This is a genomic window from Kangiella spongicola (genome assembly GCF_003194565.2).
GTDB lineage: Bacteria > Pseudomonadota > Gammaproteobacteria > Enterobacterales > Kangiellaceae > Kangiella > Kangiella spongicola.
Window position 1 is genome coordinate 346,028 of the sequence record NZ_QICH01000001.1, and the last position, 57,671, is coordinate 403,698.

Annotated in this window: 51 protein-coding genes (2 of these 51 running past the window's edge); 22 read left to right on the forward strand and 29 right to left on the reverse strand. The window is 45.1% G+C overall.

What is annotated here, in order from left to right; genetic code table 11:
- Positions 1-2,062: the 3' portion of a TonB-dependent hemoglobin/transferrin/lactoferrin family receptor gene (locus DL796_RS01445; protein WP_110199272.1), read on the forward strand. The gene continues 128 nt to the left of window position 1, outside the view; the window shows 2,062 of its 2,190 coding nt (coding positions 129-2,190); its start codon lies off the left edge, out of view; it ends in the stop codon at positions 2,060-2,062.
- A 37-nt stretch (positions 2,063-2,099) separates the two neighbouring features.
- On the opposite strand, the gene phoR is transcribed toward DL796_RS01445, so the two are convergent.
- Genes phoR through DL796_RS01475 form a run of 6 tightly spaced genes read right to left on the reverse strand, consistent with a single transcriptional unit; the run spans position 2,100 to position 9,616 of the window.
- Positions 2,100-3,392 carry a phosphate regulon sensor histidine kinase PhoR gene (gene phoR, locus DL796_RS01450; RefSeq protein WP_110199274.1) on the reverse strand — a complete coding sequence of 431 codons (1,293 nt, stop codon included), beginning with the start codon at positions 3,390-3,392 and terminating at the stop codon, positions 2,100-2,102.
- A 10-nt stretch (positions 3,393-3,402) separates the two neighbouring features.
- Positions 3,403-4,095, reverse strand: coding sequence for a phosphate regulon transcriptional regulator PhoB (gene phoB, locus DL796_RS01455; protein ID WP_110199276.1), 693 nt, complete (start codon positions 4,093-4,095; stop codon positions 3,403-3,405).
- Between the two features lie 57 nt (positions 4,096-4,152).
- Entirely contained in the window at positions 4,153-4,887 is a 735-nt protein-coding gene (gene phoU / locus DL796_RS01460; protein WP_110199278.1) for a phosphate signaling complex protein PhoU, read from the reverse strand.
- Positions 4,888-4,926: 39 nt separating this feature from the next.
- Positions 4,927-5,730, reverse strand: a complete 804-nt coding sequence (pstB, locus tag DL796_RS01465; protein ID WP_110199280.1) for a phosphate ABC transporter ATP-binding protein PstB — start codon at positions 5,728-5,730, stop codon at positions 4,927-4,929.
- Between the two features lie 22 nt (positions 5,731-5,752).
- Positions 5,753-7,360: a phosphate ABC transporter permease PstA gene (gene pstA / locus DL796_RS01470; RefSeq protein ID WP_110199282.1), complete on the reverse strand. Its 1,608-nt coding sequence runs from the start codon at positions 7,358-7,360 to the stop codon at positions 5,753-5,755.
- 12 nt (positions 7,361-7,372) lie between these two features.
- Positions 7,373-9,616, reverse strand: coding sequence for an ABC transporter permease subunit (locus tag DL796_RS01475; protein WP_110199284.1), 2,244 nt, complete (start codon positions 9,614-9,616; stop codon positions 7,373-7,375).
- A 239-nt stretch (positions 9,617-9,855) separates the two neighbouring features.
- On the opposite strand from DL796_RS01475, the gene DL796_RS01480 reads away from it, so the two are divergent.
- Entirely contained in the window at positions 9,856-10,983 is a 1,128-nt protein-coding gene (locus DL796_RS01480) for an OprO/OprP family phosphate-selective porin (RefSeq protein ID WP_110199286.1), read from the forward strand.
- Positions 10,984-11,145: 162 nt separating this feature from the next.
- Complete coding sequence (locus tag DL796_RS01485) at positions 11,146-12,231, forward strand: mechanosensitive ion channel family protein (protein ID WP_110199288.1); 1,086 nt, start codon at positions 11,146-11,148, stop codon at positions 12,229-12,231.
- 103 nt (positions 12,232-12,334) lie between these two features.
- Here the strand turns inward: DL796_RS01485 and DL796_RS01490 are convergent, their stop codons facing one another.
- The 3 genes from DL796_RS01490 to DL796_RS01500 form a co-directional block, all read right to left on the reverse strand.
- Complete coding sequence (locus DL796_RS01490; RefSeq protein WP_110199290.1) at positions 12,335-13,042, reverse strand: Bax inhibitor-1/YccA family protein; 708 nt, start codon at positions 13,040-13,042, stop codon at positions 12,335-12,337.
- 66 nt (positions 13,043-13,108) lie between these two features.
- Positions 13,109-13,582, reverse strand: coding sequence for a single-stranded DNA-binding protein (ssb, locus tag DL796_RS01495; protein ID WP_110199292.1), 474 nt, complete (start codon positions 13,580-13,582; stop codon positions 13,109-13,111).
- 65 nt (positions 13,583-13,647) lie between these two features.
- On the reverse strand, positions 13,648-15,021 hold the full coding sequence (locus DL796_RS01500) for an MFS transporter (RefSeq protein WP_110199294.1): 1,374 nt from the start codon (positions 15,019-15,021) through the stop codon (positions 13,648-13,650).
- A gap of 276 nt (positions 15,022-15,297) precedes the next feature.
- On the opposite strand from DL796_RS01500, the gene uvrA reads away from it, so the two are divergent.
- Complete coding sequence (gene uvrA, locus DL796_RS01505; RefSeq protein WP_110199296.1) at positions 15,298-18,123, forward strand: excinuclease ABC subunit UvrA; 2,826 nt, start codon at positions 15,298-15,300, stop codon at positions 18,121-18,123.
- A 59-nt stretch (positions 18,124-18,182) separates the two neighbouring features.
- Here the strand turns inward: uvrA and DL796_RS01510 are convergent, their stop codons facing one another.
- Complete coding sequence (locus tag DL796_RS01510; RefSeq protein ID WP_110199298.1) at positions 18,183-18,998, reverse strand: TerC family protein; 816 nt, start codon at positions 18,996-18,998, stop codon at positions 18,183-18,185.
- A 74-nt stretch (positions 18,999-19,072) separates the two neighbouring features.
- On the opposite strand from DL796_RS01510, the gene DL796_RS01515 reads away from it, so the two are divergent.
- Complete coding sequence (locus DL796_RS01515) at positions 19,073-19,552, forward strand: GNAT family N-acetyltransferase (RefSeq protein ID WP_110199300.1); 480 nt, start codon at positions 19,073-19,075, stop codon at positions 19,550-19,552.
- A 289-nt stretch (positions 19,553-19,841) separates the two neighbouring features.
- On the opposite strand, the gene DL796_RS01520 is transcribed toward DL796_RS01515, so the two are convergent.
- On the reverse strand, positions 19,842-21,506 hold the full coding sequence (locus DL796_RS01520) for a peptidylprolyl isomerase (protein ID WP_170114198.1): 1,665 nt from the start codon (positions 21,504-21,506) through the stop codon (positions 19,842-19,844).
- A gap of 96 nt (positions 21,507-21,602) precedes the next feature.
- Here DL796_RS01520 and ettA point away from each other — a divergent pair, with 96 nt between their 5' ends.
- Both ettA and DL796_RS01530 read left to right on the forward strand, forming a co-directional pair.
- Positions 21,603-23,273, forward strand: coding sequence for an energy-dependent translational throttle protein EttA (gene ettA, locus DL796_RS01525; RefSeq protein ID WP_110199302.1), 1,671 nt, complete (start codon positions 21,603-21,605; stop codon positions 23,271-23,273).
- 145 nt (positions 23,274-23,418) lie between these two features.
- Complete coding sequence (locus tag DL796_RS01530) at positions 23,419-23,796, forward strand: PilZ domain-containing protein (protein WP_110199304.1); 378 nt, start codon at positions 23,419-23,421, stop codon at positions 23,794-23,796.
- Positions 23,797-23,806: 10 nt separating this feature from the next.
- On the opposite strand, the gene trmB is transcribed toward DL796_RS01530, so the two are convergent.
- From trmB to radA, 4 genes are read right to left on the reverse strand one after another with little or no spacing between them, the layout of a single operon-like run.
- Positions 23,807-24,430, reverse strand: coding sequence for a tRNA (guanine(46)-N(7))-methyltransferase TrmB (trmB, locus tag DL796_RS01535; RefSeq protein WP_110199306.1), 624 nt, complete (start codon positions 24,428-24,430; stop codon positions 23,807-23,809).
- Positions 24,431-24,439: 9 nt separating this feature from the next.
- On the reverse strand, positions 24,440-24,898 hold the full coding sequence (locus tag DL796_RS01540) for an MgtC/SapB family protein (RefSeq protein ID WP_110199307.1): 459 nt from the start codon (positions 24,896-24,898) through the stop codon (positions 24,440-24,442).
- A gap of 17 nt (positions 24,899-24,915) precedes the next feature.
- Positions 24,916-26,094, reverse strand: coding sequence for an ion channel (locus DL796_RS01545; protein WP_196597937.1), 1,179 nt, complete (start codon positions 26,092-26,094; stop codon positions 24,916-24,918).
- A gap of 53 nt (positions 26,095-26,147) precedes the next feature.
- On the reverse strand, positions 26,148-27,512 hold the full coding sequence (gene radA / locus DL796_RS01550) for a DNA repair protein RadA (RefSeq protein ID WP_110199309.1): 1,365 nt from the start codon (positions 27,510-27,512) through the stop codon (positions 26,148-26,150).
- Between the two features lie 353 nt (positions 27,513-27,865).
- Here radA and DL796_RS01555 point away from each other — a divergent pair, with 353 nt between their 5' ends.
- The 3 genes from DL796_RS01555 (at position 27,866) to DL796_RS01565 (ending at position 30,045) form a co-directional block, all read left to right on the forward strand.
- Positions 27,866-29,245 (forward strand): 3-deoxy-7-phosphoheptulonate synthase, encoded by a 1,380-nt coding sequence (locus DL796_RS01555; RefSeq protein ID WP_110199311.1) that lies wholly within the window; start codon positions 27,866-27,868, stop codon positions 29,243-29,245.
- A gap of 83 nt (positions 29,246-29,328) precedes the next feature.
- A complete protein-coding gene (locus tag DL796_RS01560) occupies positions 29,329-29,634 on the forward strand; it encodes a hypothetical protein (protein ID WP_110199313.1) in 306 nt (101 codons plus the stop codon).
- A gap of 63 nt (positions 29,635-29,697) precedes the next feature.
- Positions 29,698-30,045 (forward strand): DUF2970 domain-containing protein, encoded by a 348-nt coding sequence (locus DL796_RS01565; protein ID WP_110199315.1) that lies wholly within the window; start codon positions 29,698-29,700, stop codon positions 30,043-30,045.
- Between the two features lie 3 nt (positions 30,046-30,048).
- Here DL796_RS01565 and DL796_RS01570 read toward each other — a convergent pair whose 3' ends face one another.
- Positions 30,049-30,879: a Dam family site-specific DNA-(adenine-N6)-methyltransferase gene (locus DL796_RS01570; protein WP_110199317.1), complete on the reverse strand. Its 831-nt coding sequence runs from the start codon at positions 30,877-30,879 to the stop codon at positions 30,049-30,051.
- Positions 30,880-30,968: 89 nt separating this feature from the next.
- Between DL796_RS01570 and DL796_RS01575 the strand changes: the two genes are divergently transcribed.
- Positions 30,969-31,568 carry an alpha/beta fold hydrolase gene (locus DL796_RS01575; protein WP_110199319.1) on the forward strand — a complete coding sequence of 200 codons (600 nt, stop codon included), beginning with the start codon at positions 30,969-30,971 and terminating at the stop codon, positions 31,566-31,568.
- A 15-nt stretch (positions 31,569-31,583) separates the two neighbouring features.
- On the opposite strand, the gene DL796_RS01580 is transcribed toward DL796_RS01575, so the two are convergent.
- From DL796_RS01580 to DL796_RS01590, 3 genes are read right to left on the reverse strand one after another with little or no spacing between them, the layout of a single operon-like run.
- Positions 31,584-32,660, reverse strand: coding sequence for an NnrS family protein (locus DL796_RS01580; RefSeq protein ID WP_110199321.1), 1,077 nt, complete (start codon positions 32,658-32,660; stop codon positions 31,584-31,586).
- 3 nt (positions 32,661-32,663) lie between these two features.
- Positions 32,664-33,878, reverse strand: coding sequence for an NnrS family protein (locus DL796_RS01585; RefSeq protein ID WP_265090339.1), 1,215 nt, complete (start codon positions 33,876-33,878; stop codon positions 32,664-32,666).
- Positions 33,879-33,900: 22 nt separating this feature from the next.
- Positions 33,901-34,344: an Rrf2 family transcriptional regulator gene (locus DL796_RS01590; RefSeq protein ID WP_110199323.1), complete on the reverse strand. Its 444-nt coding sequence runs from the start codon at positions 34,342-34,344 to the stop codon at positions 33,901-33,903.
- A gap of 138 nt (positions 34,345-34,482) precedes the next feature.
- Here DL796_RS01590 and DL796_RS01595 point away from each other — a divergent pair, with 138 nt between their 5' ends.
- Both DL796_RS01595 and DL796_RS01600 read left to right on the forward strand, forming a co-directional pair.
- On the forward strand, positions 34,483-36,813 hold the full coding sequence (locus DL796_RS01595) for a nitric-oxide reductase large subunit (protein WP_110199325.1): 2,331 nt from the start codon (positions 34,483-34,485) through the stop codon (positions 36,811-36,813).
- Between the two features lie 213 nt (positions 36,814-37,026).
- On the forward strand, positions 37,027-37,449 hold the full coding sequence (locus tag DL796_RS01600; RefSeq protein WP_227592927.1) for a hypothetical protein: 423 nt from the start codon (positions 37,027-37,029) through the stop codon (positions 37,447-37,449).
- Here DL796_RS01600 and bioD read toward each other — a convergent pair.
- Positions 37,423-38,109, reverse strand: a complete 687-nt coding sequence (gene bioD, locus DL796_RS01605) for a dethiobiotin synthase (RefSeq protein ID WP_110199327.1) — start codon at positions 38,107-38,109, stop codon at positions 37,423-37,425. The genes DL796_RS01600 and bioD overlap by 27 nt on opposite strands.
- Before the next feature lie 131 nt (positions 38,110-38,240).
- Between bioD and DL796_RS01610 the strand changes: the two genes are divergently transcribed.
- The gene (locus DL796_RS01610) at positions 38,241-38,996 is read left to right on the forward strand and encodes a hypothetical protein (protein WP_227592928.1); all 756 of its coding nucleotides are present in this window, start codon (positions 38,241-38,243) and stop codon (positions 38,994-38,996) included.
- Here the strand turns inward: DL796_RS01610 and bioC are convergent.
- The 4 genes from bioC to bioB form a co-directional block, all read right to left on the reverse strand.
- Positions 38,993-39,844 (reverse strand): malonyl-ACP O-methyltransferase BioC, encoded by an 852-nt coding sequence (bioC, locus tag DL796_RS01615; protein WP_110199329.1) that lies wholly within the window; start codon positions 39,842-39,844, stop codon positions 38,993-38,995. The two genes, DL796_RS01610 and bioC, sit on opposite strands and share 4 nt — an antisense overlap.
- Positions 39,841-40,617: a pimeloyl-ACP methyl ester esterase BioH gene (gene bioH / locus DL796_RS01620; RefSeq protein ID WP_110199331.1), complete on the reverse strand. Its 777-nt coding sequence runs from the start codon at positions 40,615-40,617 to the stop codon at positions 39,841-39,843. The genes bioC and bioH overlap by 4 nt, the downstream gene beginning before the upstream one ends.
- Before the next feature lie 65 nt (positions 40,618-40,682).
- Positions 40,683-41,828, reverse strand: a complete 1,146-nt coding sequence (gene bioF, locus DL796_RS01625) for an 8-amino-7-oxononanoate synthase (RefSeq protein ID WP_110199333.1) — start codon at positions 41,826-41,828, stop codon at positions 40,683-40,685.
- Between the two features lie 47 nt (positions 41,829-41,875).
- Positions 41,876-42,961, reverse strand: a complete 1,086-nt coding sequence (gene bioB, locus DL796_RS01630; protein WP_110199335.1) for a biotin synthase BioB — start codon at positions 42,959-42,961, stop codon at positions 41,876-41,878.
- A gap of 119 nt (positions 42,962-43,080) precedes the next feature.
- Here bioB and DL796_RS01635 point away from each other — a divergent pair, with 119 nt between their 5' ends.
- From DL796_RS01635 to DL796_RS01660, 6 genes are all read left to right on the forward strand, one after another.
- Positions 43,081-43,797, forward strand: coding sequence for a ComF family protein (locus DL796_RS01635; RefSeq protein ID WP_110199337.1), 717 nt, complete (start codon positions 43,081-43,083; stop codon positions 43,795-43,797).
- Between the two features lie 123 nt (positions 43,798-43,920).
- Positions 43,921-44,334 (forward strand): nucleoside diphosphate kinase regulator, encoded by a 414-nt coding sequence (rnk, locus tag DL796_RS01640; RefSeq protein WP_110199339.1) that lies wholly within the window; start codon positions 43,921-43,923, stop codon positions 44,332-44,334.
- Between the two features lie 10 nt (positions 44,335-44,344).
- Complete coding sequence (locus DL796_RS01645; RefSeq protein ID WP_110199341.1) at positions 44,345-45,061, forward strand: ZIP family metal transporter; 717 nt, start codon at positions 44,345-44,347, stop codon at positions 45,059-45,061.
- Positions 45,062-45,141: 80 nt separating this feature from the next.
- Complete coding sequence (gene sugE, locus DL796_RS01650) at positions 45,142-45,468, forward strand: quaternary ammonium compound efflux SMR transporter SugE (RefSeq protein ID WP_110199343.1); 327 nt, start codon at positions 45,142-45,144, stop codon at positions 45,466-45,468.
- The gene (ung, locus tag DL796_RS01655) at positions 45,465-46,136 is read left to right on the forward strand and encodes a uracil-DNA glycosylase (protein ID WP_110199345.1); all 672 of its coding nucleotides are present in this window, start codon (positions 45,465-45,467) and stop codon (positions 46,134-46,136) included. The genes sugE and ung overlap by 4 nt, the downstream gene beginning before the upstream one ends.
- A gap of 82 nt (positions 46,137-46,218) precedes the next feature.
- A complete protein-coding gene (locus tag DL796_RS01660; protein WP_110199347.1) occupies positions 46,219-47,547 on the forward strand; it encodes an MATE family efflux transporter in 1,329 nt (442 codons plus the stop codon).
- On the opposite strand, the gene DL796_RS01665 is transcribed toward DL796_RS01660, so the two are convergent.
- Together DL796_RS01665 and DL796_RS01670 are read right to left on the reverse strand one after the other, a co-directional pair.
- On the reverse strand, positions 47,548-48,927 hold the full coding sequence (locus tag DL796_RS01665) for a Na+/H+ antiporter NhaC family protein (protein WP_110199349.1): 1,380 nt from the start codon (positions 48,925-48,927) through the stop codon (positions 47,548-47,550). It abuts the gene before it with no gap.
- Positions 48,928-49,133: 206 nt separating this feature from the next.
- Entirely contained in the window at positions 49,134-49,607 is a 474-nt protein-coding gene (locus tag DL796_RS01670; RefSeq protein ID WP_110199351.1) for a GNAT family N-acetyltransferase, read from the reverse strand.
- 165 nt (positions 49,608-49,772) lie between these two features.
- On the opposite strand from DL796_RS01670, the gene DL796_RS01675 reads away from it, so the two are divergent.
- Entirely contained in the window at positions 49,773-50,303 is a 531-nt protein-coding gene (locus DL796_RS01675; protein WP_110199353.1) for a hypothetical protein, read from the forward strand.
- A gap of 185 nt (positions 50,304-50,488) precedes the next feature.
- On the opposite strand, the gene DL796_RS01680 is transcribed toward DL796_RS01675, so the two are convergent.
- Together DL796_RS01680 and DL796_RS01685 are read right to left on the reverse strand one after the other, a co-directional pair.
- Positions 50,489-52,876 carry a zinc-dependent metalloprotease gene (locus DL796_RS01680; protein WP_110199355.1) on the reverse strand — a complete coding sequence of 796 codons (2,388 nt, stop codon included), beginning with the start codon at positions 52,874-52,876 and terminating at the stop codon, positions 50,489-50,491.
- 49 nt (positions 52,877-52,925) lie between these two features.
- Complete coding sequence (locus DL796_RS01685; RefSeq protein WP_110199357.1) at positions 52,926-55,478, reverse strand: M14 family metallopeptidase; 2,553 nt, start codon at positions 55,476-55,478, stop codon at positions 52,926-52,928.
- 224 nt (positions 55,479-55,702) lie between these two features.
- Here DL796_RS01685 and nfuA point away from each other — a divergent pair, with 224 nt between their 5' ends.
- Positions 55,703-56,281, forward strand: a complete 579-nt coding sequence (nfuA, locus tag DL796_RS01690) for a Fe-S biogenesis protein NfuA (RefSeq protein WP_110199359.1) — start codon at positions 55,703-55,705, stop codon at positions 56,279-56,281.
- Positions 56,282-56,324: 43 nt separating this feature from the next.
- On the opposite strand, the gene DL796_RS01695 is transcribed toward nfuA, so the two are convergent.
- Positions 56,325-57,671, reverse strand: the 3' portion of a protein-coding gene (locus DL796_RS01695; protein WP_110199361.1) for an aspartate kinase. 45 nt of this gene lie beyond the right edge of the window; the window shows 1,347 of its 1,392 coding nt (coding positions 46-1,392); its start codon lies off the right edge, out of view; it ends in the stop codon at positions 56,325-56,327.

Consider the following 57,671-nt stretch of genomic DNA (forward strand, 5'->3'; position numbering starts at 1 on the left):
CGCCAATAGACAACCCCGAAACATCTCACAAGTTGCAAGCAGCGTCACCATTATTGACCAAGCTACTATTAAGCAAAATATAACCTTAAGCCTTGAAGATTTAGTACGCTACCAACCAGCAATTGAAGTTGATAATAACAGCACTCGCTTCGGATCTAGCGGTTTTAGAATCCGCGGTATTGGCGGTAATAGAACTCTAACGGTTATTGATAACATCCCTGTTGCCGATAATTTTTCTGTGGGAAGTTTTAGTGACTCTGGCCGCGGGCTTGCTGAGCTTAACTTAGTCAATAATATCGAAGTGTTACGAGGCCCAGCCTCGACCTTATACGGAAGCCGCGCCTTGGGTGGCGTCGTTGCCATTAAGTTATTAGATGCCGATGATTTACTTAGTGATCTCAATGGCAATCACCGCCTTAACTTAGCTTATAATTCCGATAGCAATCGTTTCGCCACTACGCTTAGTGGTGCTTTTGCAACCAAAAACACTGAAACCCTGATTAGCGCAGCCTACCAAAAAAGCGATGAAACAGAGCCAGCTTATTTGCCTGCTGACACCACCACCGATCCTCAGGACAAGGACTCACAAGCCTTGCTCTTTAGAACCTCATACCTCAGCGATTATGGTCAGTTTAGGCTCACTCTCAATCGACAAGTAGAAAATCGAGAAACAGATATTTACTCCCTACTCGGCTCTGGTCGTCTGCGTAATACGACTACCCTGAACGCTGATGACAAACATGAGCAAGATCGTTTTGTCATAGATCATAGTTTCCAAGAACTAGGGGTTATCGATCGTGGTAACTGGCGTTTGTGGCATCAACAAACTGAAACACATCAGTACAGCTACGAAGAGCGACTGACTGCCCCAACACCCGTTAGCTTATGGCGTAATTTTGATTATCAACATAAGTCTACTGGCTTAGGTGCCGACTTCGAAACAGCGTTTCATTGGGGCGACGTTAAACACCGCCTAGGATATGGTTTTGAATTTATTAATAACCGAGTGTCAGATCTTAGAAATGCGGAGCAAACAAACTTAGCCACATCCGAAACAACCAATGTGTTGCTTGGTGAAACATTTCCCTTAAGGGATTTCCCGAAGACTAATGTCAACGAGTATGGTCTTTATCTGCACGATGAAATTTCGTTACTCGATGGTCGCTTAGTATTAAGTCCTGGTATTCGGTTCGAGCATTATTCTTTAAAGCCAGGCAGAGATGAACTTTTTGAACAGCGCTATCCTGACTCCAACCAAACTGCCTTAATTACCAATTACTGGCTACCTAAACTCGGAGCTTTATATTCAATATCAGATCAATCGGAATGGTTCTTCCAATATGCCAAGGGTTATCGTTCACCACCTTTTTCTGACGTTAATGTTGGACTTTATTACCCACAGTTTAACGTTTTGGCGATCTCGAACCCTGATCTGAAATCTGAAAAAGGCCAAACCTTTGAAACTGGTTTAAGATGGCGCGGAAGTGATACTCAGCTAGAAGTGTCCGTTTTCCATAACCGCTATAAAGACTTTATCCAAAGTCGTGCGCCTTTAGGCTTCGATCCACAATCAGGCAACTTGTTATTCCAATCCATAAACCGTGATCAGGTCACGATAGAAGGCGCTGAGCTCCAACTTAACCACTATTGGAGCAACAACTTTGCGACAAATTTGAACCTAGCTTGGTTTAGAGGTGAAGATAAGAATACCAAGCAGCCAGTGGCATCAACTACGCCGCCTGCGGCTGTATTGGAGCTCGCTTATTACCCAGATTCAAATTTATGGAACACTCGCTTGCTAGGAACCTTTAGTAAGTCGCAAAGGTATATTGAAGACAATGGTGATGAGTTATTTTCAGCTCCCGGCTATAGTCGATGGGACCTGTTAACTCAGTGGCAGATCGCCGATTCTATGGATATTAATCTTGCGCTCTTTAACTTAACCGATAAAAATTATTGGGAAAGTAATAGCGTGCTTGGTTTTGAACCTGACAACCCAACGATACCTTTATTGGCCGAAGCCGGATTTAGTGCAGCCGTGAGTTTTAACTATTCGTTTTAACTTATAGCTCTATGGGTTAAGCTCTAAAGATTAAGCTCTAAGGATTAAGCTCAAAGAAACAATTGAAAGTACTGCCTTGACCGACAGTGCTTTCAATTTCCAAATGCCCATCATGCAATTCAAGAACGTGCTTAACGATGGCTAAGCCTAGTCCTGTGCCACCTTGTTCACGACTGCGCCCTGAATCAACTCGGTAAAAACGCTCAGTTAACCTTGGAATATGCTCTTTTTTTATACCAGGGCCATTATCACACACACTTAAGATCAAGTTCTGCTCTGTTTCTTTCCAGTAGATATCAATACGGCCACCTTTTTGTGTATAGCGCACCGCGTTAAACACAAGGTTGGAAAATGCACTTCGGATTTGTTTTTCAGAACCAATTAATTTCTTATTGCTTTGGCAGTGAAACTGGATGCTATGTTCTTTGTCGCCACTCAAGGCTTTCGCCTCGGTACAAATACCTTCTAGCATTGATTTAACGTCAATCTGTTGTGATTTACTACTTTGTAAATCTTTGGCGTCGAGTCGAGATAATAATAAAAGATCATCCACTAGACGCCCCATGTTTAGCGCCTGATGGCGCATCATGCTTAAAGGCTTCTCAACACTTTTAAGTTCAGGGTATAACTCAGGATCCAACATCTCAAGATAACCGCTAATGACTGTAAGCGGCGTTCGAAGTTCGTGGGAAACATTGGCTACGAAATCTTGACGAACCCGCTCTAAGCGATGCTTCTCGGTAATATCCCGAATAATAACTAGGCGCTGATCATTGTTGTAGGGAGTGATGTGCACATTGAGCATCAACTTTTCATCTACGGGCGATTGAATCGTCAATGGCTTTTCATAGTCTCGCGCTTTCTCATACTCAATAAAGTTTGGGTGACGCAGTAGATTGAATAAGCGCTGACCAATATCCGTATTGGCTTTTAGCCCCAATAGCTTTTCCGACGCTTTATTGAACCAGCGAATCTCGCCCTGGTTACTTATGATTAAGGCGCCTTCTCTAAGCGCTGAAGTTGAGGCTCTAAACTCAGATATAATTCCTTTGAGTTTTTTCAGTTCTTTTCGATTTTTGCGCTGTAGCACATACAAATGATTGAACACCTCACCCCAAATCCCAGGAGCCGAAGGTGGATATAGTGATTTCGATTTTACTAACCAATAAAACAATCGCGAAAGCTGAATGAGATTCCACAACAGGTAGGCAAAAAGAATGATCGCGATACAGACTGCAGCTTTGCCAAACAACGAACCTATCAAACTAACCACAAGCGTAATAAAAGCCAGTGTCCAGAACTCTGCTTGCCAATGACGGTTAGTCCACATCGATTAAGCCTTACTTGCTCGAAAAACGATAACCAGAACCTCGTACCGTCTGAATGTACTTTTCAACGCCGTATTCAGCCAAGACTTTGCGCAAACGGCGAATATGTACATCGACGGTTCGTTCTTCGACGACGACTTGCTGGCCCCAGACAGAATCTAAAAGCTGCACCCGTGAATAGACGCGTTCAGGGTTGCTCATGAAATAATGAAGAATTTTGTATTCAGTCGGCCCAAGATGAACTTCTGATCCGTTAATGGTGACTCGGTGACTGGCAGTGTCAATTTGTATCGCTCCGTGTGAAACCTGTTCATTCACATTCCCTGCTAATCCACTGCGACGGAGCACCGCTTGCACACGCGCCAACAGTTCCCGTGGCGAAAACGGTTTTACGACATAGTCGTCGGCACCAACTTCTAGCCCCTGAACTCGATCGTCCTCCTCGCCTCGCGCCGTTAGCATGATAACTGGTACCGACTCCATCTCTGGGTCTTTTTTCAGCTTTTTCGTCAGCTCAATGCCCGAAGCGCCTGGTAGCATCCAGTCTACTAGCATCAAGTCCGGTCGATAGCCCTCTTTGATTAATCCAAAAACACGCTCGGCCGTTGCCGCTTGCTCAACTTCATAACCCGCTTGGGTCATACAAAAAGCAAGCATCTCACGAATATCGCGTTCATCTTCTAAAATTAGAATGTTGGCACTCATTAACTTTTAAGACTCCTTTTTAAGGGGATAATAGCGGTAGATTCGCTCTATTGCTAGTTAGTTACGGCTTTTCACTAATCGATGAATTTCATCCCAGGTCAAATGACGCACATCTTGCCCCTGCACCAGATAAACAATGTACTCACAAATATTATGCGCATGGTCGCCGATTCGCTCTAACGCTCGCGCTGACCACAAGAAATCGAGTACTTTAGAAATACTGCGAGGCTCTTCCATCATATAGGTCATAAGCTGACGTGATATAGCATCATACTCATCATCCGCCTTTTTGTCCTTTTTGGCGACCTCAATTGCAGCATCGGCGTCCATCCGAGCAAACGCATCGAGTGCCTCGTGCAACATCGTTTTCACGACATTGCCTAAGTTCTGCAACGCACTATAGGGAAGCTTTCCATTAAGTGGCGACTGATCCTTTGTCTCCGCGATCTCTACCGCCATGCGAGCAATCTTTTCAGCTTCATCGCCCACTCGCTCAAGATCGGTTATGGCTTTTAATACCGTCGACACTAAACGCAGGTCGCTGGCTGCAGGTTGGCGCTTTGCTAAAATTTTGATGCAGTCTTCGTCGATTGAAATTTCAAAGTTATTAACCCGATCATCGTTTGCAATCACTTCATTGGCAAGTTCGATATCATGTTGACTAAATGCTTCTAGCGCTTTCTTTAGCTGCTCTTCGACTAAACCACCCATCGCTAACACTTCTTCGCGAATATTTTCTAAGTCTTGGTTAAATTGCTTAGAAATATGCTGGCCTAAATTTTCAGTATCCATTTTTGATAACCTCAATAAATAATAACTTATGACAACGGCTTAACCATAACGACCGGTAATATAGTCTTCGGTTTTCTTCTGCGAAGGGTTGGTGAAGATGGTGTCTGTTTGATCAAACTCCACCATATCCCCCATGTACATAAACGCTGTGTAGTCGGAAACTCGAGCCGCTTGTTGCATATTGTGAGTAACGATGACAATGGTGTAGTCATTTTTTAACTCATGAATCAACTCTTCAATTTTCAGAGTCGAAATTGGGTCTAACGCTGATGCCGGCTCGTCGAGCAACAATACTTCTGGCTGCACCGCAATCGCTCGGGCAATGCATAAACGCTGTTGCTGACCACCTGACATCCCTAAGGCGTTTTCATGAAGGCGATCTTTGACTTCATCCCACAACGCAGCACCTTTTAGTGCCCACTCGACCACTTCATCCAACACGCGGCGCTTGTTAATGCCTTGCAGGCGTAAACCGTAAGCAATGTTTTCATAGATCGACTTAGGGAATGGATTCGGTTTCTGGAATACCATTCCTACGTTGCGACGCAACTCAGCCACATCCACACCCGGCTGGTTGATATTGTTGCCATGAATATTAATTTTTCCACTGACGCGCGCGATATCGACCAAATCATTCATGCGGTTAAAGCATCTCAATAAGGTCGACTTACCACACCCAGAAGGGCCAATAAAAGCAGTTACTTTCTTCTCAGGAATCTTCATGTCAATATCATGAAGCGCCTGCTTCTGCCCATAAAATAAGTTAAGCTTCTCAACCTCAATTGAGATCTTTTCGTCTGCTAAACGTTGTTCAATCGTTTTTTCAGCCAATACTTGTGTCATTTCAATACCTCAATTGAGTTCTTTATTGCTCTAGCGATTTATATTTTTCGCGTAGATTATTACGAATTTTAATAGCCGCAATATTTAAAAGGATGATGATTAATACCAGTAACAAAGCTGTGGCATAAACCAACGGACGCGCAGCTTCAACGTTTGGGCTCTGAAAGCCAACGTCATAAATATGGAAGCCAAGGTGCATGAACTTTCGCTCTAAATGTAAGAAAGGCGCATTACCATCGAGCGGTAATGTTGGTGCTAACTTAACGACACCAACTAACATCAATGGCGCCACCTCGCCAGCGGCTCTCGCCACCGCCAAAATCAGACCGGTCATCATCGCCGGGCTTGCCATCGGCAGTACGGTTTTGCGCAAGGTTTCGAACTTAGTAGCGCCTAATGCCAAGCTACCTTCTCGAATCGATTTAGGGATTCGTGCTAGGCCCTCTTCGGTCGAAACAATCACCACAGGTAGCGTCAGTAGCGCTAACGTTAGCGATGCCCAAATCAAACCTGGAGTACCAAACATCGGTGCTGGGCTTACTTCTGGGTAAAATAGCTCATCAATTGAGCCCCCTAAAAAGTAAACAAAGAAGCCCAAACCAAACACGCCATAAACGATTGATGGTACACCCGCTAAATTATTCACCGCGATTCGAATCGTCCGCGTCACCGGCCCCTGCTTGGCGTACTCGCGCATATAAACTGCTGCAATAACACCGAGCGGAGTGACGATGATAGACATTAACAACACCATCAAGACGGTTCCGAAAATAGCCGGAAAGACACCACCCTCAGTATTGGCTTCGCGAGGTTCATCGAATATAAACTCACCTATTTTTGAAAAGTAGTGCCCTAACTTTGCCCCGAAACCCATTTGGTTAGGCTGAAAGGCTCGAACTATATTGCCTGCGGTTAGAGTAATCTTCTCACCACCGATGGTGCTAAATTGAGCTGAGTCACGCTTGATTTCCTTGTACAGTACTTGCAGTTCTTGTTGGTACTCTAAAAACTGCTGCTCTAAAGTCGCTCGCTGTTGCTCTAATTCCGCTAAAGCTTCATTGGTAAGTTCATTGTCTAATTCCAATCGACGTTGCTCTAAACGTAACTGTTCAAGCTCGTAGTTGATGCTACCAATTTCCTCTTTTTCAATCTCTCGGATCTGCTGATGCAAATCGTTAGCGCGCTCCACTATGTCTTCTAACGCTTGCGGATCGCCTTCGTGCACTACGCCATCCTTCACTACATTATCAAGATATCCGTATAAATTTCCCCACTCGCGGCGCTCAACGACAATAACATTTTCATCAACCGACGTTGCTTCGATGTTCTTTGCGTCTAACCATTTAAAATCGAGCCCGTAAACATCACGGTTACCCATCTTTATAAGATATTGCTTGCGCTCTACTCCAGCTTGAACATCATCTTCAGTACTATGGATTTCCCCCATCACTAAGGCGACACTATCACCCTCAGTCACTACGAATGTTTTCACTTCCGCCGGCCAAAAATGTGACAAACCTCTTACTGCAATTAAGCCTAGCAGCCCTACCACCATGATAATGGAGATACTGATAGCACCAGCGTTAAGCCATACCCAGTGTTGCCCACTGTTAAAGAATTTTTTACTCATCCGTCTTCCCTCCTACAGTGAACCGTATTTATTGCGCAGTCGCTGGCGAACCACTTCAGCAATGGTGTTAAATGCGAAAGTGAACAAGAACAATACAAATGCCGCCAAGAATAAGACTCGGTAATGCGAGCTCCCGAGCTCTGACTCAGGCATTTCTACGGCGATGTTGGCTGACAAGGTGCGCATTCCTTCGAAGATATTCATATCCATAATTGGCGTGTTTCCTGTAGCCATTAAAACGATCATGGTTTCTCCCACGGCACGTCCCAAGCCAATCATTAGCGCCGAAAAAATACCGGGGCTGGCCGTTGGTAGCACCACCCTAGTCAATGTCTGCCACTGGCTAGCGCCAAGCGCGAGCGAGCCGTTGGTTAAATGCTTCGGAACGCTGAAAATCGCATCTTCAGTGATAGAGAATATCGTTGGAATCACGGCAAAACCCATGGCTAAACCGACCACTAGGGAGTTACGCTGATCATAGCTGATGCCCTGCTGATCTAACCAACGAGGCATATCGCCATTGAATAGCCAAGCCTCTACAGGCTCGCCGAGCCAAAAAGAAAACATGGTGCCACCAATAATGACGGGAAGTAGCAGTGCTGCCTGCCAACCATCAGGAACCACATGACGCAGTTTATTTGGTGCTTTGTGCCACAGTAAGCCGAATAAAATCGTGAATAGCGGCAGTAAGATTAGTGTCAACAAAAAGCCAGCAAGGGTTTCCTCGATAATTGGTGCTAACCATAAGCCTGCCAAGAAGCCTAGAATCACCGTTGGTAAAGCTTCCATAATCTCAACGGTCGGCTTGACCATGTTGCGCATTCTTGGTGCCATAAAATAGGCAGTAAAAATCGCGCCAAAAATCGCTAATGGCACGGCAAACAACATGGCATAAAAAGCGGCTTTAAAAGTACCAAAGCTTAACGGCACCAGTGAAAACTTAGACTCGTAGTCGTTGGTAGAAGCGGATGACTGCCAGGTATAAGTGGGCTCTTTGTACCCCTCATAAAACACTTCATTCCATAAGGCAGACCACGATATTTCAGGGTGCTCATTCTCCACGGCAAAAGTATTCGCCTGACCATCTTCACCAATAATCAACAATTTATTACTGCGTGAGTTAATCGCCAAAGAATCAATAGGTTGACCGAAATTAATGGTCTTCAACAAGCGCTCGGAAGTCGTATAAAAGATTCCTAACTGACCTTTACTGTCGGTGGCGATAAAGCCTTTCCTGCGAGCTTCAGGAATTATCTGGGTGATAGCGCTACTGGCTAATTTAAAGTCTCGAATTTTGGTTAGTTCACTGCTGCCTTCATCATCTCTAACTTGAAACCATTGGCTAATAACGCCGTTAGATTGACCAATCATCAAAGAAGCTTGACCAAGCAGGAAGTTAGCCTGAGTCACCGAAACGCCTGACTCGGTAAGCTGCTTAGTATGCTGCAATACCCACTCACCACTCCTGAATCGATAAGCACTTAACTCGCCCTGTTGACCAATAGCATATAACCAGTCTGGGCCCTGAGTCGCCAACAAGTACTTAGCTTCAAAGCCGAGGTCTAGGCTGCCAGAGTATGCCTCCTCTAATACCAGCTCTTCACTAAGGAAGGATTGCTCCACATCAAACTGCTTGATGATGACTTGATTATCCTTAGTCAAACCCGTCAAGATTAGGCCGTCTTGCCAAAACTTACCGTTAAGGAGAGTAAGCTCTGAATCGGAAAAGTCTACTGCACCTTCACCAAAGGGGTAGATAACGCTTGGCGTTAATTGTCGCTTATTATCAGGATAACTAATGGCGTAATCCTGTTTCATCAGCTGCACGCTACCGTCCTTATAAGCCACCGCCATCATGCCTTTTAGGTCAAGCTGAGCGAAAGCTGTAATACTTTGCTGCTGTGGAAGCTGCGACTCGGCGATAACATCATGTGTCGCAACATCGGTAAATTGCATCTGCCCTTTAGCATCTAAAGCAAAAGCAATCTCACCATACTCCTCTACGTCAAGGTGCATGATGTTCTGCTGTGACCAAGTGTATTCCTGCTCTAAATCAACCGTTGCAGACTTAAAAATAGGAAGCACAACCCATAATAGGTAAAAACAAATCAATCCAACCGCCATAATTACTGACATGCCGCCTATGGCAATGCCATAACGTGCTAGCCGGTCACTAATCTTGCGTCTTTTGTGTTTTCCACTTTGCGTTTGCTTATCTAGCAACTTGCGTGTGGTCTCTTTTATTGAGGTACTCATGGCAAACCAATACTAAAATCATGCAAAAATTATAGGTAGGAAATATGACAGTATTGTGAAACCTCTGTAATATTAGGGACCAGAAGTGGCAATGGTGGCACAAATCATTAGAGAGGCTAATTTCGGATAAAAGTTTCTGCGATATTCGGCATTTAACAAAGCCTTAGCGTTTCTGTCATCTAACTGTCATAAAAAAACCGTAACATTCACACCGTCTTTTAAAACATTTGGAGAGAACAATGAGATTAAAACTAATAACAGTGGCAGTTGCCGCAATAATGTCTACTCCGGCTTACGCAGAAACAGAAGCACAAGCAAAAGCTGGTGGCGGGATTAAAATCAACTCTGATGATGTGACCATTAAAGTCGGTGGCCGCCTTCAGTATGATATGGACTGGTTTGATGATGAAGCCTTTACGGGAAGCAATGATTCGGGTTCTGACTCAGAAATTCGTCGTGCACGTTTATTTATTAGCGGTGAGCATGGTGATTGGGAAGCCAAATTAAAGGCTGACTTCAAAGATAACGGCGACACCAAGCTGGACGATGCCTATATTCGCTACAATGGCTGGGATGACTTAGCGCTAACGCTAGGTAAGCACAAAGAGCCTTTTGGCCTAGAAGACCAAACATCGTCTAAAGATATTACTGCAATCGAGCGCACTATGATCATTAACGCGCTTGCTCCAGGCAAAAACTACGGCGCATCTCTTGGTTCAGCTAGCAACGATTTCACATGGCAGTTTGGTGTCTTTGATCATGGCGATGAAGGTGGCAACATTGCTACTGGTATTACTGGTCGCATGACTTTTGCACCAATTGTTTCTAAAGATGAGGTGCTACATCTAGGTGCTGGCTTCCGCCAGAGCCGTTTAGCAGGAAACACTTTTAGCGATGCAGATCAACGTCTAGAAGTACACACAGCTGATGAAAAAGTAGGCTCAGGCACTATCGTCGGCGAAAGTATCACTGCTTATAACCTAGAGTTAGCTTACGCTTCAGGGCCGTTCCACATGCAGGCCGAGTACTTCGATGGTGAAGTTGACGGTGGCGTTAATCCTGACACTGACATCGACGGTTACTATGCGCAGTTTGGCTACGTATTGACTGGCGAATCACGCCCATACAGCAAGGGTAAGTTCAAGCGTGTTACACCAAAAGGCTCTGCAGGCGCTTGGGAAGTTTTCGGACGTCTGAGTCACTATGCTCCAGGTTCTGACGAAGCGGATACCTACACTTTAGGCTTAAACTACTATGCCAACAAAGCAGTTCGTATCGGTGTTAACTATGTTAACGGTGACATGAACGAAGGCGGAGTCAACAAAGACGGTAACGCTATTGCACTTCGTGTCCAATACGTCTTCTAAGAAGTCTATACTTTGTGTGTGTATGAGGGTGCCTTTGAGCACCCTTTTTTTGCACCTAAGAAATGCCCCCAAACTTAGTATTCTTCGATACTTGCAAGATTCGAGCAAACATCTATCATAAAACTAATAATTTCTTTCAGAACTCTCAAATAGGGATAGCCTATGCTTGAATCGTTCGATATTAACTGGACAGGAGTGCTTCTACCCAGCCTAGTCCTTGTACTTGGTTTCTTTTCGTACAAAGTCCTGCAGAAGTTCTTTGACCTCAGTAAAAACAAAAACACCAACGTCGTATTACAAAAACAATTAACCAACATTGTTTTCATCCTACTTCTGATCATTATCTTCGTCATCGTCTTACCGATAAAAGATAGCCTCAAAAACCAAATCATCGCTTTAATTGGTATCGTCCTTTCGGCCTCGATTGCCCTTAGCTCTGCTACATTTCTGGGGAATATCATGGCGGGGATTTGGCTACGATCGGTGCGCAACTTCCGACTTGGAGACTTTGTTGAAGTCAAAGGTATGTTTGGTCGAGTGTCTGGCCGAGGTCTATTACACACTGAATTACAAAGTATTGATCGAGACTTGATCACCCTGCCAAATCTTTTCTTAGCGACCAACCCTGTCACCGTGATGCACAGCGACGGCACCATTATTTCCACTCAGCTATCGCTGGGTTATGACGTTGATCATACGGTTATCGAGCCCTTGCTGATTAAAGCCGCGGAAAAAGCCGAACTTGATAAGCCTTTTGTTTATATTGATAGCCTTGGGGATTATTCTATTGTCTATAAAGTTCATGGCCTTGCCAAGGACTTAAAGACTACCCTTTCGGCTCGCTCTCAGCTAAATCGGTGCGTACTTGATGAGTTGCATCAGGCTGGAATCGAAATCGTATCGCCGACCTTTATGAATCAGCGCCAAGTTAACGAGCACACTTTTATCCCTAAAGAGCGCAACCACTCTCACGCTAACAAAACAAAAAGTAACAAATCAGAAAGCCCTGAGGATGTCATATTCGATAAAGCCGATAAAGCCGGAAAGCTCGATGAAATGAAACTGCAACAAGAAGAGCTTCGTGAGCGAATGGATAAAACCAAGGAAGCGATTAAGCACGCTGAAAACGAAGAGGTTGAGCAAGACCTAAAAGCCAGTTATGAAAAGCTCAAAGCCCGTGAAGAAAAGTTGACCGAGATCCTAAGCGCTAAGTCAGAAGAGATTAGCCGTGAAGGCAAAGAAAGCTGAAAAGATAAGTCTGAAGATTAACAGTCCCTTCGTGTTCCTGATAATCTTGACGCAATAAAAAAGCGGCTATAAAGCCGCTTTTTTGTGCGCAAACTAATATTGTTTAGTCATCACCCGCCATGAATAGACGTAGGATATATAAGAACATCATCGCGATACTTGAGAATAAAGAGATGGCTGCGCCAACATATTTATCTTGTGGGTAGTGGTGGATAATGTTTGAAGTGTCATAAAGGATTGCAGCGCCAGAAATACCAATCATGGCAACGCTGAACCAAGTTCCTAAATTAAAACCAAAAATCATTCCGCCCATAATGGCTAGAAGACCTAAACCGAAGCCCCACATAACAACACCACGCAAGAAAGAGAAGTCTTTACGCGTGATGAAAGCAATCGCCGTTAAGATACCTGCGCCGACTAAAGTGATAGTCGCTGCGCTTTGAATCATGCCTGGCGCTTTTGTAGCGGCAATAAATAGAATTGGCGAGAAAAACACGGCATACAAGCCAGTAAAGATCACCAAGTTCAAGTACTGCACCGCTTTCGACTCTGCAGTATGTGCAAAACGGCTCGCAAACCAACCGATACCGACGAATAACGCCATCATCAATAAGTTGCCGCCCATGCCCATCGAAGCAAAGAATGAAGCGATTTTGTAAGAAGTACCTGATTGGAATAAAGCAACGCTTACAATTACAAACAAGAAAATAGCACCTAACAAGTGGTTGTAGGTTCTTGTAATAAACTGTGCGCGATCGCCCAAGCCCGGACGACTAACCGCTGACTCTTGTTGAATATCTTGATAGCTCATTAAGTTCTCCTTTGATAAAGCTTATCTAATTGTTATTTATTCGTTATGCTCGTGTTAAAGCAATGGCTAGAACGGAATATCATCATCAAAATCATCATCCATCGCCGGAGCTGGCTGTGGTTGTTGATTTTGTTGCTGTGGACGCTGTTGGTTATTGCTGCCAAACGATGTATCACCACCGCCGCCGCCACTACGGCCGCCAAGCATTTGCATTTGACCATTAATATCGACAACCACTTCTGTGGTGTATTTGTCTTGGCCTGACTGATCTTGCCATTTACGCGTTTGCAATTTACCTTCGAAGTAAACCTGCGAACCTTTGCGCAGATATTCACCAGCGATTTCAGCTAATTTGCCGAAGATCACAACACGGTGCCATTCAGTACGTTCTTGCTGCTGACCTGAGCTTTTGTCTTTCCATGTTTCTGAGGTCGCTACTGTAATATTGGCAATAGCGCGTCCGTCTGCGGTATAACGAATTTCAGGATCTTTACCTAAGTTACCGACTAAAATTACTTTATTAATGCCACGACTGGCCATGTAATACTCCTATTTCTATAAATTCTTTAATTTAACCAACAATTGGCCTGTGGGTTGTTTAACGTTTATGTGCGCTCTACAGTCCCTAATTTCAACAATTCCTTTTGTTGGACTTTTGATTTATCGACTTGTAAATATACCTTGCCTTCACCATCGTTCGCAAACGCTTCGAGCACTCCAGGCATTTTTAATGCCGAAATCTGGGTACTTTTTATCGAGTCATCATCACTCGAATCCAGTTTTATAGCAATTTTTTCAATTTCTGGAAGTTTACCTAAGAAGGCTAGCGCCAACCCCGCCGCTACCGCCAGCGCGATATTTAGGACTAATATACCCTCGACACCCAACTTCGGTAACAAGTAGCCCGTCATACTACCGCCTAGGAAAGCACCTAGAAATTGACTGGTACTAAAAATACCAAGCGCTGTGCCGCGGTACTGCGAGCCAAAGAGGTTGGACACGGTCGATGGTAGCTTCGCTTCCAGCAAGTTAAAACCTGCGAAAAACAGCGTTAACACCACCAACCAAAATACGATATGCGTAAAGCCACTAAATAGGCTGACTAAAGCCAGCGCAATCACCACAAAAGCTAATTGCATCACCTCTCGGTGTTTTTTCTTACGCTCTGCGCCAAGCATCATAGGCACCATCAGTACGATAGAAAGCACTAATACTGTGAGGTAAATCCATGAGTGCTGCGCTAGGGCAAAGCCACTTTGCTCCAGCTTTTCCGGAACTATCATGAAAACAGCGACTAGAGACCAGTGGATGACAAATACTGCGATGGCCAACACAAAAATTCGACCCTTGGCGGTAACATGCTTCCAGCGCTCGGCAAAACTCAAGTTTAGGCTGATTTTGCTGGTTTGTCCGCCGCGTGGTACTAGCGTCATCGCTACGATTAAAGCCATAAAGGCTAATGCTGCGATAACAAAGAACAGTCCTTGTAGGGATAACCATTCGCTTAATAAAGGCCCTAAAATCAGCGAGATAGCAAAGGCTAAACCAATACTCCCCCCGATCATGGCCATCATTTTAGAACGTTGCTCTGGGCGACTTAAATCGGCCGCCAAAGCCATAACAGCGCTTGCAATTGCGCCGGCGCCTTGCAACGCTCGGCCAGCAATGAGCCCCCAAATTGTTTCTGAGAAGCCCGCAACTAAACTACCGGCTATAAAAACTAACAAACCACCATAGATAACTGGCTTACGCCCGATCTTATCGGAAAGTAGCCCCAAGGGGAGCTGAAGGATGGCTTGCGATAGGCCGTAAATACCTAGCGCCAGGCCTAATAATGGTAGCGTCGCGCCCTCTAAGTCTTCGCCTAAAATACGAATGACAGGCAATAGCATAAATAACCCTAACATTCGTAAGGCAAATATACTGGCTAGTGAAATCGCAGAACGACGTTCGACGGGAGTTAAGGCTGAAGACTTCATAGTTGATTCAATTAATAATCTCTAAAAGGCTTTTCGCAAGGCCTTGTTTCACGCTATAGTTAACGGTTTGTGATTCTCGCATTTTATGGCGTAAAGACCAAATTTATTTTCTTAATGACCCCATGAATATTAGTCCGCGTTGGCTTTTAATTCACATAGGTTCAGGCACAATGTGTGCCTCATTGTGTTACTCGCAGTTACGTAGCTACTGATGACTTGACTATTTAGTAGCGCCATAAGTGCAACCATAACTAAATTTAGAGCAGTAGGAGCTTGATGGATACCATAGACGTCCGCGGTGCAAAAACCCATAACCTCAAAAACATAGATATAACCCTACCACGTGATAAGCTGATCGTGATTACTGGCCTGTCGGGCTCAGGTAAGTCCTCACTTGCCTTTGACACCTTATATGCCGAGGGTCAGCGACGTTATGTGGAGTCACTGTCGGCTTACGCGCGCCAGTTTTTATCATTGATGGAAAAGCCTGATGTAGAGCACATCGAGGGCTTGTCGCCGGCGATCTCGATTGAGCAAAAATCGACATCACACAACCCGCGCTCGACGGTAGGTACTATTACTGAGATTTATGATTACCTGCGACTTCTGTTTGCTCGTGTCGGTACGCCCCACTGTCCTGAACATCAGTTACCGCTCCAGGCTCAGACCATTAGCCAGATGGTGGACTTGGTATTAGAGCGCGAAGAAGGTGAAAAGCTAATGCTGTTGGCGCCAGTGGTGCAAAACCGTAAGGGCGAGCATATTCAGCTGATGCAAGAGCTTCAAGCCAAAGGATTTGTTCGTGCCCGTATCAATGGCGAAGTTCATGAACTATCAAGCCCACCGACACTTGAGTTGCGTAAAAAGCACACTATCGAAGTGGTTGTGGATCGCTTTAAAGTAAAACCTGATCAACAGCAACGCCTCGCGGAGTCATTCGAGACAGCGCTGGATCTAGCCGATGGCATCGCTCGCGTAGCGACGATGGATAATAAAAGTGATCCGTCAGAAGATATGGTCTTTTCAGCGAAATACGCTTGCCCAACTTGTGGTCACTCGATTCAGGAACTAGAGCCGAGAATCTTCTCCTTTAATAACCCAGCAGGTGCCTGTCCTACTTGTGATGGCCTTGGTGTCGATCAGTTTTTCGATCCTGAGAAAATTATTACTAATGAAGATATATCATTAGCCGGTGGCGCTATTCGTGGCTGGGATCGCCGAAATGTTTATTATTTCCACATGTTACAATCGCTAGCCAAGCATTATAACTTTGATATCGAGGCGCCATGGAGCAGTCTTGGCAAGAAAACTCAAAATGTTATCTTGCACGGCAGTGGCACCACACAAATCAACTTCGAATACAGCAACGACCGTGGTGACAGTTACCACCGTAAACACCGTTTCGAAGGTATTATTCCAAACATGCAGCGCCGCTATCATGAAACAGAGTCGAGCGCGGTACGCGAAGAACTGCAAAAATATATGACTACGCAGAGTTGTTCGAGCTGTAATGCGACTCGTTTGAATGAAAACTCACGTAATGTTTTTATCGAGGGGACTTCTTTACCTGAAATTACACGCTGGTCGATTGAGGACAGTCACAACTACTTTAACACCCTAGATTTGCCTGGTCAGCGTGGTGAAATTGCCGCGAAAGTTTTAAAAGAAATCTGCGACCGCTTAGGCTTCTTGGTCAATGTTGGCCTTGACTACCTGACGCTCGAACGGAGCGCAGACACCCTTTCAGGCGGTGAAGCACAGCGAATTCGTCTTGCCAGTCAGATCGGCGCAGGACTGGTCGGTGTTATGTACATTCTCGACGAGCCGTCGATTGGTTTACATCAGCGCGACAACGACCGACTGCTTAAAACATTGGTTCACCTACGCGACTTAGGTAACACCGTTATCGTGGTCGAACACGATGAAGACGCGATTCGTGCTGCCGACTATGTGGTTGATATTGGCCCAGGCGCCGGTGTTCATGGCGGTGAAGTAGTCGCTGCTGGCGAACTGAAAGATATCCTCAAGAAAAAAGAATCTTTAACCGCCAAATACTTGACTGGCGAACTCAAAATCGAAGTGCCGGAAGAACGCACTCAAGCTGATAAAAAGAAATTTATCTCGCTCAAAGGCGCGACGGGAAATAACTTAAACAAAGTCAGTCTCGACCTACCAGTAGGGCTTTTGACCTGCATCACGGGCGTTTCTGGCTCGGGCAAATCGACTTTAATTAACGATACGCTCTATCCTATCGTCGCTCGTAAAATCAACAAATCGAGCTTGCAGCCGAAAGCCTATGAATCTATTGATGGCTTAGACCATATCGATAAAGTGGTGGACATTGATCAAAGCCCAATCGGTCGCACGCCACGCTCTAACCCAGCCACTTATACGGGAATCTTCACGCCTATTCGTGAACTTTTCTCAGGCACACAAGAATCTCGCTCCCGAGGCTATAAGCCTGGTCGCTTTAGCTTTAACGTTAAAGGCGGTCGCTGTGAAGCTTGCCAAGGTGATGGCGTAATTAAAGTCGAAATGCACTTCCTGCCTGATGTGTATGTGGCTTGTGACGTGTGTAAAGGTAAGCGCTATAACCGCGAAACGCTTGAAGTTTTATACAAAGGCAAAAACATCCACGAAGTGTTGGAGCTGACGGTTGAAGACGCGCGTGAGTTCTTCGACGCTATTCCAGCAGTAGCCCGCAAGTTACAAACGCTAATGGATGTTGGTTTGTCTTACATCAAGCTTGGCCAAGCAGCGACTACTCTATCCGGCGGTGAAGCCCAACGTGTCAAACTTTCACGCGAACTGTCTAAGCGCGATACAGGTAAGACGCTTTACATTCTGGATGAACCAACCACCGGCTTACACTTCCACGATGTTAACCAGCTGTTAAAAGTTCTCCATCGCCTGCGTGATCACGGTAATACGGTTGTCGTAATTGAACACAACCTCGATGTCATCAAAACAGCCGACTGGATTGTAGACCTAGGCCCCGAAGGTGGTAGCAAAGGTGGCCACATTATCGCTACAGGAACACCTGAAGACGTCGCTAAAGAAAAAGGTAGCTATACCGGTAAATACCTAAAGCCGATGCTTTAATAAATCCCTTGCACTAAAAAGCCCGCAAATAAGCGGGCTTTTTATATGACTCAATATAACTAAATAATCTGTTCTTGAGCTTTTTGATCCGCTTTGGCTTTTGCCGCAGCTTCTTTTCGTCTCATGAGATTCTTTTGGTACTTTGACTGCACAATATCGCTTAAGACCATTACCGCAATGACGAAATAGAAAGTCGCTTTGTTCATTGACTCGATTGGATAGCCGAAGAAGTGTAGCTCGGACTTTTGACCACCATCAGCCAGTAGCATGATACCTACGACTAATAAGATGAATAAGCCTAGCACCTCAAACATCCGATTCTTTTGAAGGAATTCAGATACTGTATCGGCTAACCAGATCATGGCGATACCACTTAAGATAATCGCGATGGCCATAATCCAAAAGTTATCCGTCAGCGCCATAGCACTCAAAATCGAGTCAAAGGAGAACACAAGGTTCATCATCACGATAAGTGCGATAACCTTGGTCGCTGACTGTGGCTTTCTATCTTTGCCATCACCAACTTCAAGCGCCATCATGTGCCAAATTTCCTTCACCGCGGTATACATGATGAAAAAGCCACCGAATAACACAATCACACTTTCAAGGTTGAAGGTACCAGTTATGACGCCTTCCCACTGGATGGTGAACAAGGTATCTTGTACATACTCAATTAACTGAACCAGCACAAATAGCAGTACAATCCGCAGTACTACCGCTAAACCAATACCAAACCAGCGTACTTTCTTCTGCTGTTCGAGCGGTGCACGCTTTGATTCGAGGGAGATATAAAGTAGATTGTCGAAGCCCAGTACCGCTTGCAGTACAATTAACATACCTAGGGTTAACAGGTTTTCAATAGTAAATAGTTCCATTATTCCTTCTCTTTATTTATGATTAATCTGGTGCATCTTAGCACAGACTTTTGACATTTCGAGAACGAATTATTATGAATCAATCGCGCTTTTCCATCATCCCTTTTAGGCCAAAACTTGCCGATGATTTCAAAAATATCAATCAAGCTTGGATAGAGAAGTACTTCGAAGTAGAAGCCGAAGACCTCAGAGTTTTGAACGATCCGAAGAAGTACTTAATAGATACTGGCGGGCATATCCTATTTGTTTATGACGACGAAACTCAGCAAATGGTCGCCGCTTGCGCACTCAAAAAATGGGCTGATGATGAATATGAACTGTCAAAGATGGGCGTGATAGAAGGATACCAAGGCACCGGGATTGGCCAGGCATTAGCAGAAGCTATTATCGAAGAAGCCAAACAAAGAGGCTGTAAACGACTATTCCTAGAGTCTAACCGCAAGCTCACCCCCGCCATGAAACTTTATCAGAAGCTCGGCTTTAAAGAGTTCGTTAACCATGAGTCTCGGGTTGATTATAGTCGGTGTGATATTGTGATGGAGATGTTTTTGTAGGTTAACTATTATTGTGTCAATTAGTATAAATTTAACATCTGTTGTATTTCTTTGAGTGTTGTTTTCGACCCTCTTTGTGCTAAAAACTCTTACCAAAATCATCCACGATTTTGGTTACTATATTTTGGGTTCAGCTCGGCTCAATATAAGGAGAATTTTATGCTCGCTGTTACTATCTGCTATGAAACAGAGCACGCATACATCCATCAAGTATACTTGTCATCCCGCGGTGCCAAGGGCATTCCCTCAAGTCACTTACCGCGGGCTCCAGAGTCTTTTTAATTAAATTTCACTTTCGTAGTATTTCTGCTGAAATAACTTTGTCGTTCTGTTCAAGTTTTATAGCTACCCCCATACCATCGATGACCTCACCAAAGATGGTGTAGTTGCTGTCGAGGTGGATATTGGGGGCTGTATTGATAAAGAATTGAGCACCACCTGTATCTTTGCCTATGGTCGCCATGCCGACTGTGCCAGGTAAGTGTGAGCGATAAAAAAGTTCTTCACGAATACTGTAGTCTACATTGCCGCTACCATCGCCAACTTTGCTGCCGCCCTGCGCGACAAAGTTAGGGATAACGCGGTGGAAATAGGTGTTGTTATAAAACCCGCTCTCGACAAGCTCTATAAAATTTGCAGAGGTATAAGGCGTGTCAGCGAAAAGCTTTATTGTGATAACGCCTTTAGTAGTTTCTAACTTAACAATAGCCGGAAGCTTTGGAAGGGCGTCTTCGGTCTTACTCGCTTCTTTGGCAGTTTCTTGCTCGGGCGTTAGAGCTTGTTCGGCGCCGTTTGCGATAATCTTGCGTTTGCTTTCAGCCAGAGTCTTGAGATTATCTTTATCATTCTGCTTCACATAGTAGGCAATTGCGGCGCGCTGATGATTGGAGTCGTCACTTTCTAGCCACTGTTGTGCAGTTTTTTTATCGCCCTTATCGGCTCGAATTAAAGCTAGCAAAGCTTCCGACTGTACCCAGCTGTTGTCATGCTTGAGTTTTGCTTTCACGCTGCTGAGAAGTTCGGGACTTTTTAGCCATACTGCCTGCACCGTTTGTAAAGCCGTTACTTGGCTTATGCTGTCGTCAAAAGTCAGCGCCTGTAAAATTCCGGCTATCGACACTGGGTTTTCCTGATAATTCGCTAAGCTTCGAATCGAATTTACACGAACGCCGATATGTTCACTGTCGAGATGTTTTAGTAGCGTCGGTAAGACTTGGCGTTGTTTTGTTTTTGCTAAAGCTCGAATGAGGTTAGCTTTCGCGGGTGGCGCGAGCTCAGGCAATAGTTCAAGAAACGGGGTCATATTGTCGCTATCGAGAAGTGGTACTCGAGCAAGTAAATAGCTGGCTTCTAGCTGAGTCTCCTGATGCTTGAGGTAAGTCAGTAATTGCTTTGTATCAACCTTGTCAAAGCCCTCAACTTTGTTGTTATGAAAAGTCGCTAAAATTATTAAGCCATGAAGGGCTCCTCGGACTTTTTGTTTTGACTGGTTCTTATCCGAAAGGCCTTGGTTGATGATTTGCGTCAAAACGCTTTGCGCGTCTTTATAACCTATATTGCCTAGCGCTAATGCCATGCGATACTGTACTTCTGTGTCACTTTCAGACTCTAGGGCAAAGGCTAACGACTCTCCTACGGCGGGTACTTTGGCGATACCTAGCGCAAAAGCAGCTGCTTTGCGGATGGTGGCATTTTCATGTTGTAGATACGGAAGCACCTGTTCCACGGCACTTTCGCCACCAATTCGCCCCAAGGAAATTAAGGTCGTTTCAAGGGTTTCTAGGGGTAAATCAGCACAGTTTAAAGCTTCCTCAAATTTATAATGCTGTGCGTCGCGCTTGTCGGCCCAGTAATAAATATCATTGGGGTGCACACAAGCTCTAGATTCTACTGATGCTATAGCACTAAAGACCGCTAAAATCCCCGTCAACCCCCATAAATACCAATGCTTCATCACGTCTCCTTAAAGTCCTTCAACTGAGTAATGGGTATAGCTTAAGCTGTTCAGGCCATGTAAAATGCCCGCAACATTGATTAAGGTATTATTTTAATGGCTCAATATATATACACCATGAATCGGGTGAGCAAAATCGTTCCCCCGAATAAAACTATCTTAAAGGATATTTCTTTATCTTTCTTCCCTGGCGCAAAAATTGGCGTTTTGGGTCTAAACGGTGCCGGTAAATCAACCCTATTACGCATCATGGCTGGCATTGACCAGGATCATGATGGCGAAGCTCGTCCACAGCCTGGGATTAAAATTGGCTACTTGCCACAGGAGCCTCAGCTCGACGAAAGCAAAACTGTTCGTGAGATTGTTGAAGAGTCGGTGACTCACGTCAAAGAAGCTCTAGCTGAGTTGGATCAGGTTTATGCAGCTTACGCTGAAGAAAACGCAGATTTCGACGCTTTAGCGAAGCGACAAGGCGAGTTAGAAGCAATTATTCAAGCAAGCGATGGGCATAATCTAGAAAACGCTTTAGAGCGTGCTGCTGATGCTCTTAGACTTCCTGAGTGGGACGCCAAGGTAGAACACTTATCAGGTGGTGAGCGTCGTCGTGTTGCTATTTGTCGTTTACTTTTAGAGCATCCAGACATGCTACTTCTGGACGAGCCGACCAACCACCTGGACGCTGAGTCAGTGGCTTGGTTAGAGCGTTTCTTAGTCGATTATAACGGTACCGTTGTGGCGATTACCCACGACCGTTATTTCTTAGATAACGCTGCTGGTTGGATTCTAGAGCTTGACCGTGGTGAAGGTATTCCATGGGAAGGTAACTATTCGTCATGGCTTGAGCAAAAATCTGCTCGACTTGAGATAGAAGAGAAGCAAGAAGCTTCGCGCCAGAAAACCATGAAAGAAGAGCTTGAATGGGTACGCTCAAACGCGAAAGGTCGCCAAGCTAAATCTAAAGCGCGTTTATCACGCTTTGAAGAACTCTCAAGCAAAGAGTTCCAGCAACGCAACGAAACACGCGAGCTTTATATTCCACCAGGCCCGCGTCTAGGCGCTCAGGTCATTACCGCTAAGGGCTTGACCAAAACATTTGGCGATAAGTTGCTGTATAACGACTTAAACTTCAACCTACCGCAAGGTGGTATCGTCGGTGTTATTGGTCCGAACGGTGCTGGTAAGTCGACGATGTTCAAAATGATGACGGGGCAAGAGCAACCGGATTCTGGTGAGCTAATCATTGGTGAAACTGTTGATTTAGCCTATGTTGATCAAAGCCGTGATTCTTTAGACGACAGTAAGACTGTATGGGAAGAGATCTCTGATGGCTTAGACATCATTACTGTGGGCAACTACGAAACACCTTCGCGTGCTTATGTAGGTCGCTTTAACTTTAAAGGCACCGATCAGCAAAAACTTATCGGTAACTTATCAGGTGGTGAGCGTAACCGTGTTCACCTAGCGAAACTTCTGAAAAGTGGTGGCAACGTGTTGCTACTGGATGAACCGACCAACGACTTGGACGTGGAAACCTTACGAGCTCTTGAGGATGCGCTACTGGCCTTCCCGGGTTGTGCCGTGGTTATCTCGCACGACCGTTGGTTCTTAGACCGTATCGCAACGCATATCTTAGCGTTTGAGGGCGACAGTGAAACGGTTTGGTTTGAAGGTAACTATCAAGAATACGAAGCGGATCGCAAGCGTCGCCTTGGCGCAGAAGCCGATCAGCCACACCGTATTAAATACCGCAAAATCACTAAGTCGTAACCATCAAGCATGGCAACATCCGCGTCGAATACGGCGCAGGTGTTGCCAACTTTAAGCGACAGTTCACATCTTTTCCCTTCGACAATCTCAAGCACTTTTGCTAATCTAAACACAATCTAAATCGTTCAGACAAAGGAATTGTACTATCAACGAAGAACGTAGACACTTCACTCGTATCCCCGTTTCGGCGAAAGCCCTAGTGGAACAATTTGGCGAAAAATTTGTAGCCAAAGTTGCCGACGTTTCACTGAATGGCGCACACCTAATCACAGAAGCAGACTTAAGCAGTGAAGCACCAATAAAACTACACATCATCTTCGATGAGTTATCACCACCCGTCGATATGATTGCTAAGATTGTTTATCACAACAACAATGACTATGGCGTCGAGTGTAAGGAAATTGATATCGATAGCATGTTACACCTCAGAGCCATATTAACCTTGCACAATAACGATGCTGAAGTGATCCACCAAGAGTCACAAGCATTGTGGGAAAAAAACGCCGAAGATATCGACTCTTAATCTCCCTTCATTAAATTAGCGACCATTCATCAAAATCTGTTTTATAATGTTGCGGCTTAGTTAGCTTTAGTTGGTAGCATGTTTCACCACGCGCGAGGTACTTGATTTCAAAATGTGTCCTCGCACTATCTCTTGGCACCTCACTCGCTTCTGCTTCTAGCTTCCATGTTTGGCCATTCACTTCGATCGCTTCTTTAAAGTACTCTTCTATATTCGTCACTAATAGCAATGAGACGTTTGGCTTCATGCGCGATATTAAAAATTCAAAAAACGGCATATTCAGCCAACGTTGACTAGCGTTTTTAGGCTCTGGATTTGGATACAATAAAAAAACACCAGACAATGACTGAGGAGGCAAAGCATGCACAACCCAAGGAATAGCGTCCGCATGCACGGCTTGTAAGTTATTTAAAGATAAATCCTCGGCTCTTTCTGCAAACACATCAAACTTAGCACGGGTGCGCTCGATTGCGATAAGGTGCTTATCTGGATTTGCTTGTGCGAACTGCATCGCATGCATCCCTTTGCCAGCACCAATCTCTAAATATTGTTCTTGTTGAATTATAGGTCGTTTAAAATCTCGTGGTTCGAACAGTTTGCCTGGTTTAAATTTTCGTTCTTTTGTTGTATTCATTCAGTTATTTTAACCATCGTTTTCACAGCGTTCTTCATTCTCAGGAACTTTCTTCTTTACCTTAGCCATAACCTGCAAAGTGGTAAACGTTACGATACATAACAGTATGGCGATCTCTAGCCGGTGCGTCGCGACGGCTATGCCAATCGCTGCAGTACCCCACAAACTTGCGGCTGTTGCCAAGCCTGTAACACTACTGCCGTTTTTCAAAATAGCACCACCGCCAATAAAGCCAATCCCCGTTACCACACCTTCAAGAATCCTCGCTTGTGCGCCGGCATCACCACTAAAAATATCCATTGCAATTAGTACAAAACCACAAGAGGCGATACTGACTAGTGGAAAGGTTCGGATGCCAGCACTTTTTGTTTCACTTTCACGATTCCAAGCAATCGGGAAGGCTAAAATGTAAGCCACCACCATTGTGACAAGGTGATTGAGTACCACATTCCAATCAATTTCTAACATACATGACTCCTAGCAAATCACTGCTGAAATAACCGCTCCATCAAAAAGTCTGATGAGACTTCTTCGCCTTCTAGGTGCATCGCCACCAGCTCACCACCCAAAATTTGAGGAGCAATAATAACATCAGGCTGAACCAGTTTTACTCGTTTCAGGTTATAAGTGTCATTCACGGCAGTGACCGTCTTAACTGAATCGCAAACCTCTTTGACCGCTAAAATTACAAAAGCATTTTCAGAGTCATCATCTAATAATGAAATCACCGCCTTGGCTTTTTTCACGCCCGACTCTTCTAGGTTTTCGATGTCGCTCGGTTCACCGAATATGACATCTTCACCAGAAACACTGTCTTTATCGACGTTGGGCTGTACGATTCGTGTAACGTGCTTGCCACGATCTTTAAGTTCGTTACAAGTATTGATCGCCAGTGAGTTATTACCAATAACAATGTAGTGGTTTTCTCTTTTCATAGAATTACCTTTATGTACCATTATCTTCGTCAGGCTCGCCTTTATCATGGGCGCGATAATTGCGGTTAAGGATGTTGCGAACACTGCAACGCCAAGAATGATGACGGAGATACTAAACAGTTTGGCTTCGACGGTTACAGGATTGATATCACCATAACCTACGGTGGTCATGGTCACAATTGAGTAATAAAGTGCCGTTACCCACTCCGTTATGTGGGGGTCGAACTCCTTGCCTAAATAAAAACTTCCAATAACTGAATAGAGCAATAGCATTACAGTAGATGCTAAAGCAAAGATAGAGTTAGCAGCCAAGCTTGATTTGTAGAATGATCGTCGGAACAGCGCGAGGCAAACAATTAAGATTACAAAGTAAGTCAGTTGCCAGCTACTTCTGTCGGCCCAAATGATACTGACTAGCGCCAAACCAGCTAAAAATAACGACATTGACCAAGCAATTCGAGAATGCAGTAACAAGCCAAGAGACATCATGATCATGCCACCACCAATCACAAGCGGTGGCAAATTCCTCGGCGATAACTCTCTATCACCGGTAACAATATCTTCGAGATAAGGTAGCCAGCGATCGCCAAAATCAGTCTGGAATAACCAAACACCACCAATGATAAATAAGGCAGCCATAATCCAGTGTGGGAACCAATACTTAGCTTTTAGTATTTTCCCAAGAGCTTCAAATTTTTCGCGCCACGGTTCATTAAAACTACTTATCACGGAAGTTTCCCTTCTTAGATGGTTAGAGTTATTTCGAACTAAGCTAGTTTACTTTACAGTAAATTAATCATCTCCTGCAAACGACTCACGCCATGTACTTCTAGACCATCTAGTTTTTTAGACGGTAAGTTTCCTTTCGGAATAATCGCTTTTTTGAAGCCATGTTTCGCCGCTTCTTTCAAACGCTCCTGCCCATTCGGAACTGGTCGCACTTCGCCAGCCAAACCAACTTCACCAAAGATGACTAAATGCTCTTCCAAAGGACGATTCCGTAAGCTAGAGATAATAGCGGCAATCAGCGCCAAATCTGAGCTCGTCTCCATCACTCGAACACCACCTACCACGTTAGCAAATACATCCTGATCGAAGGTTGCTACCCCACCATGTCGATTTAGCACCGCTAACAACATTGCAATTCGCTGATGATCTAAACCAACCGCCACTCGCTTAGGCTGCGGCGCATGAGAAGTATCCACAAGCGCCTGAATCTCTACCAGCATTGGTCGAGTCCCTTCCCAAGTGGAAACAATAGCGCTGCCGGCTACGGGATCGGTATATTTCGATAAAAAGATAGCGGACGGGTTTTTGACCTGCTTTAGACCTTCATCGGTCATCGCAAAAACACCCAGCTCATTAACCGCGCCAAAACGGTTTTTTACGGCGCGTAATAAACGTAATCGCCCATCACGTTCGCCTTCAAAGTAGAGTACCGCATCTACCATGTGCTCTAACACTCGAGGCCCCGCCAAGGCACCGTCTTTAGTCACATGACCAACAACTAACAAGGTTGTGCCGGTTTGTTTGGCGAACCTCACCAGTTGCGCCGCAGACTCACGAACCTGAGCCACACCGCCTGGTGCCGACTGTAACATTTCGGTGTAAATCGTCTGGATCGAATCCACCACCATGACTTTCGGCTTCTGCATTAGCGCCTGCGTCGTAATCTGCTCGACTTGTGTTTCGGTTAATAAAGAAAAATCCCCAGTTTCGAGCCCTAAACGCTGCGCTCGCATGGTCACCTGTTGCATCGATTCCTCACCGGTGACGTATAACACTGGCGTTTCTTTACTAATCGCGCACAAACTTTGTAAAAGGATAGTGGATTTACCAATACCTGGGTCGCCGCCCATCAGCACCACCGAGCCCGGCACTAAACCGCCACCCAAAACGCGATCTAGCTCAGACAAGCCAGAGCCCATTCGTGGCACTTCAGACAAATCCACTTTATTCATCTGTACCACTTTACTTTGTTCACCAGCATAGCCCGTGAAACGTGAGCTTTTCTCACCTTTGGATTGCTTAACGTTGGCCTGCTCGACCAAAGAGTTCCAAGCCTTACATTGCCCGCACTGCCCCGCCCATTGCGGGGTTTCTGAGCCGCATTCTTGGCAGACGTAGATTGTTTTTACTTTCGCCATATTTATGTTCCTGAAAAGCTGAACTTTCCGCTATTACTCTTCGTTAAAACATCGCTCAACCTGCTTATTTATCAAACAATAAACTCCGCTGTTTCGCTCTGTTTTGCCTCGATTAACGTCACCTCAACTTTTCTAAATTCTCCTAACTTTTTTAAATGTGTCCCAAAAGCCAAGCCGTTTTATAGTGTTTCTTCTAATTTCTTTAAATTGAGTCTCATAAAAGCCAACGTGACTATAAGCTCAAAGGCTTGCAGTCTCACTTTACTCAAATCAATTTTGCAAGAAACAACTTTTTGCCCGCCTCTATCTTATGGGATAGAATAGATTTATTGAAGTAATTAAAATGATTTAGCATGGTTGAGCGCAACGCTGACGATTGGACTCCAGATAGCTGGAAATCTAAGCCCGTTAGCCAACAAATTAAATACGGTGATCCGCAAGCTTTGCAGCAAGTGGTCGCTAAGCTGTGCCAACTCCCACCTTTGGTTTCATCATCAGAAGTCGATACTTTGCGCGAGCACATAGCATCTGCTCAGCGTGGTGAGCGCTTTATTGTGCAGGGCGGCGATTGCGCCGAGTCTTTCTCCGACTGTAATGCCGATGCTATCTCAAAAAAAGTCCGTAGTTTACTTAGTCTTAGCCTACTTATTAGCCAAAAGACTCAAAAGCCCATTACTCGTGTCGGGCGTATCGCAGGGCAATATGCCAAGCCTCGCTCTGCTTTAACCGAAACTCAAGGCGAAACCACTTTAACCAGCTATCGCGGCGACTTGGTCAATCATGTTCACTTCAGTGAGTCAGCTCGAGCACCAGATCCTGCTCGAATGTTAGAGGGTTATAGCTATGCATCTCTAACCTTGAACTATATCCGCTCTTTACTCGAAAGCGAGCTTGATCAGCTGTTTAATCTCGAACAAGAAGTTTCCTCGCTTAAAAACTTAGCGAGCAAAAAAGAGCTGCACAACAGTTTACGAAACTTTCAAGATGCGCTAAATATTTTCCATCAATTCAATGGCAAGCAAACTGCGCATAAAAACCTGACTGAGTTTTACACCAGCCATGAGGCGCTCCATTTGCATTACGAGCAGGCACTGACTCGTAAAGCGAGTAACGGTCGCTGGTATAACCTATCGACCCACTTCCCTTGGGTAGGCATGCGAACGGTGCAAAGCGAAAGCGCTCATTTGGAGTATTTGCGCGGTATTGCCAACCCCATAGCCATCAAAGTCGGGCCAACGGTAAATCCTCAGGATTTAGTCGAATTATGCCAATGGCTCAACCCCAATAATGAGGCAGGCCGTTTAACGCTAATCCAGCGCTTTGGACATAAAGCGATCGCAAACACCCTCCCAGCAATGATTGAAGCGATACAAAAAGCGAACATTAAGGTGCTTTGGAGCTGTGATCCGATGCACGGCAATACCGAGCTTAGCGCTAATGGCTTTAAAACTCGCGACTTTGAACACGTTTTATCAGAACTCCAGCAAGCCTTTGATATTCATAGTAAATATGACTCTTTCTTGGGCGCTATTCACCTTGAGATGACCGGTGAAGCTGTTATGGAGTGTGTCGGTAGTAGCTACAGCATCGAGCCTAAAGAACTCGGAGAAGCTTATACCAGCTTGGTTGACCCTCGACTTAATTTAAGTCAAGCCTTTGAATTAATTGACAGTTTAGAGCTGGACTCAATAAAAAACCTTTCACATGAGCAAAAAAGCTCATCAAACTCTTGATCCATAAGCACATTCTATCGTATATTCAGGAGATATCCCTAATGGGGTAACTGTGGGCGTATCGTATATGGTAGGAGCAAACCATGATATTAAGTAAAAGCATTAAACAACTAATAATTATTGCCGGTGTTTCTTTAAGCATCTTGGGCGGTTCTAATGCTATCGCAAAAGCCCAGATCTGCTCTGACAGTAACCAAATCAGTTACAGCAGTGATGAGTTACATATTATCACCTCTTTAGAACCTGAACTTTTGGAGCCTGCACCAAATCGTATGGCCTCCGAAATGAACAATAAGAAATCAGCCAGCTGGTTCTCTTGGTTAACAGAGTCGCATAATATGCCAAGTCTACATTTCATCCAGTTTTTGGAGTTATTCGATAGATCTTAATTTTTACCTTTGGTGAGGTTATGTTAATCTCATATAAAGCCATAAATTAGTGATAAGAGAATAATGAACCAAGAACATCCTTCTTCCAGCCGTCCTGAGTTGGACGATAGCTCTGAAGCTAAAAAGACTCAAGAAAACCAACCTCAAAAAAGTCAATCCCAAGAGAAACAAGATTCGGCAGAAACTACTGAGACCAGTCCAACATCTCAAGATGGCACAGGGCTTTTATCAACGCTACAAACTATCCTCGGCGCCATGTTTGGAGTCCAATCTGAAAAACAACGTCAAAAAGACTTTGAAAAAGGAAACCCGGTTCACTTTATTATCGGCGGCATTATTTTTGTGGTGGTTTTTATTTTAACCATCTTATACTTTGTTGATACAGCTCTTGAAAACGCTGGTGTCGGCTAACGCTTATTTATAAACAGCAAGTAACTCTTTTGCTTTGGCGCGATTGTTGCCATCACACGATATAAAACGCTGCACATCAAAGCTGGCAATGGTCGTTGCTTCCTTATAAATTTCTCGCGCAACCACCGTATCGTGATTAGATACAACCGTCACCACCCCCTTCTCTCTAGCTCTTTCTGCAAGATAGCCTAATTCAACCTGCTGCCCATAGGTGAAACCTTGCTTGGTGTAATCGGTAAAGTTAGCAGTAAGACTTTGCGGAATATAGGGTGGATCGCAATAAATAACGTCACCGTTTCGTGAAGCATTAAAGCTTTGCCTAAAACTTTGGCATTTGAACTCAGCTTTTTGCGACTTTTTCGCAAACAACTCTAATTCATGACCAGGAAAGTAAGGTCTTTTGTAACGCCCAAAAGGTACGTTGAACCCACCAGAGCGATTATAGCGACACAAACCGTTATAGCCGTGACGATTAAAATATAAAAATAAAGCCGAACGCTCTTTACCCGCTTCTAACTGGTTAAAATATTCGCGCAGCTCATAAAAACGTTTTTCTTTATTGTTTTCTTCTGTAAAAAAGTTTGCACAATAATGGATAAAGCTGCTTTTCCCACGCTTTAGATCATTAAACAAGTTAATTAAATCAGGGTTGATGTCAGCCAGTAAATAGCGATCGTAATCCGCATTGAGAAAGACCACGCCAGAACCGACAAAGGGTTCAATCAACTTTTTCCCTTGCGGTAAATGATGCAGAACTTTAGGTAATAATCTAAACTTGCCACCAGCCCACTTAAGGAAAGGTCGTTGGAACTTTAGAGGCTGGGCTATCGACATGTAGTAATATTAATAATGAGACATTGGCGCTAGTTTATCAAAACCGATCACGAATAACAGCGAAAATCACGATTTATAAGGTATCGAGCATGAGTCAAACAAGTATAACCCTTATCTTAGCCCATGGCGCTGGCGCCGACTCTCAGTCCGAGTTTATGCAGTTTATGCTGCGAGAAATCACTAGCGATAAAATAAATGTCATCACCTTCGACTTTCCTTATATGCAACGCCGCCAACAAACGGGTAAAAAATCGCCACCCGACCGAATGCCTAAGTTAATCGAGAGTTTTAGTGAGCAGGTGCGTCAAGTTACTTCCGACGTTATTATTATTGGTGGCAAGTCGATGGGCGGTCGCGTCGCCACTATGATTGCGGACGAGCTCAAAGTCGACGGCGTGATCGCTATGGGCTATCCTTTTCATCCGCCGGGTAAGCCTGAGAACCCCCGAACCGAGCATCTAGCAGACCTACAAACACCAACGCTTATTCTGCAAGGTACGCGCGATTCTTTTGGTAAACCCGATGAAGTCGCTAGCTACCAACTAAGCCCACAGATTTCAGTGGAGTGGCTCGAAGATGGCAACCATAGCTTTGAAACCTTGAAGCGTTCAAAACTCACAACCGAAGACACTTGGCACTTAGCTGCACAAAAAGTGCAGCTATTTATCACCAAGATTGCCAACAGCTAATAGTTGAAAACTACCCTAGAGTGCTACTCGCTTAGGTACTTTCGCAATATACACAGCAGTAATAATATAAGCGACGCTCCAACATAGTCCGCTAACAGCGAGGATTTGGGTGTAATAATCGATGTTGATGCTAGCCACATAACGAGCCAGCCCGGCCACGACCATTAAACTGGCAGTGACATAAAATAACGCATTGGGTAATTCAGATCGTCCATAAGTGGTTTTTAGCATAATCGTAGTCGACAAGGCACCTAAGCCACCGATCATAATGATGTGTAAGCTTGAGGTAGTTTCTGTTGCGCTATACAAGCTCACTGAGTACATCACCAAACCAATCGCCAGCATCGCATAGCCACTAAACAGAGCCCACAGATGGCCTTGTGAGCCTTTGACCTTATAGGGCTCCCAACGGATAATTCTCACTACAATCAGTAGCGCCGCAAACGCACACAAAAGAGCCACTGATTGACTGCTGATATTAAGAGCCGTTAGTACCACCGAGGCCAGTAATAACATCATGGTGGCGAGTTCAAGCCGAGGCTGGACCCTATGTGCAATCGGCTGATAGTTGTCTTTTAGCGCCTTGGTTAACAAAGGTGTAATGACGCGCCCCCCCATGAAGAATAACAGCGTGGTAATAAGTAGCACCAAAGCTTCTAAACTAATCTTATCTTTAAGCACCCAGTTAATCGAATAGTCGATTAAAGGAAAGCCACCTATTAATATAAACATGGGCACCATCAGCAGGTTAGTCGCTTTTTTGGCCACTAAAAATTTAGACGCTATAGGGTAGGCAACGACCAAACCGAACAAGAAATACAAAACATAGGTGAGCTCGATCTGTGACGAAAAAGTCTCAAAAATACGTCCCAAGCCCCAAATAACTGCCAGTAATATGAGTTCAAAGTCGGAACGCTTGCCCAGTAAATAACCGACAATTAAAGCACCAGCGAAGCCATAGAGCATGGCATGAGCATGATCGAGCACGCTATAGTTCAACTCTAGCACACCACTAAAGCTAACCACCAAAAGCCAAGGCGCGATACTGGCAAAAATGGCGCCCATTAGGAAAAAGACTCTGCGCGTTTTCATAGTTTAACCTGGACGCCCATCGATTCTTGGCTTACTTAGTATCGCCGTGTACTTGATCACGAAGAGCGTATAAGCCACTGCCCACATGACTCCTGCCACTAACATCAGAAGAATATAGTGTGAGCTCAGAAGAGAAGGCATCAACACGCGTACCAATAACGATAGAGCCAAAAGAATAAACGCAAAGTTCATAACTGCACCAACCGCAATATTACGACCAGTATGTCCCAGCGAGACTCTTGAAACCATAGCCAAAATCATCAAGCCCATCGCGCCTACTGTAATGGTATGAATTGCCTGCGACATGGTAATTATATCTACCACTTGCGCTAACCCTACGAGCACAAGTCCAATCGACAAAGCCCAATAACTGATGTGCAGTGGCCATACTAGTGGGGTACCAAAAGTAACCCAAATTCTCCAACGAAATGCTCTAATGAAGTTAGTCACGCCAGCAACAATAAATACAACCGCAGTAATCGTCTCGCCCACTGGGATCCAGCCAGTAGCAAGTAGCACACATAAAAGCACAGAGGTAATGGAGAATAGCTCCAACCACGCTATCGAAGGGACACGCTGTGTTTGCGTACCGTTCGCAGTGAACATCGGAAAAACACGACCACCTAGAATGCACATAACCAGCGTAATCAGAAGCACTGTAAAATAAGCCACTTGCTGAATAGCGCCACCAGTTTGAGCCTGAATGTGCATGACGATATTGGCAATCGCCATTAAAGTCAGAACAGGAACAAACACTAAATTTGGCCATTGTCGTACTTTTAAAATTGGAATAGCTAAAGCAATTATTGCGGCTGGTAAAAACAAACTATCTACAATCGCGTTTATCACAGGCGATGCGATATCTGGAAACAGCATTAAAACTCGCCCAGCCAACCACAACAGCACTAGTGCCATGAGGGGCTTGCCCTTGATACTAGGAACCTGTGTCCAAGTTTGTACCGCTGTTAATAAAAAACCCGCCATGATGGCTGCCACAAAACCAAACAGCATTTCGTGCATATGCCACCAATAACTACCGCCATAAGGCTCAAATACAAAATAGCCATTAAAACTAAATACCCACAGCAGGATGCTAACTACGCTAAAGGCGCTACCCAATAAAAACATCGGCCGGAACGCTAAGTTAAAGAATGCAAAACCTGGTTGTTTTGGCTCAGGTTCGCGTATGAAGCCGTCGGCTGATAACTTGGTCATCATTTATACTCCTATCACACACACCTTAATCGGCTGTAATATTCAGAATTTTAGTAAGCTCAGATTTTTCTTTGGGTTGAATCAAATCGGCTAAATTGTATTTTTCAAGTGTTACAAAAAAGCCTTCTAGCGCCTCTCCTAGCATTTTCTTCAATTGACATGCAGGCGTAATAACACATTGATTATTATCACCAAAGCATTCAACCAGAGCCGATCCTTGCTCCAGCTCTCTGACCAATGTTCCAATATTGATATCCTTTGGCTCACGGTTTAATTTTATGCCTCCGTTTTTGCCTCGAATAGCCTTAACATACTCACGATGGCTCAGCTCCTGTACCACCTTCATTAGGTGATTTCGTGAGATGTCATAGCTTTCAGCAATCTCCTTTATCGTCGACAATTCCTTCTGCTGAATCGCTAAATAAATCAAAGCTCGTAATGAATAATCTGTGAATGAAGTAACCGTCATACGAATTACCAAAAAAGTTAAATTTTAAAGATGCATTTACTTTACCTCTTTAAGCTTTAAGAGTAAACTAGCTTTAAAGATTCATTTCAAATACTACTTTTACATTTTATATCTAACTACTCGATTGGGAGACCTACAATGGGTGACTACAAAAAGCTATGGTGGCTATTAATATGCATCTTAGCCATAACCTTCGGTGTACTGGGGTACTTCGGTAAAGAAGTCTACCGAGAAGCACCACCGATTCCTGTACAGTTTGTGTCTGAGTCAGGCCAAACTATCATGACCAAAGATTCAATATTAGACGGTCAAACCGCTTGGCAATCTATCGGCGGTATGCAGTTAGGCTCTATCTGGGGCCATGGTGCGTATCAAGCGCCTGACTGGACTGCGGACTGGTTGCACAGAGAGCTACTGGCTTGGTTAGATCTTGCTGCCAATGAATTGTATGGCATGCCATACGATTCACTTGATGAGCAGCAACAGCATAACCTTAAGTTTGAGCTGAAAAAAGCTTACCGCACTAATACATATAATGCTGAAACAGGTGAAGTCACCCTCTCTGAGCGTCGCATACAGGCCATTAATGAAGTCGCAGACTATTATGATCGCTTATTCGGTGGCGATCCTGAGTTCAGCGAGCGCCGCGAACATTATGCGATGAAAGAAGTCACTCTGCCTGATGCTGAGCGTCGCGCTCGTATGGCTGAGTTCTTCTATTGGACATCTTGGGCGGCAAGTACCGATCGACCTGATGGCTCGTCAACTTACACTAACAACTGGCCACACGAACCACTGATCGACAACGTACCAACTACTGAGAACATAGTCTGGTCAATTATCAGTATCATCTTATTGGTTGCTGGTATTGGTGGCCTTGTCTGGGGTTGGTCATTCTTGCGCAAAGAAGATGTTGAGCCTGAAGCGCCAATGAAAGATCCTATCAGTACATTCAAACTGACTCCGTCACAAAAAGCTTTGGGTAAATACCTATTTATCGTGGTTGCCCTATTCGTACTACAAGTATTCCTTGGTGGTTTCACTGCGCACTACACTGTGGAAGGCCAAGGCTTCTACGGCATTGATACTACTAAATGGTTCCCATACAGCTTAGTCAGAACTTGGCACATCCAATCCGCACTATTCTGGATTGCCACAGGTTTCTTAGCCGCAGGTCTTTTCTTAGCGCCAATCATTAACGGTGGTAAGGATCCGAAATACCAAAAACTAGGCGTAGATATTCTATTCTGGGCATTGGTGGTAGTAGTTGCAGGAACCTTTATCGGTAGCTTCTTCGCCATCGCACAAATCATGCCTCCTGAGTGGAACTTCTGGTTAGGTCACCAAGGTTATGAGTTCGTTGATCTCGGTCGTCTATGGCAGATTGGTAAGTTTGTCGGTATCGTTTTCTGGCTTGGCTTGATGCTTCGCTGCATTCTTCCAGCCTTTAAAGTTAAGACTGATAAAAACTTACTCGCGTTATTCACAGCCTCGGTAGTTGCCATTGGTCTATTCTATGGTGCAGGCTTCTTCTACGGCGAACGTACTCACATCTCGGTGATGGAATACTGGCGCTGGTGGATTGTCCACCTGTGGGTTGAAGGTTTCTTTGAAGTGTTCGCAACCACAGCACTCGCCTTCATCTTCTACAACATGGGCCTAGTGTCTCGCAAGATGGCGACTGCAGCATCTTTAGCCTCAGCATCACTATTCTTGCTTGGCGGTGTACCAGGAACATTCCACCACATGTACTTCTCAGGAACTACAACTCCGGTGATGGCGGTTGGTGCAACCTTTAGTGCGCTAGAAGTGGTTCCGCTAATCGTGCTTGGTCACGAAGCCTGGGAGCACTATAAGCTCAAAGATCGTGCTTCTTGGATGAGTAAAGTTAAGTGGCCATTAATGTACTTTGTGGCGGTAGCTTTTTGGAACATGTTAGGCGCGGGCGTACTAGGGTTTATGATTAACCCACCAATCTCGCTCTACTATATCCAAGGTCTAAACACTACAGCAACTCACGCTCACGCAGCATTATTCGGGGTGTATGGTTTCTTAGCGCTTGGCTTCGTACTGATGGTCCTACGCTACATCCGTCCAAACTTAGTCTTCAACGAGAAGCTGATGAGAACTTCTTTCTGGTGGATGAACATTGGCCTAGCAATGATGCTGTTCACCAGTTTATTACCCGTCGGTATTATTCAGTTCTTTGCGAGTGCGTCTGAAGGTTTATGGTACGCACGTAGTGAAGAAGTGCTACAAAGTCCAACTCTGGTAACGTTACGTTGGATCCGTACTATTGGTGATATCGTATTCATCGTTGGTGCCGTTGCTGTTAGCTGGCAGGTAGTCAAAGGGGTATTCTTCCCTGGTAGCGACACCGCGCAAGACATTGAAGATGAAGGTCTTGAGCCAGCCTTAGAGCATGGCAAAGATTACTGCTGTGGCGGCTGTGGTGGCGATACTAAATAATCAATATAAACGATAACTTTAGAGGCAGCCTACGGGCTGCCTTCTTTATGCATGCCTAAAATCTTTGTCATTAAATCAACAGCTTAACAAAAGCAAAAGGTGCCAGATTAGTGACAAGTTCCCCTAGAATTTAGTAGGATTGTGAGGGAGTAGAAAGAACCCAGTTCTTAGCAAGCTGTAAACTGACGCCAACTGACAGAACAAGGATTGATTATGACACCAAGAAAGACTTTGATTTCGATAAGTTTAATAGCTCTTTTAGCTTTAACTCAGTCATGCACTCAGGCGAATAACGATGAGGCTGCACAAAAAGCAAAATCATCACAGCCCCAAGATTTATATAGCCAAATCCAAGAAACCATCAGTGTAGAAGGTTGTAGCAACAACGCTGATTGCGCTTTATTAGCTGTTGGCAACAAGCCTTGCGGTGGCCCTGAAGCGTATTTAGCTTACTCAAAAAACAACACCGATGTCGCTAAGCTAGAAAACTTAGGACAACAGTACAGCGAGCAACGCAAAAAGTACAACCAGGAGAACCAAGTTATGGGAACCTGTGTTGTGACTCCGAAGCCCGGCGTCAGCTGTGTTCGCAACCAGTGTTTAACAAACTCAAGTCAAAGCACTAATATCCAATAACTCAGCGACTTTATCCGCGCAGTCTGGGCTTTCCTGGAATGGAACTATGCCCAGGCATGGCGCCGGAATGTTTTGCTTTAGCCAGTGCAAATTATCTTCCGCCTTATTCATCTCACCTTGCGCGAAGTTCGCCACCCAGCCAACTAATTTGAGTCCGCGTCGCTCGATATCCCGAACGGTTAGCATGGCATGATTTAAACAACCAAGCTTCATACCCACCACCAGTATGACTTCAAAGCCCTGACTTTCGACCCAATCCGCATAGGTTTCTTGCTGGTTTAACGGTGTCAACCAACCACCTGCGCCTTCAATGATCACACAATCTGCTTCTTCCGGTACTACCAAATTGGTCGTTAACACATCGCCGTTTAACTGCTGGCCGACCAAATCTGCTGCAATATGTGGCGCTATCGCTGGCTCAAAGCAGATAGGGTTTACCTGCTCATAGCTCAATTCCAGGTTTGAAGCTTTTTGAAGTTCTAAAGCATCTTCGTTTTGCAACACGCCCTGTACACGCTGAGCGTCCGAAGCAATGGGCTTCAAGCCAGCAACGCGTTTATTTTTAGCAACAAGAGCTCTGATAATACTGCGACTGACAAAGGTTTTACCTATTTCTGTATCTGTCCCAGTAACGAAAATTAAGGGTTTAGCTGTGTTCAATTTGTTATACCTCGCACAATTAATCGAGTATGATTCATATATACTATTGCTATATACTGGAAACTAGCAATATTGGTAGAGTTCGTTTTCCTTGGTATCAAAGGTTACTTTTTCAAGCCAAAGAGTTCACTATGGATAAAATTACAGACCACAACATGATTGTTTTGATCTTGGGCATTCTTGCTCTGGTCATGATATTGGGTGCTGTGGTTACAGCAGCCTTAAAGCATGCCTTAGTGCGCCAGCTTGAATCTAAAAATGATGAACTCAAGCAAGTCATCAAAGAAAACACTCAAAACATTGCTAAAAAGAAGCAAAAAATAGAGGACCTAGAGTCCGACTATAAAAAGCTTCAAGACTCTCTAACCAGTCTTTCCGAACGTAACACCACACTGATTCAAGAGCATCGCCAACTCAATACTAAGTTTGAGAAAACGCTCAAAAATTATGAAGAAGCCCAAAAAAATTACTTGGACGCCTTACAGTCGATTTCCGATACCAAGCGTGAGCTTGAAGACGAAATGGATCAACTAAAAACTGAACAAGAAGCGGCTATTAAGAAAATCCGCGAAGACGCTGAAGAAAAAGTTAACAACGTCCGCAAAGAGTCTCGCGACGAAATCGATAACTTCAAATCCAATTATTTGGCTGATTATGAGCACATCAAAAAAAGTCATAAACGCCTTATAACCGCCAACCAAACTTTGAGCAAAAATATCGACAATCTCCGTGATGAGCGAGACTTCTACCGTACAGAGTTCGAAACCCTGCGTGACTTCTTACACGACGCTCAAATGAAAAACGTCAAAGAAACTTTAAAAGCGAAAGAACAAGAACTCGAAGAAAAAGTTATTCAATTTGAGAACAAAAAGAACTCAACACCTTAAAGCTCTCTCTTTCCTTCCGCTAACTCAACTATATATTCATGGTAACTGCTCGGCTTTTTCTCAGCGGAGCCAAACGCATGGCCATAGACTAGCTCGTAAGTTGCGGGCAACTTTCCGTCATCAAGCGCAAATTGACGATAGGCCTTCTCGACGGCTCGTAATTTCTTTGGACCCATAAGTCCTGAGTTTCGGCGACTATCAATATTGTGCGCACCAATGTCCTTTAGGTCGCGCATCAGCTCTGACGCTTTGTCGTAACTGATCACCACTGGCTCTGCATCTACCACTGGGTCTAACATTTTAGCTTGAAGCATTGCATCGCCCACATGATGCATATCAATAAAATCGTTGACGTGCTGATACTGGTCTACTTGGGAAAAACTTTGTTTGAGCTCTTTTAAGGTATCAGGCCCTAATGTGGTGAAGAGTAACAAGCCTTCAGGCTTTAATACTCGATTTAATTCATTAAACAAATCCTGCAAATTCTCGACCCACTGAATCGATAAATTCGAGAAGATGAGGTCAACAGAATTGTCTTCAAAGGGTAATGCTAGCGCGTTAGCACACACATACTGCTCTGCTGATGATTGTTGCTTACACCACTCAATCATTCCTTCTGCGATATCCACCCCAGTCACTTCCGCCGCAGGGAAACGCTCGGATAATTGGCGAGTAAAAACGCCGGTACCACAGCCTAAATCAACGATCTTTTTTGGCTCAAGTTTAAAGTAATCTAAACGCTCGAATAAACGCTCGCCAGCAATGCGCTGGAAGAATGCCGCCGCATCGTAAGTGCTGGCAGCTTTGCTGAAAGAGCGGGCGACGTCGCTAGAACTTAAATGACTCATGCGGCTAAAAACTCATTCACTTTTTCAATGAATTGATCGGTATGTGACAAAAACGGCGCATGGCTCGCTTTCGGGAAAACATGGTGCTCACTGTGTGGCGATAGTTTTTTCACCTCTTCTGCAGCCTTGGCTGGAACTAGCGAATCCAAACGCCCGTATAGTCTTAAAAAGGGCACTGTGATGTCTTTAAGCTGTGAGCGGAAGTCCACATCATTCAACAAACTCAAACCTTCTCTTAAAGCTCTTGAGGCCGGCATGCCATGAATAAAAACGGTGTCACGTAAGCGTCGTATATCTTCTTTTTGCGTTTCGCTACCAATAGCTTGGATCGCCAAAAAGCGGATAATAGTCCCCTGATAGTCTTCTTCTAGAAAGCGGCAAAAACTATCCATAATGTTGGGTTTCATCGCATGCTGCCAATCATCAGCCTGCACGAATCGCGGCGAGCTAGAAACGGTAATTAATGATTCAACTCGATGGGAATGATTAATCGCGATATTGGTCGCAACCAAGCCACCCATAGACCAACCTAGGTAGTGTGCTTTTTCTGGAGCAACTTTTAATACCTGCTCAGACAATAACTCAACCGTATAGTCACCACCGGGGAGCGGCGAGCGACCAAAGCCAGGCAGATCGATTAAATGTAGCCTATAGCTTTTCGATAACTGCTCAGTCATTAATTCCCAGATCCCCGAGTGTAACCCCCATCCATGCAGCAAGACTAAATCGGGGCCTTGTCCAATACTTTCAATATAGGGTTCTAATTTGCTCATTACTTAATACTCTTTACAAAGTGCCGTTACAAAGTGCTTTTACGCACCTTTGAGTTGCGCTTTTTCTATAGCCCGGATATAGCTTCGACTAATTGCTCTATGTGTTGACGACGGTGATTCGCCGTCAGTGTTATACGCAAACGCGCACTATTTTCGGGGACCGTTGGGGGGCGAATCGCCACCACTAACAACCCTTTTTCGCGCAAGCCTTGACTAACTTCAAGTGCTCGCTCATTGGTTCTTAATAATACGGGCTGTATAGCCGTATCCGATGGCATCAAGGGTAAGTTTTTCTCTGTAGCCAGTTGCTTGAAATAATTAATGTTGTGGTGCAGTTGTTGGCGTCGCTCTGGTTCGCTTTGTACAAGCGCTAAACCAGCCCGATTTGTCGCAGCAACCGCTGGCGGAATCGCCGTGGTATAAATATAGCTACGCGAAAATTGCACCAAGCTTTCGATTAGAACGTCTCTCCCAGCGACAAAAGCACCATAACCGCCAAGCGCTTTGCCAAATGTTGCCATATAGATATCGGCTTTCGACGGCTCTAAACCAAAGTGCTCTAAAGAACCTTTACCAGAGGCGCCTAATACGCCAAAGCCATGCGCATCATCAACCATCAAGCTACTGTTACTGCGCTCAGTCAGTTCTAAGATTTGCGGTAAAGGCGCTAAATCGCCGTCCATACTAAAGACACCATCGGTAACCACCACTTTAGTCTCGACTTGGTGCTGTAACTGGCGCTCTAAGGAGCTCATATCGTTATGACCATAGCGCAACATTTTAGCTTCGCTAGCACGGCCACCGTCGATTAATGAAGCATGATTGAGCTTATCTTGAACGATTAAATCTTTACGATCGAATAACGCGGTTAAAACACCGTAATTGGCCATAAAGCCCGAAGAAAATAGCAAAGCTCTTTCAACGCCTAAGAATTCCGCCAACTCCTCTTCAAGCTGATGGTGTTCATAACTATGCCCAGCCACCAGGTGTGATGAGCCGCTTCCAGTGCCGAAGCGCTGCGTCGCCTTTAGCGTGCTTTCGATTAGTTTGGGGTGACTCGCCAAGCCTAAATAGTCATTACTACTAAAATTGATGAAATGCTGGCCATTAATACTGATTTCAGTATCTTGACCAGACTCCAAGGTCAAACGCTGGCGCATCATATCTTGCGCCTGCCTTTGTTTTAGCCGGCTTTGCAGCTTGCTCCACATAGATATCCTAGCGGTTAATGATTAACGATTTTGTAAAGTCGCTATTCCTAGCTAACTTTAGTCGCGTCGTAAAACAGTGGCTTGGATTCAGCGCTTGCTTGCTCGGCTGTGTTCGCCACTAGCTCTGCAGTTTCAGCCTCTACCGCCTCTTTCGAATGATGGCGCTTTTCAGGCTGAATTCCTAAACGCTTAAACAAGATCGAATCCGCCTCGGCTTCCGGGTTTGCCGTGGTCAATAGCTTCTCGCCATAGAAAATAGAGTTGGCACCAGCGAAATAGCAAAGTGCTTGTGTTTGCTCATTCATGTCTTCACGCCCCGCCGATAAACGCACGTAAGACTTAGGCATTACAATTCTAGCGGTCGCAATCATGCGGATGAAATCAAACTCATCTAGTTTTTCCACTTCACCTAATGGCGTTCCCGGTACAGCTACCAACATATTAATCGGTACACTTTGTGGGTGTTCTGGCATGTTCGCCAACTGCTTAATCAAACCATAACGGTCATTGATTTTTTCGCCCATACCGATAATACCGCCACTACAAACATTAATCCCTGCGTCGCGAACATTTTGCAACGTATCAAGGCGGTTTTCGTAGCTTCGAGTAGTGATGATCTGCTCATAATACTCAGGCGAGGTGTCGAGGTTATGGTTATAGTAATCTAAGCCAGCTTCGGCGAGCTTTCCTGCTTGTTCGTCAGTTAGCATACCAAGAGTTACGCAAGTCTCTAGCCCCAAGTCCTTTACTTGGCGCACCATCTCGATGACCACATCTAAGTCTTTCTCACGCGGCGAGCGCCAGGCAGCACCCATGCAGAAACGTGTCGCACCATTTTGTTTCGCTTGTTGAGCTTTCTCAACAACCTTTTGTACTGCCATCAGCTTTTCTTTTGACAAGCCAGTGTTGTAGTGGCCGGATTGAGGACAATAAGCGCAATCTTCAGGGCAAGCTCCGGTTTTAATGCTAAGCAAGGTGCTTGTTTGAACTTCGTTCGGGTTAAAGTTCTGACGGTGGATCAGTTGCGCAGCGAACAACAAGTCGTTAAATGGTTGATTGTAAATGGTTTCTATCTCTTCCAATGTCCAATCATTGCGAATTTTACCACTATTTAGATAATCTAAATTGCTCATTGCTTCATTAACCCTTATAGTATGTTTTTTGCACGTTTTGCGTAAGAAACTAGAATATTCGTGCAAGTTTACTTCTCAAGACTACACTGTCAACCAAGAAAAAGGAATTTAGGTTTACAATGAGCTTCTTTACTGGCCTTAAAATGGCTGTTAATTCCACCATTAACACCAGCAGCTGCTCTTTCTGTAATGTCGCGCAAACCAAAACAGGAATCTGTGACACCTGTTTTGTTGCGATTGAAAGTAACGATATTTCTTGTAACCGTTGCGCCAGCCCAATCGTTCACCAGCCAAGCCCACTCCTTGATTCAACACTTTGTGGCAGGTGCATCAAAAAACCGCCGTCTTTTCAAAAAGTTATCACCGCTAGTCGTTATCAGTTTCCGGTCGATAAAGCCTTGGGGGAGCTAAAATTTAATAAGCAACTGCATTACGCGCGGAGCCTATGCCATGTGCTCGAGCGACAAATAAAATTGCATTATTTCGATGCCCCCTACCCGCAAGCCATTTTAGCCGTTCCGCTGCACCCCAAAAGACTCCAAGAACGCGGCTTTAATCAATCCGATATTATCGCTAAGCACTTATCGCAGAGCCTTGGCATCCCAACCGCTAGCAATTTAATTCGAGTAAAAAATACGCCCCATCAAATCGGTCTAAGCGAAAAACAGCGCCGTAAAAACCTCAATAATGCCTTCGATGTTCGTGGCTCCTTGCCTGCTCATATTGCGCTAGTTGATGACGTAGTTACAACCGGTTCTACAGTTAACGAGGCCACAAGAGTCTGTTTAAAGCATGGTGCGCAAAGAGTCGATGTTTGGTGCTTGGCTAAAACTTAGTCTTTTTCTCCTAAAAACCCACGAAAGCCATGTATAAAAGGCCTAACAACGCTATTTGTCTTGACGAAAAATAAATGCACAGTAACCTAGAGTTATTTGCTACTTATAATTGAAAAGAGAATCATGAGTAAATTACCTAAAATCACTATATCTGAGCTGGATTTAGTTAGACTAGAAGCGCTATTGGATAAGATGCCAAAGGCTACTAATCCAAATATCGAGGCGTTAGAAGAAGAACTAGCTCGTGCGTCCGTAAAAACGCCTGAAAAAATGCCTAAAAACGTGGTCACAATGAACTCAGAAGTGAAGTTCAAAGTTTCCGACTCACAAGAATCTTTTGTGCTTAAACTGGTTTACCCTAAGGATCTTGATGATTCCGGCAAAACCATCTCGATTTTAGCGCCAGTCGGCAGTGCCATGCTCGGTTTGAAAGAAGGTGATACTATTGAATGGCCGAAACCTGGCGGCGGTATTATGAAAGTTACCGTTGATGAAGTGGTTTCTCAGCCAGAGCGCGAAGGTATTTATCACATCTAAAGGATAAAGAATGCTCCCAGAATGGCTACTTATTGTTCTTTTGACCTTTGGTGCGGGCTTATCCATGCCCATAGGAGCCGTCATTGCACGCTTCGAGAATATCCACCCGAACTGGCTCGAACAAGAGTTACGCCATAGCATAATCGCCTTTGGCGGTGGCGCTTTACTTTCCGCCATCGCTTTAGTGCTGGTTCCCGAGGGGAGCGCAAAACTGAGTATTCCAGAAACCGCCTTCTACTTCGCATTAGGCGGTTTGTCTTTTATGGCGCTCGATTGGTTTCTAGACTACCTCAAAAGTCCCGCTAGCCAGTTAGCCGCCATGCTCTCCGACTTTATTCCAGAAGCTCTTGCTCTTGGCGCTGCTTTTGCTGGTGGTGGTACCGCAGGTTTGCTCTTAGCCGGGCTCATTGCTCTACAAAACTTACCCGAAGGGTTTAACGCCTTCCGCGAAATGAACGAAGCTAAAGCATTTAAACCCACGGTTATCATTTTGGCATTCTTAGCCATGACCTTCCTAGGCCCCATCGCAGGCTTAGCAGGTTATTTTTGGCTTTCAGCCTATCCAACGGCGGTAGGGGCAATCATGATTTTTGCTGCTGGCGGCATTCTCTATCTGACTTTCCAAGACATAGCGCCACAGGCTAAGCTGGATAAACACTGGGGACCACCGCTGGGTGCCGTCGCCGGTTTTTTGCTCGGTCTAATCGGTCAGCTGCTGATTCATTAAGATTAATCTTTTCTTAAGCTGGTGCTACACTAGCGCCTTTATGATCATCGACTTTTTTATGACTGTCTTTAGGGGTTTTCATGGCTTGGCTCTATTTATGCATCGCAGGTTTGTTTGAATGTGCTTGGGCTATTGGCCTAAAGTACACTGAAGGTTTCACAAAACCGGTGCCCACAGTTTTAACAGTTGTAGCCATGATTATTAGCTTTTGGCTGCTCTCCATCGCCATGAAAAGCATCCCTGTTGGCACTGCCTACGCGGTTTGGACTGGCATTGGCGCAGTCGGCGTTACCATTCTTGGTATGTTTCTCTTCAATGAATCGAAAGATATTTTGCGTATTCTGTGCTTACTATTAATTGTCACAGGAATCGTCGGTCTTAAGTTAGTCTCTAAGGGGGAAGCGTGAAAACTTGGAGCGATGTGATTGGTCATGAAAAGGACCAAGACTACTTTACGCAAATGATGAGTTTAATCGCGCAAGAGCGCGAAGATGGTAAAGTCATATACCCACCGAAAGAGCAGGTTTTTAATGCCTTCAAGGCCACCCCATTTTCTGATGTCAAAGTCGTAATATTAGGGCAAGACCCTTATCACGGTCCCAATCAAGCCCACGGTTTATGCTTTTCTGTGCAGCCAGGAATTAAGCCGCCGCCATCTTTAGCAAACATGTATAAGGAGTTGGCGCAGTCCATTAAAGGCTTCGAAATACCGCCCCATGGTTATTTACAAAGCTGGGCCGAGCAAGGTGTGTTACTACTCAACACAGTGCTTACCGTAGAACAAGGCAAAGCCCACTCTCATGCTAAGATCGGCTGGGAGCGCTTTACCGACAAGGTCATTGAAGCGCTAGATCAGCATGGCCATGGCATTGTATTTTTACTTTGGGGCAGTCACGCTAAGAAAAAAGGGCAGCAGATTAATAAGCACAAACATTATGTGCTAACCGCACCACACCCTTCTCCACTTTCCGCCCATCGTGGCTTTTTTGGCTGTAACCATTTTGTTAAAGCCAACGAGATTTTAATAGACGACGGCAAAGCCCCAATCAAGTGGCAGCTACCTGCTGAAGTTTGATTATTACATTTTATAACGGACAGCTACCCGCAAGACCTGATACAATGCGGGCCATTCCAGTAACACTTTTCAGGCCTGCAGTTTGCTAAATAAAGATCGATCCCGCCAAGTTTTAGAAATATCTTTACCCATCGTCGGCGGCATGGTCTCACAAAATATTTTAAACCTGGTTGATGCCGCTATGGTCGGTACTCAAGGTAGCGCAGCTATTGCGGCTATTGGTATTGCTGGGTTTATTAACTTTATGGCGGTGGCATTTTTCACTGGCTTCGCCGCTGGCGTGCAGGCCATGGTTTCACGCCGCATTGGTCAAGGCCGAAGTTCTGAAGCAGCCTACCCTATGAATGCTGCTCTCGCCATCATCACACTATTAGCGCTTCCTACTAGCATTGTATTATTCTTTTTAGCACCGAAGATTCTTCATTTATTAAACGATGATCCTGAACTTTTAAAGGAAGGAATTCCCTACCTGCAAGCCCGTTTCGTCGGTATTGTCGCGGTGGGTTTGAACTTCAGTTACCGCAGTTACTGGAGCGCCATTAATCAAACCCAATATTATTTGCGCACTCTTTTGATCATGCACACGATCAATATCATCCTGAACTACGCCCTTATTTTTGGTCACTTTGGAATGCCGGAGCTAGGAACGCTTGGCGCAGGGATAGGCACAACGATTTCTGTGGCTTTAGGTACTTTGTATTACCACTTCTTAGCGCATAAACACACTAAGAATCATGGTTACCTATCGCAACTAGCCAAGTGGCCTACAGTCCGCAGTATTCTCAAGATTTCTATACCCTCTGCTTTACAGCAGTTGTTCTTTGCCGGTGGCTTTACCGCTTTGTTCTGGATTGTAGGAACCGTGGGTACTCATCAGCTTGCAGCGGTCAACGCCATCACAAGCGTCATGCTAGTCGCTATTCTTCCTTGCATCGCATTAGGTATTGGCGCCGCCACATTGGTTGGGCAGTCTCTAGGACGAGAAGATCCTCACAACGCTTACTTATGGGGATGGGATGTGGTCAAAATGGCTATTATTTTTGCCATTGGGCTCGGCGCCATCTTCTTTATCTTTACCGATCCGATCATGAGCATCTTCCTCAAAGAACCAGAAGCGTTAGCCTATGCTCATTGGCCTTTTAAATTATCCGCCTTAATCATCGTGATTGATGCTGTTGGTTTGGTCTTTCTCAACGCGCTCAATGGCGCCGGCTCGACCAAATCCACGCTATACGTCTCGATATTGACCCAGTGGGTACTGTTCTTACCCGTAGCCTGGTATTTAGGGCCTTATCTTGGCAAAAGCCTAACCATCATTTGGCTCGCGTATCTGCTTTATCGTATCGTCCAGTCGGGCGCTTTCGTGTGGCTTTGGCAGCGCCGCAACTGGAGCCGCATTCAGGTCGACTAGCTAGTCTTCCGGTTGTTTGGTTTTTATTGTTCCAGCTAAAGCGATGACTAATAACAATGGTAAATACCAAGCATATTGCCCTGGCGCCAGAGGCGAGATAGAAAAACTCGAACCGAGCAATAAACATTGTGCGCCGTAGGGCAACACACCCTGAATCGAGCAAGCACCGATATCGACCAGACTTGCGCTTTGCTTAGGGATAATTTTATTCTTTCGCGCTAATTCATGAGTAACATCGCCAGTCAGCACAATACTTACCGTATTATTAGCAATGGCTAAGTTGGTTACCGCAGTGGTGCTTAGTAAGGCTAATTTTGCTCGAAGCTGAGATTTCGCCACGCCAAATAAACCGCTAATCTTTTGTACTAACCAAGCTAGGCCGCCTTGCGCTTTAATTAATCCGCCAAGACCACCGACTAGCATCGACAGTAGAAAAATCTCCTGCATACTACTAAAACCTTGATACATGGTTACCGCAACGCCTGAATCACCCGTAAAGCTTCCACCGACGAGGCCAGTCACAATAGCGACCACAATACCAATGGTCAAAATAACGAAGACGTTCCAACCGATTAACGCCAAACCTAATATAAAGGCGTAAGGAATTAAGTTGTACCACTGGTACTCCTTTATCTCGACTGCTTCGCCACCGCCTGCAAATATGCTGTAAAGAATAACCGTGATTACTGCCGCCGGTATGGCCCATCGTGCATTCTGCTTTAGTTTATCGCTAGCAGTAGCGCCTTGTGTTCTTATCGCAGCAATGGTGGTATCGGAAATCACCGACAAGTTGTCGCCGAACATGGCGCCACTTAAAAGAATACCCGCCACTAACGCTGGCGAAACCTGCAAGCTTTCGGTTAAGCCCACACCAATCGGCGCCAGAGCCGCCAGAGTGCCCATCGAGGTCCCCATAGAAAAAGACACAATCGAAGCGATTAAAAAGAGTCCTGGCAAAATAAAGGAGGCAGGGATGAGATCTAGGCATAAATTAACCACCGCAGCGACGGCACCGATTTGTGTCGTCAGCGCACCAAAAGCTCCGGCGAGCAGGTAGATCAGACACATAGCGATAATATTCTTATCACCCATGCCTGCAATCAAATGTCCGATACTTTTTTCTAGTGAATCTTTGGCTAACAGGATCGAAAGGGCTATCGCTGGTAAAACTGCAATAGGCGCTGGCAACTGATAAAACGCCTGCTCGACGCCATCTAAGGTGTAATAAATGCCGGTGCCTAAAAAGAGCACAAAAAACACCAACATTGGGATCAATGGAATATAACTCGGTGTAACAGAAGTTGCCTGACTAAGGTGGCTCTCGCGAATGGCTGGATTGGCGCTCGCTTTATCTGTGGGAGTTAGAGTCTCTTCTGTCATACCGTACCTGCATTTTGTCGCTACTAGAATTAAAGTGCTGGCTTGGGGATGCGGACAGAAAAGAATAGTGGAAACTCTCTTTAGCAGTATTTACTCTTTTTCTAGAGTGCGCCCGCAATCGGAACAAATCAGCGCGAAGGAGCAACTATAACCAAGTCGCTCCTTTTATTCAACAAATAGATGTTTAGCCGTCTATACCAGACTGTCTACTTAAGAATACTTGAGCCTGGTTCATCTTTGGCTAAGCGAAGAAAGTAATAGTCATACTTATAATCTTTCTCGAAACCATAGTCTCGATAAATTGTGTGCAAGCGATGATTTTCTTTGCGCGTCGTCACTTCAACACGAATCGCGTTAGTCGCTTCACAAAGCATTTTAGCGGCGTCCAACAAACCTTTCGCTGTTTCGCGTCGATTTTCACCACCGAAGATAAAAAAGTCGTTTAAAGTCCAAATTTGCGCTAAACCGATACTCGAATAAGACGGGTATAACTGAATAAACCCTGTTAGCTCACCTTCATCGAACGATAAGAATATTTTTGATTTTTCTTCTTCAATCAAAGGTTTAAGGAAGTTTCGAACTTGCTCTGGCTGTGAGCTTTGGCGATAAAATTGGCGATACTTATCAAAAGCTGGCACTAACAACTCTAAATCATCAATAGTACAGGCTCTAATATCCAATGTGAGATCCTTAGTATATGGTCAAAATATGTTCAGTAAGAATTCAGTTTACTCTGTATATAGTAACTGATAACGCAATGAGTAAGGCAAACCTTAGCTTAACAGCTTATCAGAATAAAAGGCCTCACTCGTAACCGTATTATAGTGTTTTTCGAGGAGTTAGCCATGAATAAAGTAGTCATTTCCCTAATTAGCGCGAGCCTCCTATTAGGCTTCTCGCAGCTATCCGAAGCTAAGGAACATAAAGGCCCAAGCGCTGATCGTGGCTCTAGTTATAATTCGAGTAGCGCTCGTGATCGTGGTGTTTCGCGCGACCGAGGGCATCGCAGAGCAGAACATCGAGCAGACAGCCACAGAGATAAAAGCAAGCATCGCTACCGTGGAGACAGAGAGCGTCGTCGTCATGCCGACAATAGCCGTCGCCATAGAGATGATCATTATCGCGATAACCGTCGTCACTACTCGAACGACCGTTATAGAAACCATCACCGCCCACGTTATAAGCACCGTCATTACAGACATTATCACCCAAGAACGTACCCAGCGAATGTGTACTACTTAGGTCAAGACTGGTACTACTATGGCGGTTATTACCACCCGTTCCCAAGACACCATATCCATACAAGGTATTGTCACCACCGTTATTGGGAGCCACTGGCAGTAGGCATTATTCTCGGCTCGGTCATCGGTTGGTAGCAAAGACATAACACTTAGTTTTCTGGCCTTGGGTATTTTTGGAATCAGCTCCCCCAAACATACCCCAGATCCAAAAAACGCTCTCCCTACTTTAGCGTTCACCCAAGGCCACCCTTTTCTCCTTCTATAAACAAACCAGCATAAAAAAAGCCGCATAACGCGGCTTTTTAATTGTTAGTGGTTGATTAGAGCGACATGCCAATTGGCGAGCCTGGTGGTATTTGCAATGGTTTCACATAGTCTACCTTAAACTCACCCGCTTGGTACTTATCGACCAGCGACTTTAACCACAAGTAACGCAGTGGGTTACGTTTCGCTTGAGTCACTAACCAACCTTCCAGCTTACCAATTTCGCTATGCATATGAGCACGAACCTCTGGCGACGCCTGTGGGTTAGAAGCTGCAATCAGAATGTGCTTAACCGTTAAGTAATCCACGCGCTGTTGAATTAAGGCTTCTAGGCCTTTTTTCTCGGTGCTACGAAGCGTGGCGACTAATAGTTCGTTAAGCATATTCTCTAGACCTACTTGCTCAGGATCCTGCGCTTTCTGCTGTAGCAATCGGGCCATACGATCTGGGTTAAGCAATAGCTTTAGAGTGTGCTGAGCCGCCACATCCGCCATCGCAACTGGATCGAGGCTTGAACCAACCTGGCTTGGGAAGCTTTCACGATTTTTATAATAGCCGTAGGCTTTGGGTGGGATCAGCTTCAAAATATGCTCTGGCAACTTCAACTGCTCGACCTGTAGTGTCGATAGCAACATCTCTAGCGCAGCTTTTTGTTGCTCTTTAGACACAGCGCTTACGGGGCGATAGCTATCGCCTTTAACGCTGTATTCAAAATTAACACCACCGATTAACTTAACCGCGCCTTCGACCTGATAGCGATGGAATAAATAAAGCGGTACCAGAGTTTCGGCCAACTCTGAGTATGGCTGACCATCTTTTAGGTTGGCATGACCAAAGTTTTGCAAAGCCTGCTGGCGCACTTGAAGCACACGGCTCAGCTCTTGGGCGGCATCTGCGCCATTATCCCAAAGGTGGGCCGCAGGATGCGAACCGCCTTGCGGGCGAGCATCTGCGTCGGAAATAAACTGTAAGCCTTTGGCGCTGGTATCGCGCACAATATCGCGCAAGGCTTTGTCTTCCTCTTCAGCTTCAAACTCCGCATAGCCATAGCGCACAGCTTCAATATCCCAACGCCCAATCCCCTCAGCATAAGCATTCTCTAAAGAGATTTTGCCATTGTTCAGGGTCACATATGGGTGCGGATAATCCATCACCGAAGCACGATTATTAACGCTCGCGGCAAAGTTATGAGCAATCCCCAGAGTGTGGCCTACTTCGTGTGCGGAAAGCTGTCGGATTCGTGCTAGCGCCATATCCAAAGCTTTCTGCTGCTTTTCGTCGTTAGTCGCGGCACCAGTCAAAGCATTAGCAATCAACAAATCCTGACGCACACGCAACGAGCCTAGCGTCACGTGACCTTTGATAATTTCACCAGTGCGCGGATCGGCCAAGGCCAAACCATAAGACCAGCCTCGTGTCGCTCGGTGAACCCACTGAATAACATTGTAACGAACATCAAGCGGATCGGCGTCTTCAGGCAGGACTTTCACCTCATAAGCACCTTCTAGACCTACAGCGTCAAAGGCTTGGCCCCACCATTTCGCGCCTTCAAGCAGCGCCGTTTTAATCGGCTCTGGCGCACCTGGGTCTAGATAATAAACAATCGGCTCGATATTGCCCTCTTCATCGCGCGTTAGGCGGTGACGGTAGATCAGCTTCTTATTAATATTCTCAGTGATAGGAGACGCATAATCCGCATAAGTTAAATCAAAATACCCGCTTTTGGGGTGGAATTTGCGAGGTTTATAACCATCGTCTGGTAACGCCACGAACTGAACTTGTTGCTGTACCGTGATTTCGCTTGGCGAAGGTACGACTTGGCGCACAAATTGACCAGGATTAGAGCCCTTAAAGGTCAGAATCGATTGGAATACGGTGTTTTTCGGGAAGTTCTTGCTACTTGCAGTAACCAATGCTGAACGCGAAGCATCGACGCTGTATGAGCCTTGCTTGGTCGCCTGTAAACGCTGACTGATGCCATGTAAGTCTTTGGTTAAAAAGCCTGTCATATCAATCAGATGACGCTTACCTGAGCGCGCTTCAACCTTAAAGCCATAAAGCACTGAACTGGCGAAAGCCTGCTCCACGGACGAACGCTCGGCTTGATTATCAGTATCGGCGCGGTAACGTGTATTTAATTGTTTAAGAAAAATTTTATCGCCGTATTTCTCAAACTGAACTAAACGACTTTCGCCTAACTGGCCACGATCTAAGCCAATATCATTAGAGCCAATGCCGTAGGGTAAGCCTGTGTACATAATAAAAGGCTTCTCAAATTCATCCACTTCTAACCAAATCTTGCCTTGGCTGTTGCTCACTTGATATGGAATAAAACCATTAACACGTTTCGATTGATTTCGAATTTCCGACCAGCTAGCTGCATTGACGCTGACGCTGGCAATACAAACTAACGCGATAACAATAGACTGAATAAAACGTCGCATGAACGATTCCCTATACCTTTATTAGCTTTAATTATTGATCACAGCCCGATTAAAAGGCTCTGTTAAAAAACAAACTATTCGCCATCAGGCGAGAAGCCCCTAGCCAATAGCCCCGAAACACTGGATTGTCGTTAAACACTACGATACTGCCACGTTCTACGCGCTGAGCCAATACAGCAGGTGTGTTTTTTATGCGCTCAACGTTTTCTTTTGAGGAATAGCCCGCAGCCAACGGAGAATCCGTGTAGCTTGCAACCGTCAGAAAATCCTGCGCTGCAGGCTTTAAGACCTGAGTACCGGCCTTGGTGAAAGCAATAGTGTCATTAGTAAGACCATAAGCTAACGGATGGCTATTGTCCAAGTGTGCCTGATAAATTGCGCCACCGATAATGCCTTTAGCGATCACATCATCACGATGGCTAAATTGGTGTCCTTCTGGTTTTGGCTCTTCTGGAACAGAAATCTCGAAGCTTACTAACTGATTTCGGATAGCCCACTCGACAGCACCGCGGGTCACAATCAGGTTACCCCCTTCCATGATCCACTCGGTCAAGGCTCGGTGCTCCTCAGGGTTAAGATCCGCATAATAACCATTAACCATAATTAAGTGGCTATAACGGTCGATGGTATTGTAATCAATATAGTTCGCATTTTGCATCGACAGCGGGATTTCAAGGCGCGTATCCAGTAGATGCCAAACTTCGCCAGCTTCGTAAGAGGATGACTCGCCACCAATCACTAACAATGGTCGTGGCATGTTAACTGGGCGAACACTCGGACTGCCTAAATCAATGCCTTTTAAGGCTAAACCAGTATCGACGCCATACACATCAACGCCTGCATCAAGGAAGGACTCCTTGATTAGCGCTACACTTTCGCGCTTGACCTGAGCGTCGCCCGGTAGCTGAATCACTAGCGAACCAGCTGTAAAGTCTACTTGCTCGCCATTAACCGTAAGCGAAAAAGGCTTAGTGCTGACTTTAGGGTTCAGCTGATGCTTTAGCTTTTCTTTCAAGAGACGCGTCAAGCCTTTAGCAGCATTGAAGTTATTCCAAGGCACGACAACAGCCACAGGGCTTTCACCACCAAACCACTGCCCTTGCGAGGCAAACGAGACCGGCTTGGCTTTTACGTCAGATAAATCGCCCGAGTCCAAGTGCGTGAAAGACATATTAAATGCTAACGGCAATGTCCACGCAGAAACGTCATAAAAAGTGTTGTCTTTAAACTTTGTGCGCGTTTCAAACATGGCTTTAATCAAGCCATACTGAGTTTGCTTAAAGTCGACCACGAACGATGACTCCGCTGGGTACTCAGTCCCGTCAAACTTAATGCTTTTGGTGACTTGCTTAACCTCAACCTGGTGACTCTGTAATATTCTCAACAGCTCTTGCAGTCGACCTTTATCGGTTGAGCTAAAGATTACGCCTTTAACAGAATCCTTTTTTGCCGCTTTTTCTCGTCCGGCGAAAAAGTTACGCTGATATTTTTGCAGTTTGTCTTTTAAGTGTAGCGAGGCTTTTAAGGTCGAAAATGACGTTGCTACTTGGTTACGAATAGCGAACGGGAAACTTAAGTCTCCATTAACCGATTCTTGCAAGTGCCCTCTTGAGCTCGCTTGCTCGAATAAAATACCAACGCCACCGTTAATATCGGGGAAGGTTGAGCCTTTGCCGTAATAAAAGTCATCAAAGCCTTCCTTGCTGTAATACGGCGAGCCTAAACTATCCAAAGCTTCTGCATGAAACTCGGCGATGTCCGCAGTTAAATCAAAGTTCTCTTGAGAGGTAAGAGGGTTCTGACGGCTCGGCACGCCCGGCTGGAAAAAGTAGGTCGAGTTAGTGCTCATTTCGTGAAAATCGCCCACTATGTGCGGTCGCCACTGATAAAAGTGCTCGATACGCGCTTGGCTTTCTGGATGCTGTAGCAACAACCAGTCACGGTTTAGATCAAACCAATAATGGTTCGTACGTCCACGAGGCCAATCTTCATTATGCTCAATCGAAGCAGGATCGCTTACTAGCTGTTTGCCCTTATAGCTGTTTACCCAGTGAGCAAAACGCGCCAAGCCATCAGGGTTTAACATTGGATCAATCATAACTATTGTATTTTCCAGCAACTCTTCGACCCAGGGCTCTTTAGAAGCTGCTAGGCGATAAGCCACTAACAAGGCCGCATTAGCGCCACTCGCTTCGTTGCCGTGAACCGAGTAACCGAGCCATACTAAATTTGGCCCACTGTACTTATCTGGATTTTGGCGAGACGCTTTAATCTGTTCAAGGCGAGCAATATTCTCGGGCGAGGATATGTAAGCAGTGATTAAAGGACGATTTTCATGAGTACGTCCAATCTCTTTTAAGGCAACTTTTTCAGACAAATGCGCCAACGATTGGAAGTAAGCCTCCGACTGCTCAGGGCGCACATGCCAAGTGCCCACTTGGTGCCCTAAAATGTCTTTTGGCGTTAAGACATCATCGGAATAGTCTATCGACTGGTTGAAGTAATACTCTAATGTCGGCTCTTGAGCCTTTGAAGTTGGTGAGAGTGCTGCGCAAGTTATTAATATAATTGAAAATAGTGTAATTTTTATGGAGTGTATCATTATCTTTAGATTTTGGTCGTTTTCCTTATTCTAACGGTTGCAATTTAAGCTGCAAGCCCTCAGATCCTTTTAATAGCATCGCTTCGGAATATCATAGTTTTAGCTAAAAGCTATGGCTTTATAGTAAGCGGTACAGTCTTTCAGAACGAGCGCTGCAGACTGTGCATTTCGAAGTCGATTAGGTGTATAATGGTTTCATTAAAAGCAAAATGGTTTAGTTGTATATGATTAATGTTTCAGAAGCAGCACAAGAACACTTCCGTCGCTTACTTGCTGGGCAAGAAGACGCAGATACGGGTATTCGTGTCTTTGTCGTAAACCCAGGTACAGCGCATGCAGAATGTGGTGTTTCTTACTGCCCACCTGACGCGGTGGAAGAGAATGATACAGAGTTAAAATTTGATGGCTTCTCAGCGTTTATCGATGAAGAAAGCGCTCCTTATTTAGAAGAAGCCGAAATCGATTACCAAAAAGAAGCAACTGGTGGTCAGTTAACGCTAAAAGCACCAAACGCCAAAGCGCGTAAAGTGGCTGACGATGCGCCTGCGGTGGATCGTATTCGTTACTACCTAGAAGCTGAAATTAACCCAGAGCTCGCCAATCATGGCGGTCAGGTAACTTTAACTGAGTTTACCGATGACGGCATCGTTGTCCTACAGTTTGGCGGCGGTTGCCAAGGTTGTGGTATGGCTGACGTTACCCTAAAAGAAGGTATCGAAAAAACCTTAAAAGAGCGTATTCCTGAAGTTAAAGGCGTAAAAGACGTCACGGAACACGCCGCTGGTGAGAATCCGTATTATTGACTTTAGCTTGCTGAGTTAAAAAAGGCGCTTTTCAGCGCCTTTTTTATTGTATTAAATGTTTATGTAGTAGCTTTACGATATCTATTGCTTCGTCGTCGCTAACGAGGAATGATAAATGCTGATCGCTTGAGGTTTGACTCAGTAGCAACCACTGCTCCGGTAGCTCTGCGTCAATTTGCAATAAATGCCAAAGCGCTTGGCTCGATGGGCAGCCGACCAAGGTAATAATGGCGCTGTGGGACAATAATACGCTTCGGCACATTTCTGCTAGTTTGACAGACAAATCGTTTAAGATATGTTTGTCGTGAACACTGTTGCTGGTTTCAACTGCGATAACTAACGATTCTTTTGTCGAAGCCAATAGCTCACAACCAAGCGCCATTTCATTAAAGATTGCGAATACTTTTTGCAAGGTCTTTGGCTGTTGCCCGCGACGCCCTAACAATAAAGTCATGACTGGAACCTGCTGTTTTATGGCAATCGCTTTGACCCAACGTGAATTTTGCTCCTCACCGTTAATTAAGGTTCCAGTTTCTAGAGGCTGATGAGTATTCTTGATTTCAATGGGGATATGGTAGGGCATCACCGTGCTCAAACAGCGCGGATGCAACACCTTAGCTCCAGCTTCTGCCATCTCGAAGGCTTGGGCATAACTGACTTGCTCCAGCTTTTTTGCATCAGCTATCTTATTGGGATCGGTGGTAAACATACCCGCAACATCAGTCCAAACCTCTAGCTTTTTCGCTTCGAGCAACGCGGCTAAGTAAGAGGCTGAAGTATCCGAGCCTTCTCGCCCAAGAAGCACTGTTTCACCCGAATCGTTGCTTGCGATAAAGCCTTGAGTTAACACCACATCAAAGTTTTGTGACCACTGCTCGGATAGCTCAAGGTCGGGACGAGGATGACACACTGCATTTAAATACCGATCGTTTATGTTGCTGTGTGCTTCTACTTCCGAGATAAACAAGTCACGGGCATCTAACCACTTCGTCTTCTTATTATCATCTGCTAACTGTTGTTCGAGGAAAGCAGCGCCAAGTGCTGACGATAAAAGTTCGCCATGAGCAACCACCTTTGCGCGCAACGCCGAACTCAACCCACCCTTTTCAACAATTTCCGATGCTGAATCGGTCAACGACTCTAGCCAAGGTGCTAAAAGAGAGGATTCGAGCTTTAACTGCTCCGCCATAGCTTGGTGATACTCTACTAACTCATCGAGTAGTTCATGATGGGCGTTGCTAGCAGCCAGTTGAGCCAGCTTTTCAAGACGGTTTGTCACATTCTTAAAAGCCGAATGTACCACGGCGACCTTCAAGCCTTGCTGCAACTTAGAGCGGATAATCTCAACGATATTATTCCAATCGTCACGACTGGAAACGCTGGAGCCACC

Coding starts and splice junctions, on each gene's coding strand:
- phoB (WP_110199276.1), bottom strand. CDS start 4,095: ATGAGTGCCAACATTCTAATTTTAGAAGATGAACGCGATATTCGTGAG.
- radA (WP_110199309.1), bottom strand. CDS start 27,512: ATGGCGAAAGTAAAAACAATCTACGTCTGCCAAGAATGCGGCTCAGAA.
- DL796_RS01635 (WP_110199337.1), top strand. CDS start 43,081: ATGAGCTTCTTTACTGGCCTTAAAATGGCTGTTAATTCCACCATTAAC.
- DL796_RS01680 (WP_110199355.1), bottom strand. CDS start 52,876: ATGCGACGTTTTATTCAGTCTATTGTTATCGCGTTAGTTTGTATTGCC.
- DL796_RS01585 (WP_265090339.1), bottom strand. CDS start 33,878: ATGATGACCAAGTTATCAGCCGACGGCTTCATACGCGAACCTGAGCCA.
- DL796_RS01665 (WP_110199349.1), bottom strand. CDS start 48,927: ATGACAGAAGAGACTCTAACTCCCACAGATAAAGCGAGCGCCAATCCA.
- DL796_RS01555 (WP_110199311.1), top strand. CDS start 27,866: ATGGTTGAGCGCAACGCTGACGATTGGACTCCAGATAGCTGGAAATCT.
- DL796_RS01515 (WP_110199300.1), top strand. CDS start 19,073: ATGAATCAATCGCGCTTTTCCATCATCCCTTTTAGGCCAAAACTTGCC.
- trmB (WP_110199306.1), bottom strand. CDS start 24,430: ATGAATACAACAAAAGAACGAAAATTTAAACCAGGCAAACTGTTCGAA.
- DL796_RS01590 (WP_110199323.1), bottom strand. CDS start 34,344: ATGACGGTTACTTCATTCACAGATTATTCATTACGAGCTTTGATTTAT.
- bioF (WP_110199333.1), bottom strand. CDS start 41,828: ATGTGGAGCAAGCTGCAAAGCCGGCTAAAACAAAGGCAGGCGCAAGAT.
- pstB (WP_110199280.1), bottom strand. CDS start 5,730: ATGACACAAGTATTGGCTGAAAAAACGATTGAACAACGTTTAGCAGAC.
- ssb (WP_110199292.1), bottom strand. CDS start 13,582: ATGGCCAGTCGTGGCATTAATAAAGTAATTTTAGTCGGTAACTTAGGT.
- pstA (WP_110199282.1), bottom strand. CDS start 7,360: ATGAGTAAAAAATTCTTTAACAGTGGGCAACACTGGGTATGGCTTAAC.
- DL796_RS01560 (WP_110199313.1), top strand. CDS start 29,329: ATGATATTAAGTAAAAGCATTAAACAACTAATAATTATTGCCGGTGTT.
- rnk (WP_110199339.1), top strand. CDS start 43,921: ATGAGTAAATTACCTAAAATCACTATATCTGAGCTGGATTTAGTTAGA.
- DL796_RS01500 (WP_110199294.1), bottom strand. CDS start 15,021: ATGAAGTCTTCAGCCTTAACTCCCGTCGAACGTCGTTCTGCGATTTCA.
- DL796_RS01480 (WP_110199286.1), top strand. CDS start 9,856: ATGAGATTAAAACTAATAACAGTGGCAGTTGCCGCAATAATGTCTACT.
- ettA (WP_110199302.1), top strand. CDS start 21,603: ATGGCTCAATATATATACACCATGAATCGGGTGAGCAAAATCGTTCCC.
- DL796_RS01685 (WP_110199357.1), bottom strand. CDS start 55,478: ATGATACACTCCATAAAAATTACACTATTTTCAATTATATTAATAACT.
- DL796_RS01675 (WP_110199353.1), top strand. CDS start 49,773: ATGAATAAAGTAGTCATTTCCCTAATTAGCGCGAGCCTCCTATTAGGC.
- bioB (WP_110199335.1), bottom strand. CDS start 42,961: ATGAGCAATTTAGATTATCTAAATAGTGGTAAAATTCGCAATGATTGG.
- DL796_RS01610 (WP_227592928.1), top strand. CDS start 38,241: ATGGATAAAATTACAGACCACAACATGATTGTTTTGATCTTGGGCATT.
- DL796_RS01595 (WP_110199325.1), top strand. CDS start 34,483: ATGGGTGACTACAAAAAGCTATGGTGGCTATTAATATGCATCTTAGCC.
- DL796_RS01575 (WP_110199319.1), top strand. CDS start 30,969: ATGAGTCAAACAAGTATAACCCTTATCTTAGCCCATGGCGCTGGCGCC.
- DL796_RS01475 (WP_110199284.1), bottom strand. CDS start 9,616: ATGAGTACCTCAATAAAAGAGACCACACGCAAGTTGCTAGATAAGCAA.
- DL796_RS01580 (WP_110199321.1), bottom strand. CDS start 32,660: ATGAAAACGCGCAGAGTCTTTTTCCTAATGGGCGCCATTTTTGCCAGT.
- DL796_RS01520 (WP_170114198.1), bottom strand. CDS start 21,506: ATGAAGCATTGGTATTTATGGGGGTTGACGGGGATTTTAGCGGTCTTT.
- DL796_RS01490 (WP_110199290.1), bottom strand. CDS start 13,042: ATGAGCTATCAAGATATTCAACAAGAGTCAGCGGTTAGTCGTCCGGGC.
- phoU (WP_110199278.1), bottom strand. CDS start 4,887: ATGGATACTGAAAATTTAGGCCAGCATATTTCTAAGCAATTTAACCAA.
- DL796_RS01565 (WP_110199315.1), top strand. CDS start 29,698: ATGAACCAAGAACATCCTTCTTCCAGCCGTCCTGAGTTGGACGATAGC.
- DL796_RS01510 (WP_110199298.1), bottom strand. CDS start 18,998: ATGGAACTATTTACTATTGAAAACCTGTTAACCCTAGGTATGTTAATT.
- DL796_RS01645 (WP_110199341.1), top strand. CDS start 44,345: ATGCTCCCAGAATGGCTACTTATTGTTCTTTTGACCTTTGGTGCGGGC.
- sugE (WP_110199343.1), top strand. CDS start 45,142: ATGGCTTGGCTCTATTTATGCATCGCAGGTTTGTTTGAATGTGCTTGG.
- phoR (WP_110199274.1), bottom strand. CDS start 3,392: ATGTGGACTAACCGTCATTGGCAAGCAGAGTTCTGGACACTGGCTTTT.
- nfuA (WP_110199359.1), top strand. CDS start 55,703: ATGATTAATGTTTCAGAAGCAGCACAAGAACACTTCCGTCGCTTACTT.
- bioC (WP_110199329.1), bottom strand. CDS start 39,844: ATGAGTCATTTAAGTTCTAGCGACGTCGCCCGCTCTTTCAGCAAAGCT.
- DL796_RS01570 (WP_110199317.1), bottom strand. CDS start 30,879: ATGTCGATAGCCCAGCCTCTAAAGTTCCAACGACCTTTCCTTAAGTGG.
- uvrA (WP_110199296.1), top strand. CDS start 15,298: ATGGATACCATAGACGTCCGCGGTGCAAAAACCCATAACCTCAAAAAC.
- DL796_RS01485 (WP_110199288.1), top strand. CDS start 11,146: ATGCTTGAATCGTTCGATATTAACTGGACAGGAGTGCTTCTACCCAGC.
- DL796_RS01540 (WP_110199307.1), bottom strand. CDS start 24,898: ATGTTAGAAATTGATTGGAATGTGGTACTCAATCACCTTGTCACAATG.
- bioH (WP_110199331.1), bottom strand. CDS start 40,617: ATGAGCAAATTAGAACCCTATATTGAAAGTATTGGACAAGGCCCCGAT.
- DL796_RS01600 (WP_227592927.1), top strand. CDS start 37,027: ATGACACCAAGAAAGACTTTGATTTCGATAAGTTTAATAGCTCTTTTA.